At 31.2% G+C, this 54,448-nt stretch carries 67 protein-coding genes (2 of these 67 only partly in view); 39 read left to right on the top strand and 28 right to left on the bottom strand.

Annotated features, from left to right (window positions below; translation table 11 throughout):
- On the top strand, positions 1-94 hold the 3' portion of the coding sequence (gene cgi121, locus K4897_RS02250; RefSeq protein ID WP_019264238.1) for a KEOPS complex subunit Cgi121. 395 nt of this gene lie to the left of the window's left edge; the window shows 94 of its 489 coding nt (coding positions 396-489); its start codon lies off the left edge, out of view; its stop codon occupies positions 92-94.
- Here the strand turns inward: cgi121 and K4897_RS02245 are convergent.
- The 16 genes from K4897_RS02245 to K4897_RS02170 all read right to left on the bottom strand — a co-directional run bounded on the left by K4897_RS02245 (position 78) and on the right by K4897_RS02170 (position 16,505).
- A complete protein-coding gene (locus K4897_RS02245; RefSeq protein WP_250416452.1) occupies positions 78-1,052 on the bottom strand; it encodes a DegT/DnrJ/EryC1/StrS family aminotransferase in 975 nt (324 codons plus the stop codon). The two genes, cgi121 and K4897_RS02245, sit on opposite strands and share 17 nt — an antisense overlap.
- A 7-nt stretch (positions 1,053-1,059) precedes the next feature.
- Positions 1,060-2,235, bottom strand: coding sequence for an Nre family DNA repair protein (locus tag K4897_RS02240; RefSeq protein ID WP_250416450.1), 1,176 nt, complete (start codon positions 2,233-2,235; stop codon positions 1,060-1,062).
- Between the two features lie 88 nt (positions 2,236-2,323).
- Positions 2,324-3,250 carry a glutamine-hydrolyzing GMP synthase gene (gene guaA, locus K4897_RS02235; RefSeq protein ID WP_019264235.1) on the bottom strand — a complete coding sequence of 309 codons (927 nt, stop codon included), beginning with the start codon at positions 3,248-3,250 and terminating at the stop codon, positions 2,324-2,326.
- Between the two features lie 18 nt (positions 3,251-3,268).
- Positions 3,269-3,529 carry a hypothetical protein gene (locus tag K4897_RS02230; RefSeq protein ID WP_019264234.1) on the bottom strand — a complete coding sequence of 87 codons (261 nt, stop codon included), beginning with the start codon at positions 3,527-3,529 and terminating at the stop codon, positions 3,269-3,271.
- On the bottom strand, positions 3,522-4,094 hold the full coding sequence (locus K4897_RS02225; protein WP_250416447.1) for a GMP synthase subunit A: 573 nt from the start codon (positions 4,092-4,094) through the stop codon (positions 3,522-3,524). The genes K4897_RS02230 and K4897_RS02225 overlap by 8 nt, the downstream gene beginning before the upstream one ends.
- 102 nt (positions 4,095-4,196) lie before the next feature.
- On the bottom strand, positions 4,197-4,709 hold the full coding sequence (locus K4897_RS02220) for a hypothetical protein (protein ID WP_250416445.1): 513 nt from the start codon (positions 4,707-4,709) through the stop codon (positions 4,197-4,199).
- A gap of 81 nt (positions 4,710-4,790) precedes the next feature.
- Positions 4,791-5,279: a hypothetical protein gene (locus K4897_RS02215; protein ID WP_019264232.1), complete on the bottom strand. Its 489-nt coding sequence runs from the start codon at positions 5,277-5,279 to the stop codon at positions 4,791-4,793.
- A gap of 199 nt (positions 5,280-5,478) precedes the next feature.
- Positions 5,479-6,393, bottom strand: a complete 915-nt coding sequence (trxB, locus tag K4897_RS02210) for a thioredoxin-disulfide reductase (RefSeq protein WP_094516683.1) — start codon at positions 6,391-6,393, stop codon at positions 5,479-5,481.
- A gap of 111 nt (positions 6,394-6,504) precedes the next feature.
- Positions 6,505-7,707, bottom strand: a complete 1,203-nt coding sequence (locus K4897_RS02205) for a hypothetical protein (protein WP_250416442.1) — start codon at positions 7,705-7,707, stop codon at positions 6,505-6,507.
- Between the two features lie 518 nt (positions 7,708-8,225).
- The gene (gene gatE, locus K4897_RS02200; protein ID WP_250416440.1) at positions 8,226-10,091 is read right to left on the bottom strand and encodes a Glu-tRNA(Gln) amidotransferase subunit GatE; all 1,866 of its coding nucleotides are present in this window, start codon (positions 10,089-10,091) and stop codon (positions 8,226-8,228) included.
- Between the two features lie 12 nt (positions 10,092-10,103).
- Positions 10,104-11,414 carry a Glu-tRNA(Gln) amidotransferase subunit GatD gene (gene gatD / locus K4897_RS02195; RefSeq protein ID WP_250416438.1) on the bottom strand — a complete coding sequence of 437 codons (1,311 nt, stop codon included), beginning with the start codon at positions 11,412-11,414 and terminating at the stop codon, positions 10,104-10,106.
- 15 nt (positions 11,415-11,429) lie between these two features.
- Positions 11,430-12,890 (bottom strand): 2-oxoacid:acceptor oxidoreductase family protein, encoded by a 1,461-nt coding sequence (locus K4897_RS02190; protein ID WP_250416435.1) that lies wholly within the window; start codon positions 12,888-12,890, stop codon positions 11,430-11,432.
- 12 nt (positions 12,891-12,902) lie between these two features.
- Complete coding sequence (locus K4897_RS02185; protein WP_250416433.1) at positions 12,903-14,015, bottom strand: 3-methyl-2-oxobutanoate dehydrogenase subunit VorB; 1,113 nt, start codon at positions 14,013-14,015, stop codon at positions 12,903-12,905.
- Positions 14,008-14,247 carry a ferredoxin family protein gene (locus K4897_RS02180; RefSeq protein WP_250416431.1) on the bottom strand — a complete coding sequence of 80 codons (240 nt, stop codon included), beginning with the start codon at positions 14,245-14,247 and terminating at the stop codon, positions 14,008-14,010. The genes K4897_RS02185 and K4897_RS02180 overlap by 8 nt, the downstream gene beginning before the upstream one ends.
- 8 nt (positions 14,248-14,255) lie before the next feature.
- Positions 14,256-15,926 (bottom strand): AMP-binding protein, encoded by a 1,671-nt coding sequence (locus tag K4897_RS02175; protein ID WP_250416428.1) that lies wholly within the window; start codon positions 15,924-15,926, stop codon positions 14,256-14,258.
- A gap of 18 nt (positions 15,927-15,944) precedes the next feature.
- Positions 15,945-16,505, bottom strand: coding sequence for a helix-turn-helix domain-containing protein (locus K4897_RS02170; protein WP_250416425.1), 561 nt, complete (start codon positions 16,503-16,505; stop codon positions 15,945-15,947).
- Positions 16,506-16,729: 224 nt separating this feature from the next.
- Between K4897_RS02170 and K4897_RS02165 the strand changes: the two genes are divergently transcribed.
- Entirely contained in the window at positions 16,730-17,104 is a 375-nt protein-coding gene (locus tag K4897_RS02165) for a hypothetical protein (protein WP_019266279.1), read from the top strand.
- A gap of 11 nt (positions 17,105-17,115) precedes the next feature.
- On the opposite strand, the gene K4897_RS02160 is transcribed toward K4897_RS02165, so the two are convergent.
- The gene (locus tag K4897_RS02160) at positions 17,116-18,045 is read right to left on the bottom strand and encodes an NAD-dependent epimerase/dehydratase family protein (RefSeq protein ID WP_250416423.1); all 930 of its coding nucleotides are present in this window, start codon (positions 18,043-18,045) and stop codon (positions 17,116-17,118) included.
- A 104-nt stretch (positions 18,046-18,149) separates the two neighbouring features.
- Between K4897_RS02160 and ehaA the strand changes: the two genes are divergently transcribed.
- The 22 genes from ehaA (at position 18,150) to K4897_RS02050 (ending at position 32,341) form a co-directional block, all read left to right on the top strand.
- Positions 18,150-18,527 (top strand): energy-converting NiFe hydrogenase A subunit EhaA, encoded by a 378-nt coding sequence (gene ehaA, locus K4897_RS02155; RefSeq protein WP_019267601.1) that lies wholly within the window; start codon positions 18,150-18,152, stop codon positions 18,525-18,527.
- Complete coding sequence (locus K4897_RS02150) at positions 18,527-19,024, top strand: hypothetical protein (RefSeq protein WP_250416420.1); 498 nt, start codon at positions 18,527-18,529, stop codon at positions 19,022-19,024. The genes ehaA and K4897_RS02150 overlap by 1 nt, the downstream gene beginning before the upstream one ends.
- Positions 19,025-19,028: 4 nt before the next feature.
- Positions 19,029-19,280 (top strand): DUF2109 family protein, encoded by a 252-nt coding sequence (locus K4897_RS02145; protein ID WP_250416417.1) that lies wholly within the window; start codon positions 19,029-19,031, stop codon positions 19,278-19,280.
- A 9-nt stretch (positions 19,281-19,289) separates the two neighbouring features.
- Positions 19,290-19,559 carry an EhaD family protein gene (locus K4897_RS02140; protein ID WP_094516160.1) on the top strand — a complete coding sequence of 90 codons (270 nt, stop codon included), beginning with the start codon at positions 19,290-19,292 and terminating at the stop codon, positions 19,557-19,559.
- Positions 19,552-19,812: a DUF2107 family protein gene (locus K4897_RS02135; RefSeq protein WP_004034509.1), complete on the top strand. Its 261-nt coding sequence runs from the start codon at positions 19,552-19,554 to the stop codon at positions 19,810-19,812. Before K4897_RS02140 ends, K4897_RS02135 begins: the two co-directional genes overlap by 8 nt.
- Entirely contained in the window at positions 19,809-20,402 is a 594-nt protein-coding gene (locus K4897_RS02130; protein ID WP_019267598.1) for an EhaF family protein, read from the top strand. The genes K4897_RS02135 and K4897_RS02130 overlap by 4 nt, the downstream gene beginning before the upstream one ends.
- The gene (locus K4897_RS02125) at positions 20,402-21,097 is read left to right on the top strand and encodes an EhaG family protein (protein ID WP_019266272.1); all 696 of its coding nucleotides are present in this window, start codon (positions 20,402-20,404) and stop codon (positions 21,095-21,097) included. Before K4897_RS02130 ends, K4897_RS02125 begins: the two co-directional genes overlap by 1 nt.
- A gap of 6 nt (positions 21,098-21,103) precedes the next feature.
- Positions 21,104-21,775, top strand: a complete 672-nt coding sequence (locus K4897_RS02120) for a membrane protein (protein WP_019266271.1) — start codon at positions 21,104-21,106, stop codon at positions 21,773-21,775.
- A gap of 7 nt (positions 21,776-21,782) precedes the next feature.
- Positions 21,783-21,998, top strand: a complete 216-nt coding sequence (locus K4897_RS02115; protein ID WP_250416415.1) for a DUF788 domain-containing protein — start codon at positions 21,783-21,785, stop codon at positions 21,996-21,998.
- 7 nt (positions 21,999-22,005) lie between these two features.
- Entirely contained in the window at positions 22,006-22,866 is an 861-nt protein-coding gene (locus K4897_RS02110) for a respiratory chain complex I subunit 1 family protein (RefSeq protein ID WP_250416413.1), read from the top strand.
- A gap of 7 nt (positions 22,867-22,873) precedes the next feature.
- On the top strand, positions 22,874-23,131 hold the full coding sequence (locus K4897_RS02105; RefSeq protein ID WP_019266268.1) for a hypothetical protein: 258 nt from the start codon (positions 22,874-22,876) through the stop codon (positions 23,129-23,131).
- 10 nt (positions 23,132-23,141) lie between these two features.
- Complete coding sequence (locus K4897_RS02100; protein WP_019267597.1) at positions 23,142-23,441, top strand: energy-converting hydrogenase subunit EhaL family protein; 300 nt, start codon at positions 23,142-23,144, stop codon at positions 23,439-23,441.
- A 10-nt stretch (positions 23,442-23,451) separates the two neighbouring features.
- Complete coding sequence (locus tag K4897_RS02095) at positions 23,452-23,844, top strand: DUF1959 family protein (protein WP_250416410.1); 393 nt, start codon at positions 23,452-23,454, stop codon at positions 23,842-23,844.
- A 47-nt stretch (positions 23,845-23,891) separates the two neighbouring features.
- Positions 23,892-24,341, top strand: coding sequence for an NADH-quinone oxidoreductase subunit B family protein (locus tag K4897_RS02090; protein WP_019266265.1), 450 nt, complete (start codon positions 23,892-23,894; stop codon positions 24,339-24,341).
- Complete coding sequence (locus K4897_RS02085) at positions 24,338-25,462, top strand: nickel-dependent hydrogenase large subunit (protein ID WP_250416408.1); 1,125 nt, start codon at positions 24,338-24,340, stop codon at positions 25,460-25,462. Before K4897_RS02090 ends, K4897_RS02085 begins: the two co-directional genes overlap by 4 nt.
- 1 nt (position 25,463) lies before the next feature.
- Positions 25,464-26,507: a 4Fe-4S binding protein gene (locus K4897_RS02080; protein ID WP_048203853.1), complete on the top strand. Its 1,044-nt coding sequence runs from the start codon at positions 25,464-25,466 to the stop codon at positions 26,505-26,507.
- Entirely contained in the window at positions 26,504-27,874 is a 1,371-nt protein-coding gene (locus K4897_RS02075; protein WP_250416405.1) for a 4Fe-4S binding protein, read from the top strand. Before K4897_RS02080 ends, K4897_RS02075 begins: the two co-directional genes overlap by 4 nt.
- 4 nt (positions 27,875-27,878) lie before the next feature.
- Positions 27,879-28,925, top strand: coding sequence for a hypothetical protein (locus K4897_RS02070; protein WP_250416402.1), 1,047 nt, complete (start codon positions 27,879-27,881; stop codon positions 28,923-28,925).
- Positions 28,926-28,947: 22 nt separating this feature from the next.
- On the top strand, positions 28,948-29,838 hold the full coding sequence (locus K4897_RS02065; protein ID WP_250416400.1) for a formylmethanofuran--tetrahydromethanopterin N-formyltransferase: 891 nt from the start codon (positions 28,948-28,950) through the stop codon (positions 29,836-29,838).
- A 9-nt stretch (positions 29,839-29,847) separates the two neighbouring features.
- Complete coding sequence (locus tag K4897_RS02060; protein WP_004034482.1) at positions 29,848-30,807, top strand: carbohydrate kinase family protein; 960 nt, start codon at positions 29,848-29,850, stop codon at positions 30,805-30,807.
- A 61-nt stretch (positions 30,808-30,868) separates the two neighbouring features.
- Positions 30,869-31,693, top strand: a complete 825-nt coding sequence (locus K4897_RS02055) for a 4Fe-4S binding protein (protein WP_004034738.1) — start codon at positions 30,869-30,871, stop codon at positions 31,691-31,693.
- Between the two features lie 12 nt (positions 31,694-31,705).
- Positions 31,706-32,341 (top strand): HPP family protein, encoded by a 636-nt coding sequence (locus K4897_RS02050; protein WP_004034478.1) that lies wholly within the window; start codon positions 31,706-31,708, stop codon positions 32,339-32,341.
- Positions 32,342-32,353: 12 nt separating this feature from the next.
- Here K4897_RS02050 and K4897_RS02045 read toward each other — a convergent pair whose 3' ends face one another.
- The 6 genes from K4897_RS02045 to K4897_RS02020 form a co-directional block, all read right to left on the bottom strand.
- Entirely contained in the window at positions 32,354-32,968 is a 615-nt protein-coding gene (locus K4897_RS02045; RefSeq protein ID WP_004034476.1) for an ABC transporter ATP-binding protein, read from the bottom strand.
- A gap of 1 nt (position 32,969) precedes the next feature.
- Complete coding sequence (locus K4897_RS02040) at positions 32,970-33,902, bottom strand: ABC transporter ATP-binding protein (RefSeq protein WP_011953816.1); 933 nt, start codon at positions 33,900-33,902, stop codon at positions 32,970-32,972.
- A gap of 11 nt (positions 33,903-33,913) precedes the next feature.
- Positions 33,914-34,762, bottom strand: coding sequence for an ABC transporter permease (locus tag K4897_RS02035; protein WP_011953815.1), 849 nt, complete (start codon positions 34,760-34,762; stop codon positions 33,914-33,916).
- On the bottom strand, positions 34,752-35,747 hold the full coding sequence (locus K4897_RS02030; protein ID WP_094516153.1) for an ABC transporter permease: 996 nt from the start codon (positions 35,745-35,747) through the stop codon (positions 34,752-34,754). Before K4897_RS02030 ends, K4897_RS02035 begins: the two co-directional genes overlap by 11 nt.
- A gap of 57 nt (positions 35,748-35,804) precedes the next feature.
- Positions 35,805-37,424: an ABC transporter substrate-binding protein gene (locus K4897_RS02025; protein WP_019267588.1), complete on the bottom strand. Its 1,620-nt coding sequence runs from the start codon at positions 37,422-37,424 to the stop codon at positions 35,805-35,807.
- 278 nt (positions 37,425-37,702) lie between these two features.
- The gene (locus K4897_RS02020) at positions 37,703-38,101 is read right to left on the bottom strand and encodes a DUF3795 domain-containing protein (protein ID WP_094516151.1); all 399 of its coding nucleotides are present in this window, start codon (positions 38,099-38,101) and stop codon (positions 37,703-37,705) included.
- A 205-nt stretch (positions 38,102-38,306) separates the two neighbouring features.
- On the opposite strand from K4897_RS02020, the gene K4897_RS02015 reads away from it, so the two are divergent.
- The 5 genes from K4897_RS02015 (at position 38,307) to rhuM (ending at position 41,581) form a co-directional block, all read left to right on the top strand.
- Complete coding sequence (locus K4897_RS02015) at positions 38,307-38,861, top strand: 50S ribosomal protein L15e (protein WP_004034464.1); 555 nt, start codon at positions 38,307-38,309, stop codon at positions 38,859-38,861.
- 30 nt (positions 38,862-38,891) lie between these two features.
- Positions 38,892-39,317: an RNA-binding protein gene (locus K4897_RS02010; RefSeq protein WP_094516150.1), complete on the top strand. Its 426-nt coding sequence runs from the start codon at positions 38,892-38,894 to the stop codon at positions 39,315-39,317.
- A 60-nt stretch (positions 39,318-39,377) separates the two neighbouring features.
- Positions 39,378-39,704: a carboxymuconolactone decarboxylase family protein gene (locus K4897_RS02005; RefSeq protein ID WP_019267564.1), complete on the top strand. Its 327-nt coding sequence runs from the start codon at positions 39,378-39,380 to the stop codon at positions 39,702-39,704.
- Positions 39,705-39,998: 294 nt separating this feature from the next.
- Positions 39,999-40,166 (top strand): hypothetical protein, encoded by a 168-nt coding sequence (locus K4897_RS02000; RefSeq protein ID WP_172439995.1) that lies wholly within the window; start codon positions 39,999-40,001, stop codon positions 40,164-40,166.
- Positions 40,167-40,537: 371 nt separating this feature from the next.
- The gene (gene rhuM / locus K4897_RS01995; protein WP_094516149.1) at positions 40,538-41,581 is read left to right on the top strand and encodes a RhuM family protein; all 1,044 of its coding nucleotides are present in this window, start codon (positions 40,538-40,540) and stop codon (positions 41,579-41,581) included.
- Between the two features lie 136 nt (positions 41,582-41,717).
- Here rhuM and fdhD read toward each other — a convergent pair whose 3' ends face one another.
- A complete protein-coding gene (gene fdhD / locus K4897_RS01990; RefSeq protein WP_094516148.1) occupies positions 41,718-42,548 on the bottom strand; it encodes a formate dehydrogenase accessory sulfurtransferase FdhD in 831 nt (276 codons plus the stop codon).
- Between the two features lie 151 nt (positions 42,549-42,699).
- Here fdhD and K4897_RS01985 point away from each other — a divergent pair, with 151 nt between their 5' ends.
- From K4897_RS01985 to K4897_RS01970, 4 genes are all read left to right on the top strand, one after another.
- On the top strand, positions 42,700-43,116 hold the full coding sequence (locus K4897_RS01985; RefSeq protein WP_250416397.1) for an NfeD family protein: 417 nt from the start codon (positions 42,700-42,702) through the stop codon (positions 43,114-43,116).
- Positions 43,117-43,126: 10 nt separating this feature from the next.
- Positions 43,127-44,032 (top strand): SPFH domain-containing protein, encoded by a 906-nt coding sequence (locus K4897_RS01980; protein WP_019264209.1) that lies wholly within the window; start codon positions 43,127-43,129, stop codon positions 44,030-44,032.
- 172 nt (positions 44,033-44,204) lie between these two features.
- Positions 44,205-44,465: a DUF6110 family protein gene (locus tag K4897_RS01975; RefSeq protein ID WP_004034410.1), complete on the top strand. Its 261-nt coding sequence runs from the start codon at positions 44,205-44,207 to the stop codon at positions 44,463-44,465.
- Between the two features lie 10 nt (positions 44,466-44,475).
- Positions 44,476-46,599: a heavy metal translocating P-type ATPase gene (locus tag K4897_RS01970; RefSeq protein WP_250416395.1), complete on the top strand. Its 2,124-nt coding sequence runs from the start codon at positions 44,476-44,478 to the stop codon at positions 46,597-46,599.
- A gap of 19 nt (positions 46,600-46,618) precedes the next feature.
- On the opposite strand, the gene K4897_RS01965 is transcribed toward K4897_RS01970, so the two are convergent.
- Positions 46,619-47,554 carry a CPBP family intramembrane glutamic endopeptidase gene (locus K4897_RS01965; protein WP_019264207.1) on the bottom strand — a complete coding sequence of 312 codons (936 nt, stop codon included), beginning with the start codon at positions 47,552-47,554 and terminating at the stop codon, positions 46,619-46,621.
- Positions 47,555-47,723: 169 nt separating this feature from the next.
- On the opposite strand from K4897_RS01965, the gene K4897_RS01960 reads away from it, so the two are divergent.
- Together K4897_RS01960 and K4897_RS01955 are read left to right on the top strand one after the other, a co-directional pair.
- A complete protein-coding gene (locus tag K4897_RS01960) occupies positions 47,724-48,464 on the top strand; it encodes an ABC transporter permease (RefSeq protein ID WP_019264206.1) in 741 nt (246 codons plus the stop codon).
- Between the two features lie 10 nt (positions 48,465-48,474).
- The gene (locus K4897_RS01955; RefSeq protein WP_019264205.1) at positions 48,475-49,233 is read left to right on the top strand and encodes an ABC transporter ATP-binding protein; all 759 of its coding nucleotides are present in this window, start codon (positions 48,475-48,477) and stop codon (positions 49,231-49,233) included.
- Between the two features lie 3 nt (positions 49,234-49,236).
- Here the strand turns inward: K4897_RS01955 and thiD are convergent, their stop codons facing one another.
- From thiD to proS, 3 genes are read right to left on the bottom strand one after another with little or no spacing between them, the layout of a single operon-like run.
- Positions 49,237-49,977, bottom strand: coding sequence for a bifunctional hydroxymethylpyrimidine kinase/phosphomethylpyrimidine kinase (thiD, locus tag K4897_RS01950; RefSeq protein ID WP_019266248.1), 741 nt, complete (start codon positions 49,975-49,977; stop codon positions 49,237-49,239).
- On the bottom strand, positions 49,978-50,652 hold the full coding sequence (cofC, locus tag K4897_RS01945; RefSeq protein ID WP_019264203.1) for a 2-phospho-L-lactate guanylyltransferase: 675 nt from the start codon (positions 50,650-50,652) through the stop codon (positions 49,978-49,980). It lies immediately after the preceding gene.
- A gap of 10 nt (positions 50,653-50,662) precedes the next feature.
- Positions 50,663-52,072, bottom strand: coding sequence for a proline--tRNA ligase (gene proS, locus K4897_RS01940; protein ID WP_250416393.1), 1,410 nt, complete (start codon positions 52,070-52,072; stop codon positions 50,663-50,665).
- A 150-nt stretch (positions 52,073-52,222) separates the two neighbouring features.
- Here proS and K4897_RS01935 point away from each other — a divergent pair, with 150 nt between their 5' ends.
- The 4 genes in view from K4897_RS01935 to K4897_RS01920 are tightly spaced (at most 18 nt apart) and all read left to right on the top strand, a layout consistent with a single transcriptional unit that may run on beyond the window.
- On the top strand, positions 52,223-53,269 hold the full coding sequence (locus K4897_RS01935) for an NAD(P)-dependent glycerol-1-phosphate dehydrogenase (protein ID WP_019264201.1): 1,047 nt from the start codon (positions 52,223-52,225) through the stop codon (positions 53,267-53,269).
- Complete coding sequence (locus tag K4897_RS01930) at positions 53,266-53,703, top strand: UPF0179 family protein (protein WP_019264200.1); 438 nt, start codon at positions 53,266-53,268, stop codon at positions 53,701-53,703. The genes K4897_RS01935 and K4897_RS01930 overlap by 4 nt, the downstream gene beginning before the upstream one ends.
- A gap of 18 nt (positions 53,704-53,721) precedes the next feature.
- Positions 53,722-54,387, top strand: coding sequence for a ribose-5-phosphate isomerase RpiA (gene rpiA, locus K4897_RS01925; RefSeq protein ID WP_019264199.1), 666 nt, complete (start codon positions 53,722-53,724; stop codon positions 54,385-54,387).
- 10 nt (positions 54,388-54,397) lie between these two features.
- On the top strand, positions 54,398-54,448 hold the 5' end (the start) of the coding sequence (locus K4897_RS01920; RefSeq protein WP_019264198.1) for a hypothetical protein. It continues 168 nt past the right edge of the window; only the first 51 of its 219 coding nucleotides appear in the window; its start codon is at positions 54,398-54,400; the stop codon falls past the right edge of the window.

The following is a 54,448-nucleotide window of genomic DNA, read 5'->3' as shown; positions in this document are numbered from 1 at the left end:
GAAGATTTATGATATTGATGAAAGTGAGTTAGCAAATATGCATATTGATGATATAATAATTGATAAAATAACCAAGCTTATAGTTGATTACTGAAAACTTCTATTATTTTATCAAGATTTTCTTTTTTTAAACTGCTGTAATCTAAATTTTTAACTTCAATTACAATTCCTTTTTCTTTCAGGCGATTATAGTTTGGACATTTTGTAATGAAAGCATGGTGATTTATTTGCAATTCTTTTTTTACTTTCCAGATTACATCCTTAGGTTTATCATGTTGAATAATTACATTAACTCCTCTTTTACTTGTGTGGAATGTGTTGTTTATATGTTTTTTTAATATGTTTGTTGCATTTATTGTTTGTTCCAAATTACTTTTTACAAAATCAAGTTCTTTATCTATACCACTACATATTATTTCATTAGTTTTACTTAATTTTTGAGGTAATTTGGTATTTTCAAAAATTTCATTGTTGTTTGTGCTGATAAAGCCGCCGCTTCCAACATTGATTATTTTTGGAGAACCTGTTGAAGCAATTATAATGTCTGATAAATTTCCATTTCCCAATTCCTGTTTTTTATCTCCAATTCCAGCAGAAGCATCTTCAATTGTTGTGATTCCATTATTTTTACAGTATTTTGAAATGCTTTTTGTATCCTGATTTGCACTGTATCCTGCAAAACTGGTAAATATTAATGCAGAGTTTTCAGGAATGTCTATTTCATTTAAATAATCAGTATTTATTAATCCTAAATCTGTTTTGAGGGTTATTATGTCTTTATTTAAATACCTGGCAATCTGCTTAAAACCATTCCATCCTCCTTGATCAGGTATGATAATTGAACCTTCAATAGCTGACAGAGCTATGAAAATACTGTTGTTTCCGCTGCTGGTTATTTTACAGTATTCATGGCCAGTAAGTTCCTTTACCTTTTTTTGGCAGTTTTTTTCAAAACTGCAGTCTTTATCATTTAAATAAGGATTTTCTCCCTGGGCTACTTTAGCCATAATTTCTTTAGTTTCTTTATGAGGTTCTTTAAATTTAAATTCCATATTATCACTATTTAAAATATTGATCCAGAGTAGTTTGTTTGGTGTGAAGCATTTCATTTAATAGAGTTCCCTGTTTTACGTATTTTTTAATTGGTATTTTTAATTTAGTTCCGCAATACAATAATGCCTCTTTTAAGGTTTCAAATTCTTTATAGGGTTTTTTCATAGCTTCCTTTATATTTTCTCTAACATTGAATACACCTAATGGAACATATCCTTCATAAGCTTCTCTTAAAATTATTAATCCTGATTGTTTTTTCTCTTTAAGTAAACTGTCAAGTACTGCCATTTTAGCAGTGTAATAACATCCTCCAACGCGAGAATATTCTTTTTTGCCGCCGTTTGTTTCATAATCTGAGAAAATAAGTTCTTCCTTACCAATTAATTTAATAAATGCTTCATACCATTCATATTGCCATTCTGTTGGAGTTAATATGATTGCATAATAATTGTTCAAGCTTCCGAATTCATAAACTCGGTAGGTGTCAATTTTTTCAAAGTTCTTAACTTCTTTTAAGAATTGGTCTGCTAAGCTAGTATCGCATGCTGTAATTGACCATCTGGTTGGAACTAATTTTCTTTTATATTTTGTTCCGAAAGCACCTACGGAAAATGCTTTTTGCATAGCTGTAAATGGAACATTTTTGTTATGTAAATTTAAAACAGCTTCACTAGCTTTTAAATCAGTATCATAATAGCTTTTTTCCAATTGTTTATCCCAGCGAACTGCATCTATATCAAATTTTTCAATAACCGCACTTGGACCATGAGGCATACTGTCTTCAGTTAATAAAGCTCCTGTCGGACGTTTACCAAATGTAGCTTCGCTATTAATAGCTTTAGAAGCCAGAGATATGTCTTGCAGTTTTTCAACAAATGGATTGTCCAGATCATCAATTTTAATTAGTTGTTTTCCTCTTACAAGACTCATTCTGTAATTAATTATATCTTCCTGGTTTTTATGCTGTCCGATCCATGATTCTGGAGAATCCATAATTGCAGTATCTCCTACCTGATTTGCCATCATAGGTCCTGCATAAACTTTAGGATAGGACCATCTTCCAATAAAAACAGATGGTGGTGTGCTGCCTTCCAAATTTTTTCCAACTTTAACTGATTTCATCTGTATTTGTCTGGTTAATTTTTCAAGGTATGCATTTTTGGTTGTTTTCATATTTGCCATTTTAAATCTAGTAAAAATAAGTATTTAAATTAAAAAAAAGATTTGAAAGTACATAAATGTTATTCATTTAAGTACTGTTTATTTGTTTTTAAGCGAATTCGATTGTGCTAGGTGGTTTATCACTTATGGATAATGCAACATGTGTTACTTCAGAAATTTCAGAAGTTATTCTTTGTGACATTGTTTGAATAACATTCCAGGGTAATTCCGGAACATATGCAGTCATAGCATCAATGGAATCAACAATTCTTAAAACAACTAAGTAACCAAAGTCTCTTTGGTCTCCTTTAACTCCAGTAACTTTACTGTCAGTTAATACTGCGAAGTATTGCCATACGTCTTTGTCAATACCTGCTTTTTCTATTTCATCAGTTACTATTTTATTTGCTTTTCTGCAGATATCAAGTTTTTCGTGTGTAAGTTCACCGATAACTCTAACAGCAAGTCCCGGACCTGGGAATGGTTGTCTGTGAACTACTTTTTCAGGTAAATCTAATAATAAACCAATTTCTCTTACTTCATCCTTGTATAAGTCACGGATTGGTTCAACTAAATCAAGAACCATACCGCTAGGGAGTGCTAAGTTATGGTGGGATTTGATTTTACCTTTACTTTCAATCCAATCAGGAGCTATAGTACCTTGTACTAAGTATTTTGCATCTGTTTTTGCAGCTTCTCTTTCAAAAACATCAATAAATACTTTACCTATGATTTTTCTTTTTTCTTCAGGATCTTCCACTCCTTCAAGAGCACTTAAGAATTCTTCAGAAGCATCAACATAATTAAAGTTTAATCTGTCTTTAAATGTATTGGTTACTTCTTCTACTTCTCCTTCTCTTAAAAGACCATGATCTACAAATATTGCTATTAAATTATCTCCAATAGCTTCCTGAACAAGAACAGAACACACTGAACTGTCAACACCTCCAGATAATGCAATAATAGCTTTTTCATCTCCTATTTGCTCTTTTATCTTTTGGATAGCATCTTTAATAAATTCTTCTGGACCTAACATTGTTTCAACCACAAATGTTTATTCTTCTTCGCTTTCTTCTTCGTAATCTTCAATGATTTGTTTGACTATTGCTTCTAAACCATTTTCGTTTCCAGCTTCAAGTGCTTCAAATATTTCATCATATTTGACATATTTTTCTAATTTTATAGCTTTAGCACCAATTCCTGAGATTCTGAATCCATATTCTTCATCTCCTACTGGAATATTGACATATTGTCTTCTTAAACCTGGTTTGTTTGCAAGTGCTTTTTCTTTTAAGTCTTCTGGATTATCAATCATTATTACACCTTTTTTTACAAATTTCATAGAAATTTTCGAATATAGTTGATCCTTTAGGAGTATGATGTACTTCAGGATGGAATTGTATTCCATAAACATCTTTTTTTGTATGTTTAAAGGATTCAACATCGCATAAGTTTGAATTAGCCAAAATTTCAAAATCATCAGGGATAGTTTTTACTTCGTCTTTGTGGGAGGACCAAACTTCCATTTTTGGAGCTAATCCTACAAATAAGTTTTCATCATTAACAATATTGATTTCAACTTTAGCATAGCTTTCAGTATTGGATGTGTCTATTTGTCCACCGTAAGTTTTGGCTATTAGTTGGTGTCCTAAACAGATTCCTAAAATAGGTATATCAAAATGTTTAATATATTCTTCACTGTTTCCAGCACCTTCAATTGAAGGTCCACCACCTAAAATCAATCCAATTGGATTTTTAGCTTCAATTTCTTCAATACTTAATGTATTTGGAACTAATTCTGTTGGAATTTTAAGATATTGTAAGCTACGTTGAATTCTATGATTATATTGGCCTTTATTATTAATAACTAATATTGTCATTTTTTACTCCCTAATTTAATAGTATTATTTTAGTTTTTTTTATTTATTATATGTTTGTACTAAATTTTGGGAATAATATTTTAAAAAAAGAAAAATAGGTTTTTACACCTTAATTTTAATACTTTGAGTCATGTTTTTTACAAGGTCTAAATCAGGGCATTCTACAATTATCATTTGGTTGTCATCACTGTAAATACCTGCATAACCTTGCTGAACATTACCATTGGTGGATATCATTTTATCATTATAAAACTCAATATTGCTGCTGTTAGAACTTTCGTCAAGTTTAGTTAAGTTCATTTGTTCTAAATATTTTGTACAAATTTCTTTAAAGTCTATTGTGTATCCAGTTGAATTTTGCACGTTTTCTTCAATATATGAACTATTTAAAAAAGATACCATGATGCTGTTTTCATTATCAATATATGTTTCAGCAAATTCAGAGCTTGAATTTATTTGTTCAAATTGGGCATTTGATGGAATAGTCATTGTAAATGCTCCAAAATCAGCACTCTGATTGTTATTTTCCTCAGAACTTATTGTTATAGCCACAAGAGATGCAGCTGCAATTACAAAAATAATAATACATATCAGAACTTTATTTTTATTTTCCATATTTCTCACCTCATTTTTATTTTAATTTAAAAAGTATAAATATTTTTTTTAAAAAAAAGAGATGAGGGCTTTTTTTTAACCCTATTTATTTTTTATTGTAGGTATCATCTGTTTCAATAAATCTAAATCATAGCTGCCGATTATGATGATATTATTTGGGTTACTGTTATTTATTGCAATGTATGTATCATTTTCAAATCCAATAATATTATTTTCATCTGTTATCTGGTAGTATGTAATATTGTTGGAAGTTTCTACAATTCTTGAAGAGTTAGTTAAATTTTCAATAGTTGTTTGTTCCAATATATGATTTAATTCATCTTGATTTTCATAAAATGTTTTGTTAACATTTATAACTTGAATATTATCTCCAGCATATACACTTAATGATAGATCAGAACCTATTAATTCAACATCACTGTCTTCAGGTATTTCCATTGTAAATTGCCCAAAGTCATATCTTTCCATTTCTGGAGGAGCTGTAACTTCACTATTCATATAGCAATATCCTCCTGCAGATAATAGAATCATAGCTATGAAAAATATGATTAGTTGCCATTTTCTTTCCATTTTTCCCACCATTTGCTTAAACTTTATATATAATATTAAATAAATCACATTGTCATGGAACTTAGAGATTTAATTTATATTATTATTTCAATTTTAATTGCAGTAGTGCTATTAAAAATATTCATGTGGTTATTACCATTGTTTATAGTATTAATTATAGCATTTTTTATATATGTCTTTTTAGCTGAACGTTTTTAATTTATTTTGATTGGTGTATATCTTCATATGCAGAAGTTGCAGCTATTGCACCTTCTCCACATGCTACAACCCATTGTCTTAAACCGCCGCATATATCTCCTGCTGAATAAATATGGTCAATATTTGTTCTTTGGTGTTTATCTGTGAGTATTTCCCCATTTTCATTTAATTTAACATTTAATTTTTTAGCTAACTTATTATGGGGTTCATATCCTATACTAACAAAAACTCCCTGGGTTTTAAATTCATGATATTCATCAGTTTTAACATTCTTTAAAATTACGGAATTTATGAATGTGTTTCCTTTTATTTCCTCAGCTGTTGTATCGTAAATAACATTAATGTTTCTTTCTTTAATTTCTTTTTGTAGATATTGCTGTGCTCTTAGTTTGTCTCTTCTGTGAATGATGGTAACATTACATCCGACATTGTCTAAGAAAATAGCTTCTTGCAGTGCACTATTTCCACCGCCAATCATTATAACATCTTTATCTTTAAAGAATAATCCGTCACAGGTAGCACAATAACTGACTCCTTTACCTAAATATTCTTCTTCTCCAGGAATTTCCAAGTGTTTGTGTGAGCTTCCAGTAGCTAAAATTATTGTTTTTCCGCAGTATTCATCTTTATGGGTTGTAACAAGAAATTTGTCTTCATTTTTTTCTATGTTTTTTACAATTTCATTTTCATGCAATTCAACAAATTTCATACATTGCAGTTTCATTTTTTCAACTAATTCAAAACCGGAAATAGTGTCAAATCCAGGATAATTTTCCATTAGTGGAACTTCACGGCCAATTCCTCCAGCTAATCCTTTATCTAAAATTAATGTTTTGGTTCCCTGTCTGCCTGCATAGATTCCGGCAGTCAGTCCTCCAGGACCTGCTCCAACTATGATTATATCGTAAGTTTTCATGTTAATAACCTCAATATTTTAGTTAATTTAATTATGTTATTTGAGATTATTTAAAATTAATGAAATTATTATTTTATTTGGATAAGTTAAAAAAAAGAAAAAGGAGATTAATTATTCGTTTTTCTTATATCTGTAATAACCAAAGATTAAAACAGCAAAAACAATAATTAATACAATTATAAAAGGTATTGGATTAATTTGTGTTTGTTTTGAAACATCTTTATCAAGAAGTTCATGAACACTTTTTTCAGAGTCACTGGACTTTGTTGCTTCTTGTGAAGAGTCTGTTCCTACATTCACATTACTTTCAGTAGAATTACTGACAATTTTATTTGCATTGGAAACAATTTCATTAAATTCATCGGTTATATTTGAAACAATATTGTTAAGAATGTTATCTGTTTGATTATTATTGACTGTATCTGTTGTTTGAGTATTGTTGTTATTTGTAGTAGGTTTAGTTGTATTAGTTTCAGGATTGTTTGGAGTTACTGGATTACTTGGTTCACTTGGCTCTGGAGTTACAGGATCCATATTAATAAATTTATTTGGTATTGGGAATTTACCGGTTTCATCATCAACTATTATAGTTGTATTGGTAGTTCCAAAATAATTGTTATTAATGTTGGAGTCTTTTGCTGTTGATTTTTCAATTACAAAAATTTTATTATTCTCAGGGTAATTATTCACTATATAATTATTATCAAATATTACTCTAGATGGTATAGCTGGTGTTTCTTCATCAATATATATTACTCCAGTTTCACCATAATTATTAGTAATAATAGAATTAGTTACCTCCAAAGGTCCAGAAGTAATCATAGCTGCCCCTTTTGTACCTGCAGTATTATTAGCTATAGTACAATTGTTAACAGTTAACTCACCAGGCCAGTTGTATAATGCTCCTCCCCACTCTCTTGCAGTATTATTTTCAAATATACAATCTTCAACAGTGGTTGTTGAATAGATACCTGTACGTGTAGCACCTCCATCACGGTAAGCATAGTTAAATCTAAATAATGAGGTGTAAAGATAAGTATCTCCCCAGTATGTACAAACCGCACCACCATCATGGCCAGCATAATTGTTTATAAATTGACAATTATTTACTTTAAGGTATCCTTTGTTAGTAATTTTCTTTCCGAGTTTGTAAAATTCTTCTCCTGCCACGGAAATAGCTCCACCATTTTGAATAGCTTTATTGTCTTTAAAGATGCAAGTATCTACATATACTTTACCACCGTGTTCACTATTGATTGCTCCACCGTAATCATGACCATTACCATGTATAAAGGTTATATTAATAAATTTCACAGTTGAAACAGAATTAATTAAAACAATGCTGTTTTTATACTGTCCATCTATTATAATATCTTCAGCATTTCCTTTTCCTTGGAATGTTAAGTTTTTATCAACTTTTATTCCGTTTTGGTAATAAGTTCCTGGTGTTAAGTAAATAGTAGATGAACTATTTGCATTATTTACTGCTGTTTGTATTGAATCACCTGGGCCAATAGTTATTGAATTATCAGCATCAATGCTATTGGATGTTCCATTCTCTTCAGCAGAAACTGCAGGAATAGCAATTACTAAAAGTAAGAATATAAGAAGAACTGATAGCTTCTTTATATTTTCACCCCCATTTATAATATTTAAAAGGGTTTAAATATAAAGTTTTTGTCTTGTTTTGAAATTAAATAATATCGTAAAAATGAGGTAAAATGTATGAATTAGCTATTTGAAGTATGGGAGTAAGATTTTTAATTTATAGATGTTAATTAAGATTATTGTTGAATTTTAAATAAAAATAAGTAAAAGAGTTATTAACTCTTTTATAACATTTTCTGAATAGATTGCCTGACTATTTTATTAACAATACTTCCGTCAGCTTTACCTTTAAGTTTTTTCATACTCATTCCCATTAAAGGACCCATAGCTCCCATTTGACGTTCTTTAACCATAGATTCATTTTTATTAACAATGTCTTCAATGATTTTGGTAACATCTTCCTGGCTAAGTAAAGTTAAATTATTGTTTTCAGCTGTTGTTTTGATTTCTTCGTTAGGTGACTGTATTACACAAGTTGTTAATTTGGTAATGCTGTCTTTAGCTATTTTGGAATCAGCTAAAAGTTGGAAAATATCTTTTAAGTGTTGTGTAGTTAAAATATCAATGTCAAGACCTTCCCTTTTAATTTCTCTTAAATCATAAGCAAGAAGAGAAGCTACTGGTGTTGGATCTACTTTTACATCAGCCAATATTTCTTCAAAGACATCAGCTTCTAATCTTTTAACTAGTTGGCTAGCTAAATCTTCACTTAAATTATATTCTTTAATAATTCTTTCTTTTTTAACATCTGGAAGTTCAGGCAAGTTATTTTTAATTGGTTCAACTAATTCATCACTTATTTTAAATAATGGAATATCTGTTTCCAGATACATTCTGTTAGCTGTAGGAAGTGGTCTCATATATTCTGTATTTCCGTCATCTAAAGATTTACGGGTTTCTTCAACAACTCCTTCAAATCCAAGATTGGCTCTTCTTTTAACTTCTTCTAATGCTGAAATAGCTATATCTTCATCATGTGCAACAATAATAAATGCATCTTGAGAACCAATATTCAAATAATCTTTTACAGAATTTACTTCATCTTGTGTAATGCCATATGCAGGTAGTTCATCACTATGGAATATTCCGGAAACTCCACGTTTTTTAGCATAACTTGCTATTTCAGTACCGAATCTTCTTCCTGGCTGAACTTCTTTTCCAATAAGTCCACTGAAACCTTTTAATACAACTGCTTTTATAGATTCTGCTTGAGATAATATTTTGGATTCAGTATTTTCAAATAAGCTGTCCAAATCATGAATCTCTTCAAGTACTTGAGCATTTCTTTTGTTTAACTCTTCTTTTATTTCAATTAATGCAAGTTGTCTTTGAACTTCATTTTCTACGATTTCACTCATCAAATCAAGATTTTGAACACCTTTAATTTCAACACGAGCTCCTTTTTCAATTGAAATATTCAAATCCTGTCTGATTGTTCCAAGACCTCTTTTTACATTGGTACTTCTTAAAACCTGACCAATCATATATGCAACTTCACGAACTTGATCAGGATGGTGCATAGATGGATCTGTTGTAATTTCTGCAAGAGGAATACCTAATCTGTCTAATCTAAATTCAGTATAATCTTCGGTAGTTTCAATTCTTCTAGCTGCATCTTCTTCAAGACCTAAACTTTCAATAGTTACTCTGCCGTAAGGAGTATCAAGATAACCGTCAGTTGCAGCAAGTCCTGTTCTTTGGAATCCTCCAGTATTACTTCCGTCAATAACCTGTTTTCTCATTGTATGGAATTCATCTACAATATGCATATTCATCAATGCAGCTATTGTAATACAGATTTCAAGAGCTTCTTTATTTAAACTGTGAGGCGGTTCATCATCGCTTTCTACAAGACAGGTATGATGATTGTAAGATTCATATTTAAAGTTTAAGCCACGTAAAGACTCCTGAAGTGCAGCTCTGTCAATTTCACCAAGTTCACTTTGTGTTGGCCTTAAGTTTCTCTCAACAATTTCATTGTAATCTTCATCAACCAATTCAGTTTTACAAGGACAAAAGAGTTTATGTTTTGTATTTAATTGCTGATGAATTTCAAGTCCCATTTTAAGTCCTAATTTTTCCCAATCCATTTTCACACGACCTTAATTTAAGAAATATTTAATTGAAGACTTTTCATTAAATTCTCCAGCTATATTTTCATTCATTAGTTTTGTAACTTCGTCAATATCATCGCTTTGACCTAAAACCCAGCTTAATTTTACATAAGCAGTTTCAGGTGTCATATCTCTTCCAGAGATAACTCCTGCATTTAATATTTCACGTCCTGTAGAATAGACATTCATATTTACTCTGCCATACAGGCATTGGGAAGTCATAACAACAGGAATATTTTCATCATGTGCTCTAGCTAAAGGAGCTATTAATTTATCAGGGACATGTCCAAGACCGGTTCCTTCAATAACAAGACCTTTATATCCTTTATCGATATGGTAGTCAATAAGCTCTTCACAAATTCCGGGAAAACTTTTGATAAGTCCTACTTTTTCTTCAACAGCACTGTTAACTTCCAATTTATTTTCATTTCTTTTTGTATATTTGTAATTAGGGTTAATGTCCATAACATGCTGTTTAATTTTAGCTATTGGTTCATAATTAATACTTCTAAATGTATCTCTACGACTAGTGTGCATTTTACGAACTTTAGTACCTTTATGAAGATATGTATAGGAATCATTTAAACTGCCATGCATACAAACGCTAACTTCAGCAATATCTGATTTTGCAGCTACTACAGAATCAATAAGGTTTATATTAGCATCACTGGATGGTCTGTCTGAACTTCTTTGAGCTCCAGTTATTACAATTGGAACTGGTGTTTTTAACATAAAGCTTAATGCAGCAGCAGTGTAGTGTAATGTATCGGTACCGTGAGCTATTACAACACCGTCAGAACCATCAGATATGTCATTAGCTATTGATTTGGCAGCTTCAACCCAATATTTAGGTTGCATATTTTCACTTAAAATATTATACAGAGCTTTAACATTGTAATTGGCATAATCTAATAGTTCAGGATTTGCTTTAATTAAATCTGCAGCTGTAAATTTAGGGTGAACTGCTCCGGTTCTATAATCAATAATTGAAGAAACAGTTCCTCCGGTGGATATTATTGAAATATCCTGTTTTGATGAATCATGAGCTACATCTTCAGCTCCATAACCTATATTTGGTTTATCACCTTTTTGGATTAATTCAGCCTGAGTATTTTCAATAGCTACACCAACATTATATCCACTATCTAATTTTAAAACTAAATATCCGTCTTCACTATCTTCTGATCTGTCTAATAAGATACCTTCATAGGAGATATCTTCTTTATTAATTTTAATGGTATCTCCTATGGTAATTCCATTGCTTTCCAAGTATTTTTTAGCTATTTCTTTATATGTCATGAAACCACATTTAATTTAAGAGTTGTCTTTTACCCATTTTGCTCCAGCTTTTAAAACATCAATATTTACATCAATAACTTTTGGTTTAGATGCGAACATATGTTTAATAGCATTTTCGTAGGATTCTGGTGCTAATGTTTTCTTCAATTCCATTAAAACACCAATTAAAGCAGTATTGGCAGTTCTTGTGTTTCCGAATTTTTCAGCTATTTCAATTGAAGGAACTTTGACTATGTTAACGTTTTTATCAACTTCAACGTCACCTATACGTGAATCGTAAATAATAGTTCCATTTTCTTTAACATCACTGGCGAATTTCTCTAAAGACGGTTTGTTTAGAGCAATAAGAATATCAATATCTTCTACAACTGGAGTTCCTATGGTTTCATCAGAAATTACAATAGAACAGTTTGAGCTTCCTCCTCTTTGTTCAGGTCCGTAACTTGGATACCAGGAAACGTGTTTGCCTTCACTACAGGCAGCCTGAGCTATTGTAAGGCCTGCACTTAAAACACCTTGCCCTCCAAATCCTGTTACTTTGATGGTTACAGGTTCCATACCAGTACTTTCACAGTAAGTGGAGTCTTCGCTTCTGTCTACATTGAATATTTTGTCTAGAGAGTCGATTGTGTAATCATTTTCAGGTCTTATAATTGGTTTTCTGTCTTTCAATTCATTTCTGAAGTTTTTAACAGGGAATTCTTTTTCCATTTGGTTTTCAAGGAAGTCCTGAACACCTTTTGCATCTTGTTTTAAGTTAGTAGGACATGGAGATAATATTTCTACAAATGAATATCCTTTTCCTTCTTTTTGAATAGTTAATGCCTGTTTAATAGCATATTTTGCAAGTCTGATTTTTAAAGGAGTAGCTAGTGAAACTCTTTCAATAAATACTGGTGCTTTTAAGCTGTCAATTAATTCGCACATATGAGTTGGATATCCTGCATAATCAGGATCTCTTCCGGTTTGGCAGGTAACAGTTTTTTCTCCAACTAAAGTAGTTGGTGCCATTTGTCCACCAGTCATACCATAAACAGTATTATTTACAAAGAACACTGCTATTTTTTCTCCTCTGTTTGCTGCTTGCAATGTTTCATTTAAACCGATAGATGCTAAATCTCCATCTCCCTGATAACTCATTACAATTGCATTATCTTCTGCTCTTGAGATACCTGTAGCTACTGCAGGTGCTCTTCCATGAGCTGTTTGTACATTTCCACAGTTGAAATAGTAATAAGCAAATACTGAACAGCCTACTGGGGAAATCATAACACATCTTTCTTGTATTCCAAGTTCATCCATACATTCTGCAATTAATTTATGAATAATTCCATGTCCACATCCTGCACAGTAATGTGTGGTAGTCTGGTTTGTTTCACCTTTTCTTGGAAAAGACGGATAAATTGACTCAGGACGTTTACGTATTGATAATTCATAATCTTCTAAGTTTTTTGGTGCTAAACTTTTTTCATCCATTTTTTCACATCCTTAATCAATAATATATTTTCCTGTTTTTCCTTTTTCAGAAGTACCTTTTGGTAAGTCTTCATCGATTCCAGCTATTTCGTAAATCTTTTTAAGAACTTGTTTAAGTTCAATTAAATTTCCACCCATTCTGTTAACAAGGTAAGTGTTTTCTTTTCTTAAAGCAGCTAATTGTATATCTTCTAATAGTTGACCATTACTCATTTCTACAGAAATAAAGTTTACTCCCTTGTCACCAAGTTCTTTAATTTTTTCTTCTGGGAATGGTGATAATGTAATAGGTCTTAAAAGTCCAACTTTCAATCCTTTTTCACGGGAAACATCAACTGCACTTCTAGCTACTCTGCTGCTGATTCCATAAGATACTAAAACAATTTCAGCATCATCAAGTTTGTAATCTTCGTATTCAACTTCATTTTCAGCTATTTTAGCGTATTTTTCTTGAATTTCGAAGTTGAAGTCTTCTAATTGATCAAAATCAAGGAAAATAGAAGTAACTAAATTTTCCATTGTGTCTTTGTTTCCACGTACTGCCCAGGATTCATCTATGGTAGGTTCAATAGCTTCTTTTGGAAATTCTAAAGGTTCAGCCATTTGTCCAAGAGTACCATCAGCAAGTACAACAACAGGATTTCTGTATTTATGGGCTAATTCAAATGCTTTTATAGTTAAATCACACATTTCCTGTACACTATTTGGAGCTAGAACTATGTTTTTATAATTTCCATGACCCCCACCTTTAACTACCTGATTATAATCTCCTTGTTCAGGTCCGATATTACCTAATCCAGGTCCCGCTCTCATAATGTCAACGATTACTGCTGGCAGTTCTGCACCAGCTAAATAGGTAAATCCTTCTTGCATTAAGCTTATTCCAGGTCCTGAGGATGCAGTCATAACTCTGTGTCCAGTTGAAGCTCCTCCATAAATCATATTAATTGAAGCTTCTTCACTTTCTGCCTGAACAAAGTTTCTATTTACCATTGGGAAGTATTTTGATGCTTCGTGAAGAATTTCACTTGCAGGAGTAATAGGATATCCGAAAAAACAATCGCATCCAGCATACATTGCTCCAATGATAACTGCAGTGTTTCCTTTTACCATCTGATTAGTCATTGTCTTCCTCCTTTTTAGTATATACATAAACTTCAATAGCTAATGGTTCTGGACATGTAAGGAAACAATCCCTGCATCCACTGCAACCTTCGCCACTGTAATATGCATAGCGATATCCTGCTTTATTGAGCTCACTACCTATTTTAATAACATTTTGGGAGCATCCTAAAACACATCTCCCACAGCCTTTACACTCTTCTTTGTGTATTATTGGATATGATACATCAGCCATTTTACCATCTATTCCTTTTTGTTATCGTTATTTCTTATTTCTACTCTTCTTATTTTTCCGCTTATTGTTTCCGGAATTTTATCTACAAATTCAATTAATCTTGGATATTTATAGGGAGCTGTAACTCTTTTTACATGATTTTGAATTTCTTTTTTAAGCTCTTCAGAACCTTCGTATCCTGGTTGTAATATAATTGTAGCTTTTACAATTTGACCTCTTATTTCATCAGGATATGCAGTAATTGCACAGTTACTTACTGATTCGTGAGATAATACTGCACTTTCTACTTCATAAGGTCCAATACGATATCCTGAACTTTTAATAATATCGTCATTTCTTCCTATGAAATGGAAGTATCCGTCTTCATCTCTCCAAGCAGTATCTCCACAATGGTAGAAACCGTCATGCCATTGTGCAGCTTGTTTTTCAGGATTTTTGTAATATTCTTTAAATAATCCTGGACTTATATCATGAGATACATCAATACAGATTTCACCTTCCTGACCTATATCAACTTCTTCATCATTTTCATTTAATAATTTAACATCAAATAATGGGCTTGGTTTTCCAATAGAACCTAATTTTGCATCTAACCAGTCAAAAGTTCCAATAATCAATACTGTTTCAGTTTGACCAAATCCTTCTTTAATTCTTAAACCGGATATTTCTTTAAATCTTTTTGATACTTCGGGAGGTAAAGGTTCTCCAGCTGTTGTTACATGATGCATGTTTGAAAAGTCATATCCTTTGATATTTTCTTTAATTAAAAATCTGTATATTGTTGGAGGTGCACAGAAAGTGTTTACCTTATTTTCAATAACTTTTTCAAGTAGTTTAATACCATTGAATCTGTCATAATCATATATGAAAATTCCAGTTCCTGCAATCCATTGTCCATAGAAGTTTCCCCAGACCGCTTTTCCCCATCCTGTATCTGCTGCTGTGTGGTGTAGGCCATCTTCTTCAACTTTTTGCCAATATTTAGCTGTTGGGATGTGTCCTAATCCATAAGTTTGTTTGTGAGCTACCATTTTAGGAAGTCCACTTGTCCCTGATGTGAAATAAATTAGTGAGATGTCATCTGCAAGTACTTCATTGTCTCCAGTCGGCCTTTCAAATTCATCGCTTTCTTGTTCAATAGCTTTATTAAAATTAATCCATCCGTCAATGTCTCTTTCAATTACACATTTTACTAAATCAATTCCTAGTTCTTTTTGTGCTTCTTCATAATCTGGAATTAATTTGTCTTCTTCAACTGTTACAATAAGTTTGACATTAGCATTTTTTATCCTAAAGTCAATATCATGAAGTTTTAACATGTGGGTTGCAGGAATAGCTACTGCTCCGATTTTATGTAATGCAACCATGGTAAACCAGAATTCGTATCTGTTTTTTAAGGTAAGCATTACTTTATCGCCTTTTTTAATGCCTTTTTTAGTAAAAAAGTTTGCAATTTTATTACTGTATTTTTTAACATCTGAAAAGGTGAAAGTATGTTTTTCCTCTTCATCGTTTGTCCAGATTAAAGCAATCTTTTCAGGGTCTATTTCAGCGTATTTGTCGATTACATCAAACCCGAAATTATAATTGTCAGGATATGTTATTTTGAAATTTTTGTTAAAATCTTCATATGAGTCAAAATCAACTTTATTTACATAATCTTCAATTAATGATGTCATTTTATAACCTCTGTGGTTTTACATTATTATAGCTAAAAATTTAGCTTTTTCATTATTAAGTGCAACCATAGCATGTCTATGGCTTGAATCAAAGAATATTGAATCTCCTTTGTTTAATGTAATTTCATTATTGTGGATATAAAGTTTCAAAGAACCTTCAAGGACATAGTTAAATTCCTGTCCAGGGTGGCTATTTAATGAAGGAACTGTATCTTCTTTTGGATCAACAGTTACAATAAAAATTTCAGCTTTTTTATCAATGAATTTGGTACATAAGTTTTCGTATTTGTACTCTTTTCTTCTTTCTACTGAAATACCTTTATTTGCACGAGTAACATCGAAAATATTCATTCTAGTTTCTTCACCAGTTAAAAGTAAACCTAAATCAACTTGAAACTTATTTGCAATTTCACATAAGAAACTTGCTGGTATGTCTACTTCACCATTTTCATATTGTTTGTACATTGTTTCATCAATATCTAATTCTTCTGCAAAGTCTTGAATTGTAATATCGGAGAGTTCTCTCAATTCTTTTACTCTGTTACCAATATCTTTATTATATTCATTCAAAGTAAACACCTTAGTTGTATGTTAATTATTTTATTAAGATTATTCATATTATTATAATATAATAATTATTATAATGATGTAAGTATGATTTTTAATTTATATAAAGCTTATTAAAAATCGTGATAATTCGTTATGAATTTTGAAAAATTAATTTTTTATGAAAGAATAGTTTATATACTAAAAAAAATTATAAGTAATTTTTAGTTAGAAAAAATAATTTGGGGGAAATTCAAATGGCATCTTCAGATATATCTGATATTGTAATTTTTAAAAAAAAATTAGGATTGAATTATGAAATAAAACAAAAATATGTTGGACTTAAAATGAAAGAAAATAACATACTTTCATTTAATTTCAGAGTACCTTCATCTTTAAGGGATGAAATTCTTGATTATTTCAACAGATTTCAAATGGGCGAACCAACTGCTGTTGATATTGGTGGAACTGGTGATATTAAATGTATTTTTAAAGGTATTTCTCCAGTTTTAAGAGAAGAAAATGCATCTGAAGATTATTATGCATTATCTGTTTTATTACAAGAAACTGGAAAAACTGTTCCTTCAGAAGAAGAATTATGTGAAACCTGTTCTCATTGCGGATTCCACTAAATTTCTATTTTTTAATTTTCTTTAAACCATTGTATGGTTTTATTAATTTGTTTTTCAAAGTTAGAATAATCAGATTTGAAATTAATTTTACTCATTTTATCAATGTTGGCTATTGAATGAGTAATATCTCCTTTTCTTTTATCAACATATATTGGTTTTAAATCACTATCCAGAGAATTGGCAATTATTTCATATAATCTATTTATTGTTAACTTTTTACCTGTAGCAATATTCACTGGCTGTGTATAATTTGATTTTGCTGCAGATATATTTGCTTTTGCAACATCTTTTACATATATGAAATCTCTTGTTTGCTGACCGTCTCCGTAAATTATTGGATTTTTATTATTAAGTATTGCATCAATAAAATTAGGGATTACTGCAGCATATTGGGAGTTTTTATCTTGTTTTGGTCCAAATACATTAAAATATCTTAAAGCTATTGATTTTAAACCATAACTTTCTTTAAATGCCTGCAAATATAATTCACAAGTTGCTTTAGATGCTGCATAAGGTGAAGTTGGTGTCATTAATTCACTTTCTTTTAAAGGAGTATTTGTATTGTTTCCATAAACTGCTGAAGATGATGAAAATATTACTTTTTTCACATTTTGGTTTTTTGCAGCAGTTAGTAATTTAATGGTTGAATTTACATTATTATCATTACACTTAATTGGATCATTTACACTTAATGGAACACTAGCCATAGCTGCAAGGTGAAATATGTAATCTGTGTCGATGAGTATTTCATCTAAATTTACATCATTTAAGTTATTTTTTATTATGGTTAAATTTTTATGAGAGGGGTTTTTTAAGTTTTCTACTTTTCCTGAAGAAAGATTATCTATTATGGTAACTTTATTATTCTCAATTAGTTCATCTGCAATGTGTGAACCTATAAAACCAAGTCCTCCAGTTATTATTATATTTTTATTTTTCATTTAGACCACTTAACATTCTATTATTGCTGTATAAGCTATTTTTAAGTAACAACATTTATATATTTTCATTTGTAATAATTAATAATTATAGAGAGGAATATTATATGTTTAATCTTAATATGATGCATTCATGTGTTTATAATGGTGCTTATGGCCTTGCAAATATTGGTATTTCTAATTTTGATGTTGCATTATGTTATATTGTAGCAATTGTAGTATCAATTATAGTTGCTTTGATTTTACGGGTTCCATTATTGCCAAGTAAACCATATATGTATTCTTTTGATGTAAGTGCGTTATATCCCACTCCAATAATGGCTATGGGTATTCTTTCACTTTTCTTTGTTTTAGGTTATACATTTATCTACAATGGATTAGTGTTGTCTGTAGTTATTGGTGTGTTAACTGCATTATTTGTGAAATATTTATTTTATGAAGTATTTCCAAAACCTTTACAAGATAATGAAGAGGAGGCCAGCTAATGAATGAGATAATTGGTATTATAATAGCTGCGGTTATCTGTTGGTTGAACTTTGTTATTATTGATACTTATTTTGGACTTCCACAGCAGCCTGGAGTTAAAGGAGTTCAAACTGTTGGAGATTCAATTGAAAAAAGAAATGGCGATATTGCTGGCGGATTTTTCCAAGGGAATATATTATGTTCTCCTGATGCTTCTGCCGGTACATTAATAGCAGCTATTGGATATATGATTTTAGGAATTCCTGGAGGTATATTGGCCGCTTTCTTTGTATTTATTGGAAATAGATTGTGTGCAGATCCAGGTTATGCCGGAACTACGGGTTCTTTAACTATGACTGTTATATTGTTTGTTTGTTCATTTGCAGGTTTAACTCCTGAAATGTTTATAGCAGGTATTTGTGTAGCTATTTTAACAATTCAAGGAATTGATCAGGTTAAGGCTTCTATTTTACTTGGTAAAATAGCTAAAAAGTTCAATAGGCATGTTAAAGAGTGATTATATGTATGTTGAAATAATAATTGGGATAATATTAATATATGTGGCATTAAGGGCTCTAATAACTGAAGATAGAGTTTCAAAATTACTTTATTTAAATGTTATTGGGTTTGGAGTCCCTGCATTAATAGCTTTGGTAATTAAAACACCATTTGCATTTATAGTTGCTGCTGCATTTTTCATATGTTCTACAATTAGTGCTAATGCTATTGCAACAAGTTTGGATAAGCTGGATGATGAAATAATTCTTGATTGAGGCGTTAAAATGGAATTTGTTGTATCACTTATTGCAATAGCTTTAATGTTAATAGGAGCATTTGGAGTAATATTCTTAAAAAAACCATTGGACAAAGTAATAATGTTTTCTATAATGGATGCAGGTTTTTTACTTGTTGTGGTATTATTTAAATATTTGGATGTTGCAATGTTTGTTGCATTATCTGATCCTTTGTGTACTTTAATTTTTATTATGGCGATTGTTAAAATTAAAGAAATTAGACAAAGAAAAGTTAAAAGTGGTGAGTTACATGATTGATGTTAATTTGTTCTTTTATGTTGGTATTTTTCTAGCTATTGTAGGTAGTTTAGCTACTGCCTGGGGTCCTGGTGTAAAAGATCCTATTATAAGGACATTTAATACAGAAGTGGCTTCTATAGGAGTTTGTTTGGTATTGTTAACTTATAATCATGTTTTGGCTTTATTGACATTACTTGCAACAACTGTTGTTATTACTTTTGTTTTGTTTAGAGCAATTATTCGTTTAGAAGAGATGGGGGCAGATGTATGAGGATAGGAACTCTATGGAATAAATTAGCTAACCCAAAAAATGTTCCAAGGATTTTTGCTTTTTCATTAGGCGTAATTCTTTTAATAGGTTTTATTGTTCCAATGGGTCTAAATCCCGACCAAATTTATCCTAGGCCCGAACCTCAAGAACAGATAGATGCAGGATTAGCTGTAGCTCCTTATGACAGGGGTGGAGAAATTTTAAAAACTCCGGGAATAGTTATGGCTCAATTTCCCCAAAATGCTGAGGAGATTGGTATGATTACATCATATATGTCACCGGTAGCTTTGTGGGTTTCTCAAACGTCTCCATATTTCGGAACATCTATTTATTCATCTCCTGGTGGATTAATTGATGAAATATTGTATTACACTCGTGGTTTTGATACTATATTGGAATCCTCTATTCTGATGATGTCTTTCATAATAGCTTCATGGTTATCTATAAATTATACAATGAATAGAAAAAATGATGAAAAAGAAATAAAAGACGGTGTTAAAAAAGCTATTGGAGATTCAGTAAAAGTAGCTAATGAAGTTAAAATAAATGATGCTAAATCTAGAGCTAGACAATTAAGGAGGGATAATTAATGGTCCTCGTTCCGGAATTTGTTCCTCAAGCATTTATCTCAATGTATTTACCTGCAATTTATGCAGGTTTGATTGTTGGTTTTATAGGATCAATAGCTATTGCCATGAAAAAAGAAGAGATTCATATTCTTATTCTTACGGATTTGATTGGTCTTGCAATGATTTTTGTTGTTTCTGCTGTAGGAACTGATTTAGCCGAATCCTTAATTTTACCTGGTTTGGTAGTTGAATTAGCTGAAACATTAGCTATTTCTGAGATTTTACTTTCAAGAGAAATGCATATTATAGAACAAAATCCTAAAAGAAGCCTGCCTGAAGGCACTTCTTTATTCCCGATTCCATTTAATTTAGATTTGGAAATCATGACTACAGCACCTAATTTCATTGCGTTAGTTTTAATAGCTTATGGTATTTTCTTAACAGGATTTACCGGTGGTGCAGTAGCTGGTGGGGGAATTTTATTATATGCAATTTCTAAAAAAGCAAAAGGTTTACCTGTTTTCACTTTAGAAGGACTTGGTGGAGTTTCAGGTATTGCTTGGTGTTTATGGATTATTGGATTTGCATTATTCTTTATAATGCCTAAATTATGGTTATTAAGTTTATTCTTAGCAGCTTGTGGATTGTTATTAAAAGTAGCTTCAAAAGTTGGTTTAATTGGAGTGCTTATGAGAGAAGATATGAATAAGGAGTAAGTAAATATGGATTTTAGTACACTTGGTGGAAATTTATTAGGTACAATTCCTTTTGGTGATATAGTACTGTACTTCACACCTCTTAATTTGTTTTTATTTGCTGTAATGTTAGGGTTTACATTATTGATAGCTGTAAGTAAAACAGAAACACAAGTTGAAGCTACTTTTATGAAACTTGGAAATACTGATGTAAAAGTAGGATCAAAAGAGTTTAAACAAAGGAGATTTTTATCTGTAATCTGTGGTATAGCTTCTGCAGGGGCAATGATTACTGGAGATTTGTTTAACTTTACTTTATTTATGGCATTAATTGGTATTGTGAATATTGGAATTGTTTCAGCTGTAAGACAAGTCAGTGTTTTAAACTCCGCTTTTAATTATGGTTTAATAGCTATGATGTGTAGTTTACCGTTATTTGGTGGAGCAGCTATTGTTCTTGCTTCTTCCGGAACATTAAGTTTGTTAGTATTAAATCAAATGCATGCAACTCCAATGATGATTTTTGGTGCTTTATTGATGTTACTTGGAATTTTAGGGGAGTGTGGTGTTGCACCGTTCTTTGCAAGTAAAGCTGAAATGTTTAGAACTCCCGGTTCTCCATTTTTAGTTATTATTCATTTAAGTTCATTATTTGTTATTATTAGAGCAGTGGAAATTTTATTATTAGTTTTATGGTAGTGAGAGTATGGATATTCAAAAAATTATAAGTATTATATTATTGCTAATCTCTACATTAGCTATATTGGCTGCTTTAATATTTGATATGGCTAGTTGGATTGTGTATGTAATAGCTATTTTCGGAATTCCATTATGGATTTTAGGTTTAGGTTTATTAACAATGGCTAAACCAAGAAAAGATGATAAGGAAGAAAGGATAAAAGAACCATTTACAGGATATTAGTGGTATTATGAATTTGATGGCAGATATTTTAATTAATGTAATAATCGCATTCCTTGCAGGTAGTTTGCTTTTAGGTTTGCACAGAAAAATCATGGCTCGTATTCAGCTTAGGCCAGGCCCTCCAATAGTTCAGCATTTATTACATTCTTTAAAGTTCTTTTTTAAAGAATCTTCATTTCCAAAAACTGCTGCAATGCCATTTTATATTGGTATTGTTGTTATTTTAGCTATAATTTGGGTTGTTGGTGTTATTGTAGGTCCTGTAACTCATAATTCATTACTTATCCTGTTTGGTGTTTATGCTGTCTATAAAATCGTGGAGCATAATTCAGGTTCAAGTTCAGGTTCTCCTTATGGTAAATTGAGTTGTGTAAGGGCAGTTTTATCTGCAGCTACTGAACTTCCATTATTTGCCGCTATTGTTCTTGTTTATTTAAAAACAGATTCTATGAATATTGGAAAAATCATAGCATATCAGGGTGTTCATGGTCCTTTGGCATTTTCTATTCCTTTAGCGGCATTAATGTTCTTTATGCTGATTATATCTAAATCTCCTTATTCTCCATTTGGAATTACAAAAGGTAAAGATTTAGTTTCCGGATTCGAAACAGAACATTTTGGATTTTTAAAAGGATTCATAATGTTTTCAGAGTCCGTTTCATGGTATGTAATGCTTTGGGTATTTTTAACAATATTCTTTGGACCGTTATCTCCAGTTTATTATGCTTTAGGAATGATAATTATAACATTTATCACTGGATTTATTAATGCTGTAACTCCAATGTTGAATCCAAACCATTCTGTCATGACTCAAATAACGATTGGAGCAATTTGTTTTGTTGGAACACTTTTAATGATATTTGTATGAGGTTGAGATGATGAATGATAAATCTACAATATATTTAACTTCTTTAGTGGGATTTGGTGCAGTAGTTCTTACTTTAATAACTACTTTCCTTCATACAACTTTAATTGGATATATGATTATTTTAATGGTAATGTGTACTGCATTGATTATTTTAACTCTTAAAGGACATTTTTCTCACCATATTGAGAATTTGGAAAAGTTATTTTTTGTTATAACTTTTATAATTATCATATGTTTATTTATAATAAGATTTAGACCAATTTAGAGAGGATATTATGTTTGAATTTTTAATTTATTTACTTACATTTATTATAGGGTCAATACTGGGATTATTATACAGTTATAAACAGCATGGAGAACCTTTTGTTGTTAAAGGTTTGAATGTAGTTATGTGTGTAGTTTCAGTTATTGGTTGGGTGTTGGCAATTAATTGTCAATTTTCTCAAAGTTTAATAGCTATTGGTCTTCTTTTAGCCGGTTTTGTAATGGGTGAAAGACCGGGATATGGTAGAATGGAGACATTGGTGGGAATTGTTGTTGCTGTTATTGTTTATTTGATAATGCATTTAATCTAGTTGTGATTGTATGGATAATAAAGCTAAACTTAATTTAATGAAAAAAAGAGTGATTAGAAGTTTTAAATGGCAAGAAGATATCATAATTCCTTTTTCAAGAGAATTTGGCTGTACAACTGAAGAGTTAGGAGATTTATTCATGGATTTATTAGATATGTCTTCTTTAGAAGCATTACATGGAACATTGGAAATTGCTAATCAGAAATGTTTGCTTGAACGATTGGATGCTGATTTAAGATTGCCATGGTATGTAGATACATTGGAGTTGTTATCTGTAGAACAGGGTGATGAGATTAAAAATAAAGTAGCTGATGAGATTATTAGTGGGAAATCTTATGATATTGCTTTAGATGATGGCAGAAAGGAGTTATTTAATTTATTAAAGAATATAAATATTAATTAATAATGAATAGTATAAATATAATAATTAATAATTTGAGAGGCTTATAGATGTTAAATGCTATTAAGGATGTTGTGAGAAAAAGCTCAATTCATGTTTGTATTGTGAATTGTGGGGGATGTAATGGGTGTGATGTTGAACTGGTTGCATTAACTTCTCCAAGATATGATTTAGAGCAATATGGTATTTATGTTCATAACAATCCTCGTGAAGCTGATGTTTTATTATTGACTGGTGCTGTTACTGAGCAATGGGTTGATAATTTAAAGAGAGTTTATGATAAAGCTCCTGAACCAAAAATAGTAGTGGCTGTTGGGAACTGTCCACAATCAGGAGATGTATTTAATCAGGAAGGTGGAAAAGTTTATGCTCCTGCTTCTGATTTTATACCTGTTGATGCAGAGATACCTGGTTGTCCACCAAGACCTAATGAAATTTTAGAAGCAATTTTAGCTGTAGGTCCACAGGCTATTGCTAATCGTGGGAGGGAAAAGAAATGATATTACCTATTGGTCCGATTCATCCATATTTAAAAGAACCGATAAGGCTAAAACTTCAAACTGAGGGTGAAAAAGTAGTTAAAGCTGAAATTGAATATGGTTATGTTCATAGGGGAATTGAAAAGATAATAGAAGGTAAAACCTGGCAAAAAGGTATTTATTTAGCTGAAAGGGTTTGCGGAATATGTTCTTATGAGCATACTCAATCATTTGCAGAAACTATTGAACGGATATCTGGAGTTTATGCTCCTTTAAGAGCTCAGTTTTTAAGAGTTATTACAAATGAATTAGACAGAATTCAAAGTCATTTACTTGGTAATTCCACATTTTTCAAATCTATTGATCATGAAACATTATATATGCAATCTTTAGATATAAGGGAGTATGCAATGGATGCTATTGAACTATTAACTGGAAACAGAGTTAATATGGGCTGGAATGTAGTTGGTGGTGTTAAAATGGATGCTGACGAACGTCATTTCAAACCGATTCTTGATAATCTAAAAATTATTGAAGAGAGAATTCCAAGATTAAGAGAGATTTATGCAGAAGGTCCAGCTATTGGAATGCGTTCCCGCAATGTTGGAGTAATGACTAAAAAAGAAGCTATTAAAGGAAAAGCTGTAGGTCCTATTGGAAGAGGATCCGGATTAAAGCATGATTTAAGGGAAGACCATTATACTTACAACGACCACTTTGATTTTAAAACCATCTGGAGAAAAGAAGGGGACAATTATGCAAGAACCTTAAACAGGATTGATGAAATACCTGAGTGTATCAGTTTAATCAGGCAAGCTATTGAAAACATGCCTAAAGGAGATATTCGTGTTCCTGTTGATATTAAATCAGGATATGCTGAATGGAGAAATGAAGCTCCTCGTGGTGAAGTAAGTTATATGATTGAAACCAACGGTAATTTAATTAAACATATTTCCATCAGGACTCCAAGTATTTCAAATATGGATTCCTGTGCAAAATATATGATTAAGGATGTTGCTACTGTTGCAGATGCAGTATCCACTTATGCATCAAGTGATCCTTGTGTTGCATGTGCAGAAAGAGTTGCTATTACTGATAAAAAAGGCAATACAACTACTAAAAATATTTTTGAGGTAAGGTAAAATGTCTTCTTTGATGTGGTATATTTATGATTTTGCCAGAAAAGCATGGGCACAGGGATTTACTAATGCCAAAACCAGTCCGGAAATTGTAGAAAAACCATCCAGATTTAGAAACTTTCCAAATGTAATTAAAGAATATTGTATTGGTTGTGGTGCTTGCATTTCTTCATGTCCGTCTCCAAATGCAATTAAATTAGTTCGTGATGAGGATGATGAAACAAAGGAAGGCATTACTTATCCGATAATAAATAAATCTGCCTGTATCAGATGCGGTTTTTGTGCAGAAGTCTGTCCGACTGAACCTAAAACTTTAGAATGTGGGGAAAATCATTTATTGAAGCCTGAATTTAATATTATTCCTTCTAAAAGACAATTTATCATTGACGATTATCTTTGTATCAGATGTAAAAAATGTATGAAACAATGTCCTGTCGGAGCAATCCATGTTGAAGATGACGGCAAGGTTGTTGTAAATCCATTTAAATGTATTTCATGTGGAGAATGTCTTGATGTTTGTCCGGTAAACGGTGCTATGAAAGGAGTTTTCGTTGACAATATCCAAGATCAAAAAGAGCTGATAGCTCAGGTTGTAACTTTTCTTGAAAAATACATTAACAATAAGGAAGAGGATTTAAGGTCCCTGAAAAAAGACAGGCTTTTACAGTATAATTTCCCTCTTTCCGATATTTTTGATAAAGCATTGGAAATAATATCTGATGAAGAGATAGCTTTAGAAATATTAACTAATGCTATTAACAGACTTAAAATTAGAATTATTGACTGGGATAGTGAAACCTGCAAGAAATGTCAAATGTGTATTCCGGATTGCCCTACTAAAGCAATTTCCTTTGATGAAAAGAATGACACTATTGTGAGAAATGAAAATAAATGTTTACGCTGCAGTATTTGTTATCAGTCCTGTCCGTTTTCAACAATTAAATATTTCATTTCCAAATTCTCTTTAGAAGAGGATGAAAATGGTGAAAAGATAGTAAATGTTACAGTCAAAGCTTCAAATTTAAATGAAGAGGTAGTTATGGGTTGAGTGTTATGATTGATAGTTATACTAAAACTCCAAGACCTTTAAGGGATGTAGATGTTGAATCTTCAATTAATCAGAGCAAATGTGCAAATTGTACAGACAAGCCATGTCTTGAGTCCTGTCCGATTGAAGCAATATATGTTGATCCTAATGACGGTTTTACTAAAATAAAAAGTACCTGTTTTGGTTGTGTATTATGTCGTAATGCTTGTCCTTATGATGCAATACATATGGATGTGGATATTGCAGAACCAATTAAGGAAAACGTTCCAAATATCAACACAAAATTATGTAAATCCTGCGGGGCATGTGTTCAGGCATGTAAAACAGGTTCAATTAAAATTCATGCAGTTGACACTGGAGAAGCTTACAGTGTAATAAATCCTGATACCTGTGTCAGATGCGGATATTGTTTTAGAGTCTGTCCGACTGATGCAATTAAATATGGTCAGCTTCTTCCAAAAACAGTTAAAGGCGGAAAAGTTATTATTGTTAACCAGGATATTTGTATCGGTTGTATGACTTGTACCAGAGTTTGTCCGGCAGCAGGTGCAATCAATGTTTCCAAAACTAATAAATTGCCTTATATTAATCCTGGATACTGTGCAAGATGTGAGGAGTGTATGCATTCCTGTCCGTCAACAGCTATTAAATATTCTTCACGTAAAAAAGCATTTAAATTATATAGTGAGATTAAGTCTTATGACATGGTTTCTGAAATTGTAGATAAGGATATGAAAAGATTATCTATTGATTTAATTGGATTAAACGGTTCTCTTAAGAAAATATCAAAAACATTATCTTTGGAATTTGATGATGCTGATTATGAGGGATATATTCAATATAATGTCAATGACATGATGAGCAGAGAGTTGAATTTAAGTTTAGGGGAAAATATTGAAATTAAAAAATTTGGCAAGCTGTTTGAATCTTATTTGATAAACCGAGGCATTGAAGTATTTGACAAAAAATGTATTGCATGTGGTGAATGTTTAAACAGTTGTCCGACTGGTGCAATATCACTTGATGCTCCAAAACCAATTGTCATAGATGAAAATAAATGTGTTTACTGTGGAAGATGTGTTGGAGACTGTCAGTTTGGAGCAATCCGAGCTTATGATGATTATTTCCATAGTAAAGGATGTGATTTGTTCTTCAGCAGGTCTGATCTGAAAGGCCAAAGGGAAGCTGACTTTTCATTGGCCAGTGAGAAATGTCAAAGCTGTGGAATTTGTGTTAAAAATTGTCCGACTGATGCATTGATACTTGAAGGGGATAAAGTTACTTTTAATGAGGAAAACTGTATTTATTGCAGACAGTGTGAGGCAATTTGTCCTGTAACTGCAATAAAATTAGTTAATTTCAGGTGATTATGTGTTTGAAAAATCATTTATTACAGACTGTGAAGGTCCATTAACTTTAAATGACAATGCTTTTGAGTTATGTGCACATTTCATTGAGGATGGAGATGAATTATTTAAAATTCTTAGTTTATATGATGATTATCTTGTAGATGAAGTTAAAAAAGATAATTATAAAGCAGGCAACACACTGAAATTAATTTTGCCATTTTTTGTTGTTGAAAATCTTAAAAATGAAGATTTGATTAATTTTTCACGGGAACATATCTATGTAGTTAACGATTCAAGATTCCTATTAAAATACCTTCAAAGTGCTATGAATACTTACATAGTTAGTACTAGCTATGGCCAATATATTGAAGCAGTATCTAATTTTATGGAATTTCCATTTGAAAACACATATTATACTGATGTTGATATGGATGAGTTAAATCTTATTGATGAAGAAATACTTAAAATTGCTGAATTTAAAAAGCAGATACTGGAAAATCCTAAAAAATATGAGCTGTTTGATGATATTTTTTTCAGTGAAATTCCTAAAATGGGGATTTATGAAAATATTAAAAATATTGATGTTATTGGCGGTGAAGGTAAAAAATTAGCTATTGATGACATAATATCCCGTGACAATATTAATATTAATGAAATTCTCTATATTGGAGACAGCATTACGGATGTTGAACCATTGAGATTTGCCCGTGAGCATGACGGAATCAGCATATCTTTTAACGGTAATGATTATCCGTTAAGGGAAGCTCAAATAGCTATCGTATCTCCAAGTGCAATTGCAACAGCAGTAATAGCTAATATTTATGCTAACAATGATAAAAAATCAGTTTTAACTTTTATTGATGATTATAATAATTCAGATAATATTAAAAAGTTATTTGAAGATTATAAAATTGATTCACAAATTAATGAAGAATTTTTTAGAATATTTAAAAATATTAAATATCCACTTATTAAAATAGTTGATTCGGATAATTTTGAAGATATATTGAAAGAAAGTATTGAAATGAGAAATCGTATCCGTGGCGAAGACGTTGGTGGATTAGGTTAATAATTATTAAGAAGGTAATATAATGAGTTATGAAAAAGTAGAAAATACATTTTTTGAAGCTTTTGAAGGCCAATATGTAAGAGCTTTAATAACCGGCCCTACTAAAGAATTAGTTGAAAGAGCAGCTTATGATTCAACATCCACTCCAAGTGCTGTAATCGGAAGAGTTGAAGGTGGAGTTGAAGGATTCTTAGCAAAAAGCGAAACTCCTGACGGCAGATACGGTGCAGTAGTACAATACTGGCTTGGTGGAGATAATGTTGAAAAATTCGCATTTGAATTATCTTACAGGATTAGGCAGGATATTTTAGTCAAACCATTTATGAGGGTTTTTGATTATCCTGATGAAAAAAGTGATGAATATATAGAAATGATGGATATTGTCGGACATTGTGGTGACGGCTATGAATGGACTGTAGAAGAATATGGCCGTAAATTGATTAATGTTCCAATTGCAGTACCTGATTTCCAAATTGAAGAAAAATTATCTTTAAACAAAGGTACTATGGGAGGCAACTTCTGGTATTTGTGTGAAACTCAGGAAGCTGTTTTGGAAGGTGGAAAAAGAGCTCTTGATGCAATTCAATCAGTTGCCGGAGCTATTGCACCATTTGACATATGTTCTGCAGCTTCAAAACCGGAAACTAATTATCCTGAAATCGGACCTACTACAAATCATGTTTACTGTCCTTCTTTAAAAGAGCGTTTAGGCAGTGAATCTAAAGTTCCTGGTGAAGTTAATTATATTCCTGAAATTGTAATTAATGCAGTAAGTGAAGATGCAATGAATGAAGCTGTAAAAGCAGGAATTGATGCTGCTTTGGAAGTTGATGGTGTAATTAGCATATCTGCAGGTAATTATGACGGAAAACTTGGAGACAAAAATATTAATTTATTAGATATTCTAAAATAAGGTTTTAAAATGGAATTTTTAGACAGTGACATTAATGTTGATGTAATAGGTTTTGGAGCTTTGAATGTTGACAAATTGCATACAGTAGAAAATATTGCATGTAAGGATGAGGAAAGTTTCATTAAATCTCAAAAAGATACTCCTGGAGGATCTGCAGCAAATACTGTAATCGGGCTGGCCAGATTAGGATGTCCAACATCCATAATTGGTAAAATAGCTGAAGATGATGATGGAGATTTGATTGAACTGAATTTGGCCATGAATGAAGTTTATACTAATAATTTGATTTATGCAGATAAAGGCAACACCGGTAAAGTATTAGGTTTTGTTGATGAAAAAGGTGAACGCTGTCTTTATGTTGATCCTGGAGTTAATGATGAAATAGTACTGGATGAAATTAATTTATTGAATCTTTCAAAATGTAAAATAATGCATTACACTTCCTTTGTTGGCGATTCATTCAAGACTCAAATCGAACTGCTGGACAAACTTAATGATAATACTTTACTGAGCTTTGATCCTGGAATGTTATATGTTCAAAAAGGATTAAAAGAGTTAAAGCCGATTTTGGATAAAACAGATATTTTGTTAATTAATGAAAATGAATTAAGATTATTGTATGAAGATTATTACAAAGCTATTGACTGTGCTGATGAATTGTCTGTAAAAGAAATAGCTGTTCATATTTTGGATGAAGGTATTCAGACTGTTGTTGTTAAAAAAGGTTCCGAAGGTGTTTTTGCAATTACTGATAGTGAGGAATGTGATGTTGGCACCTACGAATGCAGTGTTGTTGATACAACAGGTGCCGGAGATAGCTTTAACAGCGGATTTTTATACGGTAAATTAAATGGTTATTCTCTTGAAGAATCTTGTAAAATTGGAAATTGGGTAGCTAGTAAGGCAATTGAAGGTTTTGGAATGGAAAAATTCCCTAATTTAAAAGATTTAAAGGAATTTATAAATTAAATAATCTTTATTAATTATTAAAAACAAAAATTAAATAAAAAATTATTCAGTTGGTAATAGTATGAATATATCTTTTGATAAGCAGATAAGTAGTTTGGAGCGTGAAATTCTCTTAAAATCTGTGGAAATACATGATAGTGGGGATGATTTTCAGTTTGAGTTAAATAAATTCTTTTCTCAAAAAGAAATCATTGCTATAGCACCACGTTGTATAAGATGTAATATGTGTGTTGACCAATGTCCGGTTGATGCTATTGAACCAGCTAATATTTTTAAAATAGCTAAAATCACTCATGATTGTGTTAAATGTGAAATATGTGTTCAAACATGTCCTGTTTCAGCTATTAAATTAATAGACAATAAAGTTTCATATAATCATGATGAAGGTGATGAGGCTATTGAATATAATTTAGCTAGTATTAGTCGTCCTCATAGAGTAGTTAGAATGAATGATATTTCTATTGATTATTCTGATCTTGCCAATTACGATAACTGTGCTAAATTTTGCCCAACTGATGCTTTCACATTGGAGTTCAAGTCCTATTTTGAAGAATTAGACATTGATGTTGATATTGAACTGGAAGATGATGTATTGTATCCGGTCATTAATAAAAAGTTATGTATTGGATGCGGGGCCTGTGTTCAATTTTGCGAAAATGACTCTGTTAAATTAGACAGAACTATTGGACCTATTGTTCACACTAAAAATCTTGAAATTAATCAGGACGAATGTGTTAACTGTTATTTGTGTGAAGAGAACTGTCCTGTGGAAGCTATTTGGTTAGACGAAGAGAAAGTGGTATTGAATAATGATAAATGCATAAGATGTATTAATTGTACAAGTCACTGTCCTGTTGGGGCGTTGAACTTTGTTGAAATTGACTAAAGGGGTTGTTTTATGAAAGCTAAAGAGTTAATGGATAAAAAATTTGTATATATAAGTCCTGAGGACAGTGTTAAAGATGTTTCTATCACCATGGAAAAAATACGTAGGTTCACATGCCCTGTTGTAGATGATAATAAACATTTGGTTGGATGGGTAACTTCTTTTGAAATTACTAAGGGGTTGCGTGAAGGTAATGATAAAATTAAGGAAATCATGAGTTCCTATGAAGAAATAACTACTATCAATGAAAATGCACCTTCAAGACTTGCAGTTATAGAAACAGCAAACAATAAATTTGTTACTGTACCTGTTTTAAATGATGATAATCAGGTTGTGGGAATGATTCGTGCTTGTGATATTGTAGAACTTTTGTCTGCACTTTATGATATTAAAGTTTACAAGTTATATGTTGCAATGTGCAAACAGTTAAAAGGTGTAACATGGGATGAATTAATGGCTGCAGCAGCTATTGTTTCTAAAAGGGCAACCGGTAAAAAAGTAAAACCTGAAGATTATGAAGCAACAATAAGGGAAGCTACTTTTGGTGAGGCTATTTGGGCAACCAAAGGTCTTGAAAATTTCTTTGCAGGATTAATATCTGTTGGGGAATTGGTAATCGCCCGTAAAGTAGGAAAAGCTAGAAAATAAGATATTAATAGTTTAAATATTATTAATATCTTTTAAATAAATTTTATCATCACAAATGGTATCGATTAAGTCTAAGTCATGACTTACAATAAGTAATCCCATTTTTCTTTTTTTAATAATTTTAATAACTGAATCCAATATTTGCACCTGTGTGACTGCATCAAGCATTGTTGTCATTTCATCAGCTATTAAAAACTTTGTTTTCGGATTCAGTGATCTTAAAACAGAGTATCTTTGCAGTTCTCCACCTGAAAGCTCACTTGGATATCTGCTCATCCATGACTGCTGAATACCAAATTCACTTATTAAATCATCACTGACATTCCAGGATTCTTCTAAAATATCTTTCATTTTCCATTTTGGATTCATTACTTTTTCAGGGTGCTGAAAAATTAATTGAACAGGGCAAAATCCATTTTTAGGAAGTATCTGATTATCCAGATAAACTTCCCCATCATATTTTGGAATATAATTAGATAATATTTTACACAATGTTGATTTACCCTTTCCGCTTTCTCCAATTAGTCCAGTAATTTTATCGCTGTTTAATGTGATATCCACATCTTTTAAAACATATTTTTTTGAAGAAGGATATTTGTAGGTTATGTTTTTTCCAATTAATTCCATTTTATTCCTCCTGATTGTATTTAAAACATCTGATGTTGTTAATTAAGTTAGGTCTTTTTTCATTACAGTATTCTAAAGGAGAATCACACCTGTCATAGTACGGACATCCGTTTGGAATTTCTCCGTGTAATGGCTGATGCCCTTTAGTTAGTTTAAATCCATTTTTAGGCAATGCTTCATATAATGCCTGAGTATATGGATGTAATAAGTTTTTACCTTCTTTAAAGTCTTTTGTATCAACTATTTCAATTACAAAACCGGAATAAAATATACAAATTCTGTTGGCAACTTCTAAAGCTGCATAAATGTCGTGAGTAATTAACAGTACCCCTACATTGTCATCAGCCATCTGTTTTAGATAATTTAAGGTTTCTTTAACTGATTTTTGATCTAATCCTGGAGTTGGTTCATCAGCAATTATTAATTTAGGGTTTGAAAGAAGAGCTGTTGAAATTAAAACACGTCTTGCCATTCCTCCGGATAATTGGAATGGGTACATATTGTCAACATCTTCACTTAATCCGTATTTTTCAAATATTTTTCTTTGTTTTATTTGTTTTTCACGGCATTCCTCTTCAGTTTCACATTCTCCAATAACCTGGTCAGCTATTTTCATTAAAGGGTCTAAAAAATTAACGGACTGTGGAATTAATGAAATTTCTTTTCCTCGAATTTCTTCTTTTGCTTTTTGATTTAAAACATTTCCGTTATATTTTATTTCTCCATTTAAATCAGCATTATCAGGTAAAATGCCTAATATTGCATGTGCTAATAAACTTTTTCCAGATCCGCTTGAACCTAATACTGCTAAAATTTCCCCTTCTTCAATATCCAAGGTTAAATCTGTAATTACTTTGAGATTTTGCTGTTTTAATCCTTTTGTGTATTGTATAAATGAGATTGATACATTATTAACATCTAATAGTTTATTCATCTTGACACTTCCTAGTTATTTGCACTTGCCGGATTAAGTAATTTTTTAATATTTTCTCCAACTATATCAAAGAGCAATACAATTATTAATAAAGATAAACCAGGGAATAGTGCTAACCACCAGTTTCCAGTTGCGAGATATTTCATTGATTCAGATAAGATAACTCCAATAGCAGGTTCGTGAGGAGATAATCCGAATCCTAAAAATGTAACACTGGCTTCGTGCATAATTGCATGAGGGAAAATTAATATAGTTCCAACTATTATCTGACTTACAATTAAAGGCAATATCTGTTTTGTAGCTATCCAAAGTTTAGATTTTCCAAGGTTTTTAGATAGTTTTACATATTCTGAAGTTTGAATCTGTTTTATTTCAGCTCTAAGAACTCTTGTTAGGGATGTCCAGTGTGTCAATGCAACACCGACAGTAACTCCAAATGCCCCTCCTCCTAATGCAATTGAAATAAGAATTATTGCCAATATGTGAGGCACAGACAGGAATAAATCTACAATCCATGAAACAAAAGTATCAAAATATTTGTTGAAACTGGACAATAATCCAAGAATCACTGCTATTATACTACTTAATATTGATGCAACAATTCCAATCTGGATACTTAATCCTAATCCTTTTAATGTACGGGTAAACATATCTCTGCCTATCCAGTCAGTACCGAATAAGTGTTCAAATGACGGAGCCTGGTTCATTAGCTGGAAATTTGTTTTAATATCTCCGGGATTTATGGATAAGCTGGTAATTATTACTAAAACTAAAAGTAATACTATTAAAGATATAGTCAATAATGTTTTTGTTCTTAGATTCATATTTAATTTTGATGTTTTTTTGTTTTTATTGACCATCCTCTTCACCTTCTTTAATTCTAGGGTCTACAAAGTTGTAAATAATATCTGCTATTAAATTACCTACATAAACGAATATTGCACTGAATATGACAATTCCCAATAATAATGGAACATCACTTCTTAAACCTGCTGAAACTGCAGCCTGTCCAATTCCGGGATATGTAAATACTTGTTCTACAAGAACTGCTCCTCCAAACAGTTCGCTGAAACTTAAAAATTGCAGTGTAATTGCTGGCAAAAGAACATTTCTGATTCCGTGTCTTTTAATAAGTGACCATCCGTGTTCTCCTCTTGCTTTTGCAAATAAGAAATAATCACTGTTCATTTCTTCAATTAACTTATCTCTGGTATACAATGCAATTTGAGCTACACCTAAGATACTTAATGTAAATGCTGGTAAAATTAAACGGTTTAACCATTCCCATATAGTTACATCCTGGCTTAAACTTCCAATTGGAACTCCAAGTCCTGAAGGGAACCATCCAAGCTGAATACTGAATACCATTAATATAATTAATGCAATCCAAAATGTTGGAGCAGACTGTAAAATGTAACAGTAAACTTTAATTGCTTTGTCAATCCAGGTATCTTTTTTATACCCTGCAACAATTCCTAATAAAAATCCAAGAACTCCTGATATTGCCCAGGATGTCATCATTAAAATTAATGATGCGAAAAATTTCTCTTTAATAACATCTATAACAGGTATTCTAAATATTAATGAATTTCCTAAATCACCATGAATAATATTGCCTAACCAATTTATTATTTTGGCAGTTATAGGTTCATTAACACCCCAATAGGATTCCAATGCGGCAACTTGTTCGGGACTGACAATCATATTACTGATATAAGTCTTTACAGGATTGATTGGTGATAAATCGACCATTATAAAGCTAATTATAATAATTGCAATAAGTAGGATGATAAATCTTACCAGCCGATATCCTAAAAATTTGAGTATTTTTTCATAATTTGACATAATATCGTTGTCCAAAAAAAGTAATAAAATGATTTTAAATGATTTGAATCATTTAAATCATTTTTCTATTGATGAAACACGTTTCCAGTCATATATGTTTCCAAATATGTCTCCTCCGTGAGGTTGTAAAAGAGCAGTATCATTGGATATGTCTAAACTATCATCTACGAAATATCCGTATTTGATTTCACCGATCCATAACCATGATGCGTTACCTTGTGGTGAAATACCATGGCTGCCGTCCCAAACTGCGTTAGACCATTCGGAATATGAACTTTCACGTGATTGTTTAAATGCATTGTCAATATGTTGGTCAATAACACTGTCGTTTACATATGCTGGGTTATTGTAGCCAATACCTGCCTGGGAACTGTGGTATTCTGACCAGATTGTTGATGGGTCAGTACTTCCGAATCCCCAGATAATGGCTTGTGAATTTTTAACTCCATCCATTTCATCCCAATTAGAACCAATAGCTTTTACTTCAATACCCATTTCTTTTGCTTGTTCAGAAACAGAAACTGCAATTGCTTGTCTTTCAGGAGCATCAGATGAGTAATATAGTTCAAAGGATGCTTTTGTCCCGTTTTTCTCACGGATTCCATCACCATCACTGTCAACCCATCCTGCTTTTTCCAAGGTTTCATTTGCTTTTGCAATGTCTCCGTCTTCAATAGCAGTTGCATTGTTTGCCCATGGTAATTGGTGAGCAATTCCGTCGTAATTAGGATATCCGATTCCGTTTAATGCACCTTCACAAAGGCTGGTTCTGTCAATACCATAGTTTAGAGCTTTTCTAATTGCGATATCTCCAGTTACATTGTTACCTACATCGGCACCGTCAGGATTCTTTTCACCTGTATTCATTGTAGTTGGTAGGGAAATTCCCCTTACATCAATGGTATCTAAAAGGTACATATTGTATCCGTCAACATTTTCTTTTGCATAAGCTAAAGGTACAGCAGATACATCTACTTCTTTATTTTTAGCAGCATTAAATGCAGCTTCATTTTGAGCGAAAAGAATAGTTAATTTTTTGAATTCAGGTTGGTCTCCGTAATAATTGTCATTTTTTTCTAAAATTACTTGCTGGCCTTTATCCCATTGAGCAAATTTATATGGTCCTGATCCAACAGGATTGCTTCCATAAGTTTCATTGTTGTAGGAATCAGATGGTACTATACCAATATATGCTAATTTATCTAGGAAAGTGGAATCTGAGTTGTTTAAATCAAATTGCACAGTAGTTGGATTTATTGCAGTTGCATTATTCATATTACTTAAGTCTAAGCTAGCTCCAGTTTTTTTAGCTTCATTATATGTAAATGCAACATCTTCAGCATCTAATGTTGTGTTGTCGCTAAATTTAACATCATCTCTTATTTGAACAGTGTATGTTTTATAATCATCACTTATAGTATAATTAGTGGCTAAATCATTTCTATAAGTCATGTTTCTGTTCATTTTTAACAAAGTACTTTGTATTAAAGGTTCTGAATAATAGTTCCAACCTAAAATCGGATCAAAACCAGATTCTGGTTCTCCTCCGTGACTGTAAGCTGCAACTACAAGTTCGTCATCAGCACGTTCTACATGTGACTGTCCGAGATAAACAGCACATCCTATAATTATAACAATAATTGCAAGTATTGCACCTATAAGATATTTTCTATCCATTTTTTTCACATTTCGTTTCAATTATTAAAAAAGTAGCTTGTTAGTAATATCAATCCGATATTTAGTATGATATAATAACAACCTAATAATTTGTATTATCATAATAATTAATAAGGTTTACTAAAAAAAGTATTATTAAAATGCTTTATTTTGCCTAAAAGTATTAAGTATTACTTTTTTTTATTTTATTTATATATTAAGTATTATTTTTTAAAAAATAAGGAAGTATTACTTTTATTGGCTTATTTTAGCTATAAGTATTACTTTTAAAAAAAGAGTTATAATGAATAGTCACATTCACTGCATTTTTTAGTTTGAAATTTAATTACTCCTCCGCATTTGGGACAGGTCCATTTTTCACGGTCTGAATCTGTTATTTTACCAATGCCTATATTTTTTATTCTTTTGGCACTTTCTAAAGTATTTAAATCATATCTTTTAATATACTTTTTGCTGTGTTTTTTCATTTGGGGGCAGGGAAATTCACTGCATCTTCCGCAATAGCTAAAATTCTTTGTATCAAAGCAGGATTTTATTTTACATTTTAAACTAGCTTTAGTTTTTCCGTCATCACCTATTAAACATCCTACACATGGATTTTGATACCTTTCACAGCTAATACAGTTTATTCCACAAGGGGCCAGCAGTTTTGAATCTAATTTATCAGGCATTTTCATACTTTTCATCCTCATTAATATTTATATGGAATTAATTATAAATAATTGGTTAACACTAATTTTTCTTTATAAATTTGACCAAAACTTTATAAATAAATAAAACAAATATTTCATTATCGTTGATTTATTGACGATTACATAACTTTTTTCGAGACAATGTCTCATGGATGTGGCTTTTTAAAAAAGCTGAACAAAAGGTGTTATTATGTATAAATATATTAGAGATGCATGGAAAAACCCAGATGAATCCTATGTAAGGGAATTAATGTGGGAAAGAGCTCCTAAATGGAGAAGGCAATCAGCAGTTCAAAGAATTGAAAGACCAACCAGGCTTGATAGAGCTAGAAGTTTAGGTTACAGAGCTAAAAAAGGTTTCGTTTTAGTAAGAACCAGAGTAAGACGTGGTGGAAGAAGGAAATCTCGTTTTATCGGAGGACGTAAACCTAAAAGAATGGGTGTAAACAAAATTACTCAAGCTAAATCCATTCAAAGGATTGCTGAAGAACGTGTAGCTAAAAAATACCCTAATTTAGAAGTATTAAACTCTTACTGGGTATGGGCTGACGGTAAATATAAATATTATGAAGTTATCTTAGTAGATCCACAAAGTCCTTCTATTGTTAATGATGAAAAAATCAATTGGATTTGCTCCAAAAAACACACTAACAGAGCTCTCAGAGGCTTAACTAGTGCTGGAACTAAAGGACGTGGATTAACTTCCAAAGGAAAAGGTAGTGAACAAGCAAGGAGAAAAAAATAAATCTCCTTTCTTAATACCTTTTTTGATAAAATGATTCATAATATCAGATTTAGAGAGTTTGTTTATGAGAGTGAAAATCTCGATGAATTAACTCAGGCCATCTACAACATATTTCCAGATGCTGAAATTGAAAGTGAAGATGCAGAAGGATTAATGGAAGATAAAATCATTATACTGTCTGGTGTTGTAGATAAGAAAAGACAAACAAAAGCTTTTTTTAATTTACTTTTAGAATTAGACCAAAATCAACTTGATAAATTAAATAATGATTTGGAACGTAAAGTTGATGATAAAGGAAATTTATTTTTACGATTATCTAAGGAAGATGCAATTAATGAAAAAATTAAAATTGTAGATTCTGGAGATTCAATTCATCTTAAAGTCAAAATAGCAGCATATCCTGCTAAAAAGGAAATAGCTATTAAAAAAGTTCGTGAAGCTATTGAAAATAACTGATTACATTTATATATAACTTATTTTTTATATAATAACCAATCAATTAAGGTGAGTGGTTATATGAAAGATGAAGTTTTTTATGGAAAAGGAATTCATGAACTTGAAGGAGAATATCCTGACCTTTATGACCTTGTTAAAAATATAAGTGAAGTAGTTTATGACGGACATGCTCTTGATTATAAAACCCAAAAATTAATAGCTATTGGAATTACAGCTTCAAGAGCAGATCCAAGAGCTACTAAAAAACAAATAAAAAGTGGAATGCAGGAATTAGACATTACTAAAGAAGAAATAATGGATGTTTTGAAAATTGTCCTTTTAACTTCTGGAATGCCTGCTTTCAGTAAGGCTGTTCAAATTTTAAATAGCGTTGCAGAAACACAATAGAAAAAACTACCTCTTTTATTTTTCAAATGCTTTCATATAAGAGTTTAATAAAAAAAATAAAAAGGTAAAAATAGGAAATATGGGCAATGATGGAAAACTGTTAAAAGAATTTTCGTTAGAAAGAAACCTCTCTTCAGCCCCTATAAACGGATAAAAGTAATAATAAAACAATACACTAAATTTTACAATAAAACATTTTGCGAACTAATTATTGGGGGCTGAAGAAGAGGAAGAACTGGTCCTCAAATACAATTACGCCCCCAACAGAGACTACCACCCATAATCACACAAAGCTTGAAAATCACGCTACCAATAAATTATAAAGATTTGCCCGATCATGAAGTAATAAAAGTCGCATTAGATGTTGCAGACAACTTAATGAAAGCAGCAATATTATTTATGAGTACAAATGGTTGTGCTAGAATGGAAACTTTAAACTTAAATGTAACTGATTTTTACTGAATCTACACAAGAATATCATATGAAACAGACCTTAAAAGGTGGTTGACATGTTTTTGAAGATTTATTAATTTAGTGAAAATATTTTATAATATAAAATGAATGGTTTGGATGAAGTGATAGTATTTTTTGTAAAATGAACAATAACTTAACATTTCACAAAACTAATTAAACACTAAAATTTAGAACTCAATGTGTTTTATTTTTTTATACTGAATAATGTTTTGCATTTTATTATTTTTATTGAATATATTGTATTTTTAAGGTTAATTTTTTGAATAGAAACATTTATATTAACTTATAATATAAATATAAAAACAAGAAACACATAATTAATTTTTTTTGGAGAGTAAAGTGTAGAGGTTATATAAATTATGGTGGAATTTAAATTAGTTGAAAAATTATTATATCAAAGTGAAGAGGGATCTGTTGAAGGTGAATTTATTATTGGTGATGATACATTATGGGCTAGTCAAAAAGTTATTGCAGAAATTTTTGGAACAAGTACTCAAAATATATCTAAGCATTTCAGTAATATAGTTCAGGATGGAGAGTTAAATAAAAATGAAGTTAGTTTAAGTTCCAAAAAATTATTTGAGGAGAAATCCGAGTTTATCAACTCAGAGTTGATAAACTCTAAAAAAGGAGGAAGGCCTCAAATATGGTATAATCTTGATGCAATTATATCGATAGGGTATAGAATAAACAGTAAAGAAGCCACTCAGTTTCGTAAATGGTCTAATGCTATTTTAAAGCAATATATGGTTAAAGGTTTTGTATTAGATAAGGAACTTCTGAAGAAAGGGGGAAGATTTACTAAAGATTATTTTGAGGAGTTACTCGAAGAAATTCGTGAAATTAGATCCTCTGAAAGAAGATTTAATCAGAAAATAACTGATATTTATGCAACAAGTTATGATTATAATTTTGAATCTGAAATAACAAAAGAATTTTTTGCTACAGTACAAAATAAATTAATATATGCAGTAAGTGAAAAAACTGCTGCAGAAATAATTTCAGAACGTAGTGACAGTGATAAACCACATATGGGATTGACTTCTTGGAGCAAATCACCTAATGGGAAAATAATTCAAAGTGATGTTGTAATAGCAAAAAATTATCTAAAAGAAAAGGAACTTAAATTATTAAATACTTTAGTGGATGGTTTTTTAACATTAGCTGAAAATAGAGCTATGAGAAAAATTCCTACAAGTATGGCAGATTGGAAAAATGTGTTAGACAGTTATATTACTTTAAATGAATTACCAAGATTATTGGATAAAGGAAAAATATCCTCAAAAGAAGCTAAAGAAATTGCAAAAAGTGAATATGAGAAATTTAGGGTTAAACAAGATAAAACCTTTGAATCTGATTTTGATAAAATGATTAAAGAAATAAAAAGGATTGAAGGAAAATAAGTAAAAAAATTGCGAGTTGAGTTAAGGAGTAATGAAGTTAGTTAATAAAAAGTAAAAAACAGTACTTTTTAAAAGCTTGGGGGAATAAAAGTTAAATTGTAAAAAATTAGAAACACAATAGAAAAAACTACTTCTTTTATTTTTCAAGATTTATTCTCTGCGGAGCACTGTAGAGATTAAATCTGTTATTTCTAACAAAACCAACCATGGTTATATTGCCTTTTTCAGCTATTTCATATCCTGAAGCTGCAGGTGCTGCATTAGATATGATAATTGGAATTCCCACTCTTATTACTTTTATAAGCATATCTGCAGGCATTCTTCCACTGTATGTAAGGTATGATTGTGTTAAATCGTATCCTAGTTTAAAAGCAGCTCCAATAACTTTATCTACAGCTACATGTCTGCTAACATCTTCTCTTATAATGCTTTTATCTTTATAAATTAATTGAGCTGCATGAACACTGCCTGTTTCTTGCCAAATTTTAGCATTTTCTTTTAAATTTTCCATGTCTTTTATAATTTGTGTTGCATCTATTTTTAAAGTGGAATTATTTGGAGTTATTGTTTTTAATTGGGATCTGATTCCTCCGGCATTATCGGAATTTACTCCCTGATATTCAAGTAATCTGCAAACGCATGCATGCTCGCAATCTCCTTTTCTTTTTTGGACTATTCCTTCCTGCTCAAAGTCCTCTTCAGGAGTATGGTTAAGACGAGTTTTAACTAATACATTTGTTTCACTTATTTTTATATTTTTTATATCATTATTTGTTTTTATTAAACCTTCTCCAAGACAATATCCAATTGCAAAGTCATCTAAGTTTTTTGGATAAACTGAAAACTTTCTTGGAGGCAAATAATCAATAAATAAATAAGCATATTCATCTTCAACAGTTTTTTCTTCTACTTTTTCGCAATTCCCATTTTTCCATTTAATTGCATTTATTGTTTTGATAAATTCCATATGAACTGCCTCTTATTAGATATTATTAACAATTGTTATATTTAAATTATCTCTTTTATGAAAATCACCTTAATTATTAAGTATAATAAATTACAAATAAATTATATGATAGCTAAACAAATAGCTATAAAAAATATTAAAAAAGATTCATATGGATATTTATATTTGGATAACTTTGATGGTTGTCTTTTTTATAATGGAATTAGTTACTGCTAGCTTTTTTTTAGTATGGTTTGGTGTAGGATCAATTGTAGCTATAATATTGAATTATTTAGGCTTTAATCCATATATTCAGTTTATTGGATTTGCAGTTTCTTCATTTATTTTAATATTATCCACTAGAAAGTTTGCTAAAAAAGTAACAAAAAAAGCAGGTAAAAATGCAACGGCTGAAAGACTTATTGGGCAGAAAGGTGTTGTTTTAAAGAAATTAAATAAAACTAATGTTGTTATTAAAGTAGCTGGTGAAGAATGGTCCGGATATAGTGAAGATGACTTAAACATTAATGATAAAGTGGAAGTTATTGGAATTGACAGCATTAAGTTAATTGTTAAAAAAATAGATTAGGGAGGATAATATGATTGAAATAGCAATTTTAATTGTTATATTGTTGGCCATTATTGGAATTAAATGTATTAAAATTTTAAGACCTTATGAAAAAGGGGTTATTGAAAGATTAGGTAAGTATCAGAGAACTGTAGGTAGTGGAATTGTTGTTTTAATTCCATTTATTGAAACATTGCAAAAAGTAGATTTAAGAGAGCAGGTTGTAGATGTACCTCCTCAGGAAGTTATTACTAAAGACAATACTGTTGTTGTCGTTGACTGTGTTATATTTTATGAAGTGGTAGATGCTTTTAATGCAACCTATCACGTTGTTGACTTTTATCAGGCTATTACCAAACTTGCACAAACCAATTTAAGAAATATTATTGGTGATTTGGAATTGGACCAAACATTAACTTCCCGTGAAATGATTAATGCAGAATTACGTGAAGTATTGGATGAGGCTACTGATAAGTGGGGTAGTAGAGTTGTTCGTGTTGAAATTCAAAAAATTGAACCTCCTCAGGATATTGTTGATGCAATGAGTAAACAAATGAAAGCTGAAAGGATGAAAAGAGCATCTATTCTTGAAGCTGAAGGTTATAAACAATCTGAAATTAAAAAGTCTGAAGGAGATAAACAAGCAACTATTCTTGAAGCTGAAGGTAATGCAGAATCTATTAAGAAAATGGCTGAAGCAGATAAACAGGCTGCAATTCTTAGAGCGGAAGGGGAAGCAGCAGCTATTGAAAAAGTATATGCTGCGATCCATGAAGGAAATCCTGATGATGGTTTAATAGCTATTAAGTATTTGGAATCTCTTGAGAAAATAGCTGATGGAAAAGCAAGTAAAGTCTTTTTACCTCTTGAATCTAGTGGTGTTTTAGGTTCAGTTGCAGGTATTGCCGAATTATTTAAAGATGATAAAAAAGAATAAATTTATTCTTCTTTTATCTGTTTTTTCTTATTTTTTCTTATTTTTAAATTTATTTAATTTCCATATTATTTTTTTTAGGAATACCTAATATATTTATATAATATGACAGATATAAATTTTAGGTAGACCTAATAAATTAGGTTTTATAATAATTATATTTGGAGGAAATAATATGGAAGAATACATTGATAAAGTAATGGAACATAAACATGCATTAATTTTTGTTGGAGGAATAGCTGCAGCTATTGCAGGTAAAAAAATCCTCGAATCTAAAGCTGTAAAAGAAGGCTGTACTAAAGGTATGGCTGCTGTTTTAGCTGCAAAAAAAGATGCTGAAGAATGTTACCAGGACATGGTTCAAAATGCAGAAGACATTGTTGTCGATGCTAATAAAGATGATAAAAAAGCAATTTATGTTGAAGATGACGAATAAGGTTTAAAACATGAAATACCAAGTAATGTATAATAACGGAACTCGTATTAGAGTTCGTTCAGGTCAAGCAGCCTTCACTGAAAAAGAAGGTTATGGTATTTCTGCATTGCTTTTAGAAAATAATTTTATTAAAAAAGTTTTTACATCTCATAGAAACGGAAGTATTTTAATCTATTATGATGATGTTAAAAACAGAGATAAAGTCTTTGAAGCACTTGATAAAATAACTGCTGATGATCTGGTTGAAATTGAACCGGATATGTATATGAGTTCAAATGAGCTAACTAATAATTTTTGGGTTAATTTATCAGGTATGCTTGTGAGAAGGGTATTAAGTAAAATTGTATTGCCTATTCCAATTAGAAATTTATTGACTGTTTATAGAGCTGCTAAATATATGTGGCATGCTTTAGATAGTTTAACAAGTTTCAGAGTGGATGTTGCTTTACTTGACGGAGCAGCAGTTACCGGATCACTTCTTAAAAGAGATTTCGATCCGGCAAGTTCCATGATGTTCTTATTGTCAATTTCTGATTTGCTTGAAGACTACACACTACAAAAAACAAAAAATACTTTAAAAGAAAGTTTAACTTTAAATATTGATACTGTATGGGTAGTAAATGAAGACGGTGAGGAAATACAACAGCCTATATCTGAAATCAACAAAGATGATAAAATTAAAGTTCATATGGGTGATGTAATACCTGTGGACGGTAAAGTTGTTGATGGTGAAGGAATGGTTAATGAAGCAGCCATGACTGGAGAACCATTGGCTGTCCATAAAATGCCTGGAAAAACAGTTCACGCAGGTACCGTTGTCGAAGAGGGCAATTTAATTGTTCAAGTCTATTCTTTTGATAAAGAAACCAGATTAAATAAAATTATCAACCTTATTGAGAATTCAGAAGAATTGAAAGCAGATGCTCAAAGTAAAGCTGAGGAATTGGCAGACTCTATTGTGCCTTACAGTTTCCTTACAACATTCCTTACTTATTTAATAACTAGGGATACTACAAAAGCACTGTCTGTTTTAATGGTTGATTTTTCATGTGCACTTAAATTAACAACTCCATTATCTGTTATTTCAGCAATGAAAGAAGCTTCAGATAATAGGATGATGGTTAAAGGTGGAAAATTCCTTGAAAAATACGCAACTGCAGATACAATAATCTTTGATAAAACTGGAACTCTTACTAATGCAACTCCAAAAGTTGTTGATGTAATTTCTCTTGGAGATTATTCCAGAGATGAAATTTTAAGAATGTCTGCATGTATTGAAGAGCATTTTGCACATAGTATTGCTACTGCTATTGTAAAACAAGCTGAAGAGGAAGGCCTAAAACATGAGGAAGACCATAGTGAAGTTGAATACATTGTAGCTCATGGTATTGCAACAAGTTATAATGGCAAACGTGCTGTTATAGGAAGCAGACACTTCCTGTTTGATGATGAAGGTGTAGAAATATCCAAAGAAGATGAAAAACTCATTGACGAAAAAATCTGTGAATATTCAGTTGTTTATCTGGCTATTGACAATAAACTTGAAGGTATTATATGTATTAACGACCCTGTAAGGGAAGAAGCTAAGGATGTTATTGAAGAGCTTAAAAGATTAGGCATTGAAAATGTCATCATGTTAACTGGAGACAGTGAAAGTGGTGCAAAAAGTGGTGCTGAAGCATTAGGCATAACTGAATATCGCTCTCAGGTGCTTCCTGAAGATAAAGCAAGTATTGTTGAAAGTTTAAAAGAAGAAGGCAGAACTATTATTATGGTTGGAGATGGAATTAATGATTCTCCTGCATTGGCTGCTGCTGATGTATCTGTTTCAATGAAAAACTCTTCAGATATTGCCAGAGAAGTTGCAGATGTTTCTTTACTGTCTGATGATTTATATGACTTAGTAACACTTAGAAGATTAAGTGTTGGTATGTTAAATAAAATAGATACTAATTATCATAGTATAATTGCTATTAACGGTTCTTTAATTGCATTAGGTATGTTTGGAATTATAACTCCTTCTACATCTTCACTGATACATAATTTATCAACTATGCTTTTAGGAGCTTTAAGTACACGTTCTGTATTAAAAGAACCAAGAGAAATAGAAGTTAATGTAGTAGAAACTGCATAAACTTCTTAATTTATTTTTTTTAAGCTATTGATGTAAATATGGTATAAGACATCAGTAATATAAAACAAATTATTCCCGGATTTAAAAGGATTGTACTGGCCGGATTTTTTAGAATTATTTCTTTTTCACTTCCGTCAAATCTGATTTTATCAAAATACTTGATGGAGTAGATTAAACCCATAACTGTTAATCCTAAAGTTATTAATATGTATAAAATAACGCCAAATGCACTTGTCGGTGAAATTACACTTCCATTAGCTAAATCTAATAATGGTTGTGAAACAAATAAGCTGACAACTGATCCTATGAAATTTATAATCATGTGTAATCCAATTGTATATTTGATTTGTCCTGTTTTTATATAAATTATTGCAAAAAATCCTCCAAGAAGGAATGCATAGAAAAATTGACTTAAATTTCCATGGAAAAATGCAAATAATAATCCTGAAAGCAGTACTGAAATTGTACCTCCGTATTTTATAGTTCTGTCAATTAATAACTTTCTAAATATGAGTTCTTCAAATATTGGAGCTATTATAGTTATTATAATTAGGTTTGCAATTAAACCGGAATTGTTTATTACATCATTAATTGGATTAGCTACTTCATGCTGTATTAATGAGCCGATTCCTGCAGTTGTAATAACTCCCATCATATTTCCGATCCACATTAAAAACATTGTAATGGATATACATATTATAAATGTTTTAATGGTCATTTTATGTTTTTCAAGAGTTTTTGCTTCTGTTTTTCTCATTATATAAATAAATATTGGTAAAGGTAAGAGATAAGTCCAAATAGCTGAGAAAAATGTCATCATTGTTTGATTAGATAAAAGATTTGGATTAATTATGCTTATGAGTAATCCGATGAATATATTCAGCACAAATATGATTATTCCAAGTGCAAAATAATTAAATCCAATCTTTGAAAAAAATCTTCTATTTGCTTCCAAAGCTACACCTCACTTTTATTGTATGTAACATTTATTTTACTTTTTGCAGTATATATACCTTTGGATACAATTTTGATTTGTGAGTATCTACTTAAAATCATGTGAAATATTTATATAAATATACAATCAATATTAATAATTGTAAAAAAAATTTTATGTAAGTGATTTAATGAATAAAGATAAGTTCACACCGATAATTTTACCAATTTTTATTATAATTATCTGGTATATCATAACTTCTGTTTTAGAGTTAGTTAATCCTTATTTCTTACCAAGTCCGGGCAGTGTTTGTCATTCTGCTTGGAATATAATGCAATCTGGAGAACTTTTTGTTGACACTATGGATACTTTATTTAAAGTATTTGGTGGTATGGCACTTGCATCTGTTGTAGCTATTCCTTTAGGAATATTGCTTGGATGGTATAGTAAGTTAGAAACTTTATGCAGTTTTGTAATTAGTATATTAAGGCCAATACCTCCGATAGCATGGATTCCATTTTCAATATTGTGGTTTGGGATTGGAACTGCTCCGGCTATATTTATTATTTTTATAGGATGTGTTTTTCCAATTCTTATTTACACAATTGACGGAGTTAAAAGAACTGATAAAGTTTTAATTGAATCTGCACAAACATTAGGTGCAGATGATAAAACAGTGCTTACAAAGGTTATTTTACCTTCTGCAGTGCCTCCTATAGTTTCCGGACTTAAAGTTGGTGTGGGAATAGCATTGATGTGTACTATTTCTGCAGAGATGATTGGTTCAAGTAGCGGTTTAGGATATTTAATTTTAACAGCTACAAATTTATTTGATACTGGTACTACTGTTGTAGGTATGTTGGTTATTGGTTTAATTGGTTTAGTCCTTGATTATGTCTTCGGACTTATAGAAAAAAGAGTATTCTGGTAGGTAGTTTAAAATGGCAATTGAAATTAAAAATATAAATAAATCTTTTCATGGTCGCGGTTTGGATCATGATATAAAAGTTTTAGATGATGTTAATTTAAATATTGAAGATGGTGAATTCGTTTGTCTTTTAGGCCCTTCTGGTTGCGGTAAAACAACTCTGCTTCGTTTGATAGCTGGGCTTGACCAACCAACTTCTGGGGAAGTTATAGCAGATGGTGAAACTGTTAAAAAACCATCTGGTGACAGAGCAGTTATTTTTCAGCAATATTCCTTATTTCCATGGTTGACAGTTTTGGAAAATGTGATGTTCGGCCTTAATCTCAAAAAAGACAGAACTAAAGAGGAAAATCTTAAGGCTGCAGAAAGATATCTTGAAAGTGTAGGTTTAATTGACTTTAAAGATAGTTATCCACATGAACTTTCAGGTGGTATGAAACAAAGAGTTGCAATTATTAGATCTTTGCTTAATCATTCACCTATTTTACTAATGGATGAACCATTTTCTGCATTGGATATGCAAAATAGACACATGCTTCAGGAACAGCTGATTGGAGTTTGGAAAAGATTTAAAAATACAATTGTTTTTGTAACTCATGATGTTGATGAAGCAATTTATCTTGCAGATAAAATTGTTATAATGGACAAAAATCCGGGTAAAATTAAAGAAATCTTTGATGTAGATATGCCAAGACTTAGAAAAAGAGAATCCAAAGAATTTATTGAAATTCAAGAGGAAGTACTTGATAAATTAAATGTGGAAGATTTCTAATAGCTATAATTTTGCTATTAGGGTTCCATATTTTCCATTTTTTATACTTTCGTAAGTATAATCTGAAGCTTTTAAAATACTTGTTTTCAAGTCGTTTTTCTGACTTAAATAACTTACAATAGCTGCTGAGAAGTTACAGCCGCTCCCGTGTAAATTATCTGTTTTTAATAATTTTTGCTTAAAAATACTGGTACTTCCGTCAATATTGATGGTATTTATCCCATTGAGATGTCCACCGGTTATAATGTTGTTGCAGGTTTTTCCTAATTTTTCACAAGCTTTTTTAGCTTCTTCTTCATTAGTAATTTTAATATTGGTTAATTTTTCAGCTTCAGAAACATTTGGGGTTGTAAGAATAGCTTTTGGAAGTAAATATTTAAGTAAATTCTGACTTAAATCATTTTTAGCTAATTCTCCTCCGGATGTTGCTACCATAACCGGATCAACAACAGCTTTCAGATTATATTCTCTGATTTTTTTAGAAACGGACTTGATGATATCAGTTGAATATAACATTCCTGTTTTAATATATTCAACATTGTAGGTGTCTAAAATAGCATCAATCTGCTCTTCAACATAGCTGGTTTCAATAGCTTTTAGAGAGTACATCTTTTGAGGATTTTGGGCAGTAAGTGCAGTTACAATTCCAGTTCCATAAACACCAAGTGCCTGAAATGTTTTGATATCTGCAAAAATACCTGCTCCTCCAGATGGATCAACGCCAGCTATTGACATTACAATCATTTAACTGCCTCTTGTGACTCTCAAACGTTCGCTGCCATGTACTGACTCAACATTTATTTTTAACTCTTTTAAATAACGTCTGGTTTCAGTATTTTCACCATGAACCATTATTTCTCCTAAATCTTCAGTTGTATTAACATCCAGAGCCATAAATAATGAGTCGTGAACTTGAGGATTTAAGTTTTTTCTGTCTGCAGCATTTACATGTTCCTTATAACTGAAATCTCCAAATTTAGTTCTGATAGCCAGTGGTTTCATAATTATAGTGTTTGTTCCCCCTCCTTTTGAAGGAATAATGATGAAATCAAGCTGTTTACTTGAATCGATTACCATTTTAAGGTTGGTTTTACCGATGAGGGGAATGTCAGATGGCATTATGATTACTTTTTTAGTTTTGCCTTTACAGTATTCCATAGCCTGTTTTAATGCTTTATTTAAATTTGAATTTTCATTTTCTTTTAAAACACTTAAGTTTAAGCTTTTAGCATATTCTAAAACATCTTCATCAGCACTGATTATAATTATTTTATCAGTATATTTTCTTAAAGTATCAGTAACATCTTTAAGCATAACTTTCAGGAGTTTTTCCCTTTCATCTTCACTTAAAAATGGAGATAATCTGGTTTTGCATTCTTTAAATTTGCTGACAGGTATTATTCCATAAATGTCATCCATATTTTCATCTCTAGTAGGTTTTAGCTATTAATGCAACATATTTAGCATCTTCATCACTGATTATACATTTTTTACTTTCTCCTTCAAGTTCTTCATAGATACCTAAAACAGAATAACCAGTGATTTCTTCTATTTTTTGTCCGCAGGCAGTATCTCCACACCAGTTAACTGCTACAACATTTCCTGCTTCAATTAACTCTTTAACTTCATCAATGTCAGATGCAAATTTAATGTGGTCTTTATGGAATTCTTTTGCACTTTCAGCAAGGTTTTCATTTAATTCATCAATTAAACTAATTACATTGCCAACAAGATTTTCATCTAAATCAAGTTCAATTTTTTCCAGTTCATCTCTACGCATAGCTATTGTTTTGTTGTTTTCTAAATCTCTAGGACCTAATTCAAGTTTTATTGGAGTTCCTTTTAATTCCCAGTCATAGAATTTTTTACCTGGTCTGATGTCTCTGTCATCAATATTTACACGTAATCCTGCAGATTCAAACTCTTTTTTAAGTTCTTCACATTTAGCTAAAACTTCTTCTTTTCCTTTTTTAAATAAAATAGGAATGATTGTTATTTGTTTTGGTGAAATTTCCGGTGGAAGACGTAATCCTTTTTCATCTCCATGAATTCCGATTGCAGAAGCTATTACTCTGTCAGATAAACCTGCACAAGTTTGATAAACCAGTTTATGTTCTCCGTCTTTATCTTCAAAGGTTATATCGAAGGTTTTTGCAAATGTTTGACCTAGATTATGGATAGTACCGATTTGCAGGGTTTTTCCGTCTGGCATAATTGCATCAAAAGCCATGGTATAATCTGCACCGGGGAATTTGTCCCATTCAGGTCTTTTAGTTAAAGTATACGGGATACCTAATGTATCAAAGATTTCTTTATACTTTACAATATGTTCCTGAACTTGAATATCTGCCTCTTCTTTGCTTGCATGAGCAGTATGTGCTTCCTTAAAGGTAGTAATCTCACGAACACGAATAAGTGGTCTTGTATGTTTTGTTTCATATCTGAATGTATTTACAATTTGATAATATTTCAATGGCAAATCAATATGGGACCTAATCCATAGTGAGTACATTGGATAGATTGATGTTTCACTAGTTGGTCTTAAGGCTAATTTCTCATTTAATTGAGTTTTACCTCCATGAGTAACCCAGTAAACTTCATCTTCAAATCCTTTTACATGCAATCCTTCTTTAGCTAGTTCTGTTTCTGGAACAAGAAGTGGAAATAAAACTTCTTCATGATCATGATCATATACTTCTTTTATTAGATTTGTTGTATATTTTCTTATTTGGAAACCGTAAGGCATCCATACAGCCATTCCTTTAATAGGATATCTTGAATCAGTTATGTTAGCTTCTTCTAATATGTCATGAAACCATTCACTAAAATTTTCCACCATATCACCTTAATTAAATTTTTATAATAATTATATATCAGTTGTTAATGCCTATTAAATCTATTTAAAGAAAATTTTGTCATACCTAAATGATAAGCTATTTATAACTACTAATTAAAAATATACAAATGTATAATATGTTTGGGAGATATTATGAATACTAGAAAAATACAAATGCCTCGTGAAGTATACATCGGACCGGATGTTATATATGAAACTGGTGAAATTTGTAAGGATTTACATTTAGACAATAAAGTTTTAGTTCTAACAGGTCCGAATACATATGATATTGCAGCAAAACATGTTATTGAAAGTCTTGAAGATAAGGACATTGAAGTAGATGTTAAAATTGTTGAGAAAGTATCTTATGATTCAGTAGATGAAGTCAGTGAAATGATTGCTCCGAATACTACTGTTTTAGGTGTTGGTGGTGGAAAAGTTATTGATGTAGCTAAATTAGCTTCATTTGATAAAAATGTATTTTTTGTTTCAATGCCAACTACTGCTTCACATGATGGTATTGTATCTCCTTTAGCTTCAATAAAAAATCCTAAAACTGCAACATCTGCTAAAGCCCATGCACCAATAGCTGTTATTGCTGACAGTAAAATTATTGCAAATTCGCCTTTTAGATTATTATCTGCAGGTTGTGCAGATTTGATTTCAAATTTTACGGCTATTAAGGATTGGCAGTTAGCTCATCGTTTAAAAAATGAGCCATATAGTGAATCTGCAGCATCATTATCTATAATGTCTGCAAAAATGATTACTGATAATGTTGATAGTATTAAACCGGGTTTGGAAGAAAGTGCACGTCTTGTTGTTAAAACTTTGTTTAGTAGTGGAATGGCTATTAGTATTGCAGGTTCCAGTCGTCCGGCTAGTGGATCAGAACACACATTTTCCCATGCTTTAGATAAGATTTTAGATAAGCCTTGTTTACATGGTGAACAATGTGGTGTTGGAACTATTTTGATGATGTATTTATACGGTGGGGACTGGAAATTTATTAGAAATAGTTTAAAAGCTGTTGGGGCTCCAACATCTGCTAAGGAATTGGGAATTAGTGATGAAAATGTTATTGATGCATTAACAATGGCACATACTATTAGGCCGGAGAGATATACTATTTTAGGAGATAATGGCATATCTGAAGATGCAGCTTATGAATTAGCTCTAAAAACTGGAGTGATAAAATGATTACATTAATTGGTAAAGATTTGGCAAAAAAGGGTAATGAGTTTATTTTTTATGGTTCTGTAGATGAATGTGAAAGTTGTAGATTTAAAGCATCTTGTGTTGACTCTTTAGAAAAAAATAGGAAATATAAAATCATTGATGTTCGTGATAATGAACAAAAGTGCCCAGTTCATGCTGAAAATATAGTTATTCCGGTAGAAGTTGACAGGTCTAATATAACATTACTTTCTTCCTCAAAAAGTGTTTTTGAAGGGTCTACATTTTCTTATGAATCTGTTGATTGTGACGAAGAATGTGAATATCATGATTATTGCTTCCCTGAAGGATTAGTTGATGGGGACAAATGTATTGTTTTAAAAAATCATGGAAAACATAAAGGTGAATGTAAAAAAGGATATAAACTTAATAAACTTACATTAGGTTTTGTTATTTAAAAATAAGGATATGTTAATATGAATCTTAAAAAAGAAGCAGGTTATAAAGCGGCAGAATATGTTACAGATGGAGATGTCTTAGGACTTGGAACAGGATCTACAACTCATTATTTCATTGAAGCAGTAGGTAAAAGAATAGCTGATGAAGGAATAAATGTTATGGGAATTCCTACATCTTTTCAATCATTACTGCTTGCTAAACAATGGAACATACCAATTACCAGCTTGGAAGAACATGACATTGATTTGGCTGTTGACGGTGCAGATGAAGTAGATAAAAACCTTAATCTTATTAAAGGCGGAGGAGCAGCTCACACTAAAGAAAAAATTGTAGATTATGCTGCAAAGAAATTTATTGTAATTGTAGATGAATCAAAGTATGTTGAAGAAATTGGAAACTTCCCAGTACCTGTAGAAGTAATTCCTGATGCATCACGTGTAGTTATACAAACTTTGGAAGATATGGGTGCAAAATGTGAAATAAGAATGGGTGAGCGTAAAGACGGACCGGTCATAACAGATAATGGAAATTTTGTCATTGATGCCAAATTTGAAAAAATAGAAAGCCCGATGCATATGGAAATAGATTTGAATTCTATTCCGGGTGTTGTTGAAAATGGTATTTTTACTCAGATGGTTGATAAAGTTATAATTGGTACTTCTGAAGGTATAAAAGAATTGTAAAGGTGTTATAATGCCAATACCAGGTGGAATTCCATATGATTTTAAGGAAATAGCTAATAAA

The organism is Methanobrevibacter sp. TLL-48-HuF1, from assembly GCF_023617305.1.
Classification (GTDB): Archaea; Methanobacteriota; Methanobacteria; order Methanobacteriales; family Methanobacteriaceae; genus Methanocatella; species Methanocatella intestini.
Note: the sequence above shows the minus strand (reverse complement) of the source record. Positions and strands in the feature narration are given on the sequence as shown.

What these genes read in the sequence shown, in the direction of transcription:
- K4897_RS02245 (WP_250416452.1), bottom strand. Translation starts at nt 1,052, where the DNA reads ATGGAATTTAAATTTAAAGAACCTCATAAAGAAACTAAAGAAATTATG.
- K4897_RS02240 (WP_250416450.1), bottom strand. Translation starts at nt 2,235, where the DNA reads ATGGCAAATATGAAAACAACCAAAAATGCATACCTTGAAAAATTAACC.
- guaA (WP_019264235.1), bottom strand. Translation starts at nt 3,250, where the DNA reads ATGTTAGGTCCAGAAGAATTTATTAAAGATGCTATCCAAAAGATAAAA.
- K4897_RS02230 (WP_019264234.1), bottom strand. Translation starts at nt 3,529, where the DNA reads ATGATTGATAATCCAGAAGACTTAAAAGAAAAAGCACTTGCAAACAAA.
- K4897_RS02225 (WP_250416447.1), bottom strand. Translation starts at nt 4,094, where the DNA reads ATGACAATATTAGTTATTAATAATAAAGGCCAATATAATCATAGAATT.
- K4897_RS02220 (WP_250416445.1), bottom strand. Translation starts at nt 4,709, where the DNA reads ATGGAAAATAAAAATAAAGTTCTGATATGTATTATTATTTTTGTAATT.
- K4897_RS02215 (WP_019264232.1), bottom strand. Translation starts at nt 5,279, where the DNA reads ATGGAAAGAAAATGGCAACTAATCATATTTTTCATAGCTATGATTCTA.
- trxB (WP_094516683.1), bottom strand. Translation starts at nt 6,393, where the DNA reads ATGAAAACTTACGATATAATCATAGTTGGAGCAGGTCCTGGAGGACTG.
- gatE (WP_250416440.1), bottom strand. Translation starts at nt 10,091, where the DNA reads ATGGATTGGGAAAAATTAGGACTTAAAATGGGACTTGAAATTCATCAG.
- gatD (WP_250416438.1), bottom strand. Translation starts at nt 11,414, where the DNA reads ATGACATATAAAGAAATAGCTAAAAAATACTTGGAAAGCAATGGAATT.
- K4897_RS02190 (WP_250416435.1), bottom strand. Translation starts at nt 12,890, where the DNA reads ATGGATGAAAAAAGTTTAGCACCAAAAAACTTAGAAGATTATGAATTA.
- K4897_RS02185 (WP_250416433.1), bottom strand. Translation starts at nt 14,015, where the DNA reads ATGACTAATCAGATGGTAAAAGGAAACACTGCAGTTATCATTGGAGCA.
- K4897_RS02180 (WP_250416431.1), bottom strand. Translation starts at nt 14,247, where the DNA reads ATGGCTGATGTATCATATCCAATAATACACAAAGAAGAGTGTAAAGGC.
- K4897_RS02175 (WP_250416428.1), bottom strand. Translation starts at nt 15,926, where the DNA reads ATGACATCATTAATTGAAGATTATGTAAATAAAGTTGATTTTGACTCA.
- K4897_RS02165 (WP_019266279.1), top strand. Translation starts at nt 16,730, where the DNA reads ATGGCATCTTCAGATATATCTGATATTGTAATTTTTAAAAAAAAATTA.
- K4897_RS02160 (WP_250416423.1), bottom strand. Translation starts at nt 18,045, where the DNA reads ATGAAAAATAAAAATATAATAATAACTGGAGGACTTGGTTTTATAGGT.
- ehaA (WP_019267601.1), top strand. Translation starts at nt 18,150, where the DNA reads ATGTTTAATCTTAATATGATGCATTCATGTGTTTATAATGGTGCTTAT.
- K4897_RS02150 (WP_250416420.1), top strand. Translation starts at nt 18,527, where the DNA reads ATGAATGAGATAATTGGTATTATAATAGCTGCGGTTATCTGTTGGTTG.
- K4897_RS02145 (WP_250416417.1), top strand. Translation starts at nt 19,029, where the DNA reads ATGTATGTTGAAATAATAATTGGGATAATATTAATATATGTGGCATTA.
- K4897_RS02140 (WP_094516160.1), top strand. Translation starts at nt 19,290, where the DNA reads ATGGAATTTGTTGTATCACTTATTGCAATAGCTTTAATGTTAATAGGA.
- K4897_RS02135 (WP_004034509.1), top strand. Translation starts at nt 19,552, where the DNA reads ATGATTGATGTTAATTTGTTCTTTTATGTTGGTATTTTTCTAGCTATT.
- K4897_RS02130 (WP_019267598.1), top strand. Translation starts at nt 19,809, where the DNA reads ATGAGGATAGGAACTCTATGGAATAAATTAGCTAACCCAAAAAATGTT.
- K4897_RS02125 (WP_019266272.1), top strand. Translation starts at nt 20,402, where the DNA reads ATGGTCCTCGTTCCGGAATTTGTTCCTCAAGCATTTATCTCAATGTAT.
- K4897_RS02120 (WP_019266271.1), top strand. Translation starts at nt 21,104, where the DNA reads ATGGATTTTAGTACACTTGGTGGAAATTTATTAGGTACAATTCCTTTT.
- K4897_RS02115 (WP_250416415.1), top strand. Translation starts at nt 21,783, where the DNA reads ATGGATATTCAAAAAATTATAAGTATTATATTATTGCTAATCTCTACA.
- K4897_RS02110 (WP_250416413.1), top strand. Translation starts at nt 22,006, where the DNA reads ATGAATTTGATGGCAGATATTTTAATTAATGTAATAATCGCATTCCTT.
- K4897_RS02105 (WP_019266268.1), top strand. Translation starts at nt 22,874, where the DNA reads ATGATGAATGATAAATCTACAATATATTTAACTTCTTTAGTGGGATTT.
- K4897_RS02100 (WP_019267597.1), top strand. Translation starts at nt 23,142, where the DNA reads ATGTTTGAATTTTTAATTTATTTACTTACATTTATTATAGGGTCAATA.
- K4897_RS02095 (WP_250416410.1), top strand. Translation starts at nt 23,452, where the DNA reads ATGGATAATAAAGCTAAACTTAATTTAATGAAAAAAAGAGTGATTAGA.
- K4897_RS02090 (WP_019266265.1), top strand. Translation starts at nt 23,892, where the DNA reads ATGTTAAATGCTATTAAGGATGTTGTGAGAAAAAGCTCAATTCATGTT.
- K4897_RS02085 (WP_250416408.1), top strand. Translation starts at nt 24,338, where the DNA reads ATGATATTACCTATTGGTCCGATTCATCCATATTTAAAAGAACCGATA.
- K4897_RS02080 (WP_048203853.1), top strand. Translation starts at nt 25,464, where the DNA reads ATGTCTTCTTTGATGTGGTATATTTATGATTTTGCCAGAAAAGCATGG.
- K4897_RS02065 (WP_250416400.1), top strand. Translation starts at nt 28,948, where the DNA reads ATGAGTTATGAAAAAGTAGAAAATACATTTTTTGAAGCTTTTGAAGGC.
- K4897_RS02060 (WP_004034482.1), top strand. Translation starts at nt 29,848, where the DNA reads ATGGAATTTTTAGACAGTGACATTAATGTTGATGTAATAGGTTTTGGA.
- K4897_RS02055 (WP_004034738.1), top strand. Translation starts at nt 30,869, where the DNA reads ATGAATATATCTTTTGATAAGCAGATAAGTAGTTTGGAGCGTGAAATT.
- K4897_RS02050 (WP_004034478.1), top strand. Translation starts at nt 31,706, where the DNA reads ATGAAAGCTAAAGAGTTAATGGATAAAAAATTTGTATATATAAGTCCT.
- K4897_RS02045 (WP_004034476.1), bottom strand. Translation starts at nt 32,968, where the DNA reads ATGGAATTAATTGGAAAAAACATAACCTACAAATATCCTTCTTCAAAA.
- K4897_RS02040 (WP_011953816.1), bottom strand. Translation starts at nt 33,902, where the DNA reads ATGAATAAACTATTAGATGTTAATAATGTATCAATCTCATTTATACAA.
- K4897_RS02035 (WP_011953815.1), bottom strand. Translation starts at nt 34,762, where the DNA reads ATGGTCAATAAAAACAAAAAAACATCAAAATTAAATATGAATCTAAGA.
- K4897_RS02030 (WP_094516153.1), bottom strand. Translation starts at nt 35,747, where the DNA reads ATGTCAAATTATGAAAAAATACTCAAATTTTTAGGATATCGGCTGGTA.
- K4897_RS02025 (WP_019267588.1), bottom strand. Translation starts at nt 37,424, where the DNA reads ATGGATAGAAAATATCTTATAGGTGCAATACTTGCAATTATTGTTATA.
- K4897_RS02020 (WP_094516151.1), bottom strand. Translation starts at nt 38,101, where the DNA reads ATGAAAATGCCTGATAAATTAGATTCAAAACTGCTGGCCCCTTGTGGA.
- K4897_RS02015 (WP_004034464.1), top strand. Translation starts at nt 38,307, where the DNA reads ATGTATAAATATATTAGAGATGCATGGAAAAACCCAGATGAATCCTAT.
- K4897_RS02010 (WP_094516150.1), top strand. Translation starts at nt 38,892, where the DNA reads ATGATTCATAATATCAGATTTAGAGAGTTTGTTTATGAGAGTGAAAAT.
- K4897_RS02005 (WP_019267564.1), top strand. Translation starts at nt 39,378, where the DNA reads ATGAAAGATGAAGTTTTTTATGGAAAAGGAATTCATGAACTTGAAGGA.
- rhuM (WP_094516149.1), top strand. Translation starts at nt 40,538, where the DNA reads ATGGTGGAATTTAAATTAGTTGAAAAATTATTATATCAAAGTGAAGAG.
- fdhD (WP_094516148.1), bottom strand. Translation starts at nt 42,548, where the DNA reads ATGGAATTTATCAAAACAATAAATGCAATTAAATGGAAAAATGGGAAT.
- K4897_RS01985 (WP_250416397.1), top strand. Translation starts at nt 42,700, where the DNA reads ATGGATATTTATATTTGGATAACTTTGATGGTTGTCTTTTTTATAATG.
- K4897_RS01980 (WP_019264209.1), top strand. Translation starts at nt 43,127, where the DNA reads ATGATTGAAATAGCAATTTTAATTGTTATATTGTTGGCCATTATTGGA.
- K4897_RS01975 (WP_004034410.1), top strand. Translation starts at nt 44,205, where the DNA reads ATGGAAGAATACATTGATAAAGTAATGGAACATAAACATGCATTAATT.
- K4897_RS01970 (WP_250416395.1), top strand. Translation starts at nt 44,476, where the DNA reads ATGAAATACCAAGTAATGTATAATAACGGAACTCGTATTAGAGTTCGT.
- K4897_RS01960 (WP_019264206.1), top strand. Translation starts at nt 47,724, where the DNA reads ATGAATAAAGATAAGTTCACACCGATAATTTTACCAATTTTTATTATA.
- K4897_RS01955 (WP_019264205.1), top strand. Translation starts at nt 48,475, where the DNA reads ATGGCAATTGAAATTAAAAATATAAATAAATCTTTTCATGGTCGCGGT.
- thiD (WP_019266248.1), bottom strand. Translation starts at nt 49,977, where the DNA reads ATGATTGTAATGTCAATAGCTGGCGTTGATCCATCTGGAGGAGCAGGT.
- cofC (WP_019264203.1), bottom strand. Translation starts at nt 50,652, where the DNA reads ATGGATGACATTTATGGAATAATACCTGTCAGCAAATTTAAAGAATGC.
- proS (WP_250416393.1), bottom strand. Translation starts at nt 52,072, where the DNA reads ATGGTGGAAAATTTTAGTGAATGGTTTCATGACATATTAGAAGAAGCT.
- K4897_RS01935 (WP_019264201.1), top strand. Translation starts at nt 52,223, where the DNA reads ATGAATACTAGAAAAATACAAATGCCTCGTGAAGTATACATCGGACCG.
- K4897_RS01930 (WP_019264200.1), top strand. Translation starts at nt 53,266, where the DNA reads ATGATTACATTAATTGGTAAAGATTTGGCAAAAAAGGGTAATGAGTTT.
- rpiA (WP_019264199.1), top strand. Translation starts at nt 53,722, where the DNA reads ATGAATCTTAAAAAAGAAGCAGGTTATAAAGCGGCAGAATATGTTACA.